We start from the raw sequence: 57018 nt of genomic DNA, 5'->3' as shown, positions 1-57018 counted from the left end.
CGGCGCAGATACCTCTTGGATGCCTACAAGCGAGCTGAATCCAGAGCCCAAAGAGCCTGGGCCGCCGCCGTCGGTGTCAACATCTCGGTATCCAGAGCCAGTAAGATGGTGAACTCGCCGACGATAGTGAACATGCCTCTACCCGAAGAGGTATTCCTCACCGCTTATCGGAACTCATTGACTGATGCATTGTGTCAGTTGGCCTCAGCGGACAGTCGTGATGCACTCCTCCTTATTGACACTGTCGAATTGCTGCAACTGCGGGACGATGCGACACGTCATCGTTCTCCTCAACCCCAGCATTCGGCGGCAGTGGGAAGCTGGTTCACAGACCGGGTAATTCCTCGGTTGCTTTCATCTCAGCCCGGCTTGAAAGTTGTCATTGCCGGGCGAGAGCGCATGCCGCTGCGCCGAGTCCCAGCCGCGCAGGTGCAGCTCGTCGAATGGGAAATCGCTGACACCGCAGCCTTCCTGGGTTCCTGTCAGATCGACGAGTCGCTCGCTGAGCCAGTTCACCGCCTGTGCAGAGGTCTTCCGGGCTGGACCAGCATGGCAGCCCAGTTGATCCAACAAGAGTCCATTGGGCACAACCCGATTACTTTCCACTGGCTTTCCAGCACAGCGACGGGGAGAGTTGTCGAGGAATGGCTGCCGGCGATCTTCCTCGATCGGCTGCCACTGCATCAGCGAAGCGTGGTAGAAGCAGCAGCTGTCCTGCGCACCGTCACAAAAGGATCCCTTTCCTACATACTCCGACGCGGCAACCTATTGGGAGGGCTGCCCCAAGACTGGTTCAGACAACTCCTGAGTTATTCATCGTTCATGCAACGGCGAGATGACGGATCCCAGGACTATCGGCTGCACGGCCTGGTGCGCTCAGCTTTCCTCGCTCATCTGCAGAGGCATGAACCAGAGCGCTTGCGTGAACTCCATCGAATCGCGGGTGATTATTTCAAGTTCGCAGAGAATTTCCTTGAAGAGGCGTATCATCGCTTCGCCAGCAGCGATGACCGCCTTGTCGACGAGTGGCGGGAACGACTGCAGCGTGCACTGGATTTGTTTCAGTTGGATCACGGTGCCCGACTCCTTGATGTTGCCGCAACGCCCGATCATGCGGAGCGAGTGCGGAAATGGAGTCCACTAGTTCATGCACACGTGCTCAGGTTCTCCGCATTCACGCACTATATGCGAAACGAGGGCGTACAGGCACAGCAGCTACTTTTCCCCGCCTTGTCGCTGTATGAAAAGTTGGGCGACATGCGAGGGCAAGCGGACACGCTACGTGCTCTCGGCAACGTGGCCTATTTATGTGACGAGTACGCGCAGGCGGAGAAATTCTTGCGTTCGTCACTGCGCCTCTATCAGAGGCTGGATGAACAACTTGGCCAAGCGTGGACTCTCCGGGCATGGGGAGATGTAGCAAACCTGCGCGGCAATCACGAGCAGGCTGAGAGTCTTCTTGAGGATGCCTTGTGGCGTCACCAGGAGCTGCGTAACAAGCATGGCGAAGCCGAAACCCTGCGTTCCCTTGGTAACGCGGTTCGCATGCGCGGTGACCATGCGCGCGCCGAGAGCCTGCTCCAGTCAGCACTGGCCCTGCACAAGCAACTGAACGATGAGTACGGTGAAGCGTGGACCTTGCGGTCTCTCGGGAACATGGCGCGACTGCGCGGCGCTTATCGGCACGCGGAGGAACTCCTGAAGAAATCATTGGCTCTGCACAGAAAACTGCAGAATCGGCACGGCGAAGCCGACACCTTGCGTTATCTCGGTAATGTGGCTTATCGCTCCCGCGACTACGAAAGAGCGCAGGGTTTTCTTCGGCGAGCCCTGGCCCTCCATGAGGAGCTCCAGGACCGGCTTGGTCGAGCCGAGACTCTGAGCTCGCTGGGCAACGTAGTTCGCCGAATGGGCGACTGTGTCGGGGCTGAGCAGCAGCTACTCTCCGCGCTGTCGCTCTACCAGGACCTGGGTAACTACGGTGGCAGAGCCTGGACCCTGCGCTCTCTTGCCGGTGTGGCCCAAGCGCGAGGCGATCACGCAAGAGCTGAGGAGTACCTCCAGGCAGCCATGGTGCTCTTCATGCAACGAGACGACCGGCTCGGCCAGGCTTGGACTCTGACCTCGTTGGGCGATCTCGCCCGCGCTCGCAGAGAGTGCGGTCAAGCCGATAAACTGCTTCGCCAGGCATTGCATTTGCACCAAGAAGTGCAAGATGGTCACGGCCAAGCACGCACACTGGCGTCACTCGGTCTCCTCGCACATGAACAAGGCGATGACGTACGGGCCTCGAATCTGCTGGATGCGGCCAACGCGCTTGAGGAGGGATAGGCGGTCAGGAACTCGTTGGCTCATCCGGCTGTTCCTCCTGGATCTACAGCTCTGTGCCGCCTTGGCCGGGTAGAAGTAGTGCGCGGTGTGCTGATTCCAGCTGCTCAGTGGCGAGTTGTCGTGTCTAGGGTCGTGTCGGCTCGTCTGGCTGGGCGTGCATGCGTCGGTCGGGCTGGATTCTGCAGGCGAGGATCATTACGTCGAGCCGGGCCAAGCACCGTGTCCAGGTGGGGCTGTCTCGGGACCTTCCCAAACCGCCGGTCCGTCCCGGTTTCTTGGGAGGGGTGAGCGGGCACACGAGGCGCTACAGCTTTGCGAGGAGATGACGCAGGACACCCACGAGCGCACGGCCCTGAGGGCGGCCCGTCAGCTGCACGAGGCTCCGGCAGAGATCGATCCCGTCCTTCGCCTCGTGCGCGACTAGCTAGCTAGGTGCTGCGGATGCCCAGCTACGGCGACTCGCTGGTCACCTGCGCTGTACCGAATTGCCAACCATCTTTCTGATCCCGTGCCTCCGGCCGCTGAAGCTACTTGGCATCAGTCCACGTCACGAAAGTTGCATGGTGCCAACCAAGGATCCTGGTCACAACCGCCGGGTTCCGGCCCGTGACCGACCATGCGGTCCGGCCCGAACGGGCCACTGCCGTGCCCGGATCCGAGGCCCGTGACCAAGGGCCGCCTGCGGAGGCCGGGGGATGGCTCGGGCAGGCAGGGGAGCCTGATCCGGCCACCGTGGCGTGCGCCCTCTTGTGGTGCGGTGCTGCGATGTGCCTACAGGGATGGGTCACGCGCCCAGAACGAAGAACCGAGGCAATGAGCACCGAACAGAGTTGGGTCACCACCCCCGTCACCGCCGACTTCCTGCGCGGACACCTCGAGGTGGAGCGGACCGCGCACGGTCTGCTGCCGCACCGGCTGCCCGCCCGGGCGCGCCGGCAGATCCCCGACGACCGCCTGGCCGTGGCGGAGGCCCAGCCCTCCGGCGTCCGGCTGGCCTTCCGCACCAGCGCGACCACCGTCGAGCTGGACGCGCTGCCCACCAAGCGGGCCTACCGGGGCTTCCCGCCCCCGGCGGACGGCGTGTACGACCTCCTGGTCGACGGTCGGCTCACCGCCCAGGCCACCGTGGCCGGCGGGAACCTCCACACGGTCACCGACATGCTCGCCCAGACCACGGAGTTCACCGCGGGGCCGGCGGGCACCGCCCGTTTCACCGGCCTCCCCGACGGCGAGAAGAGCATCGAGATCTGGCTCCCGCACGCGGAGATCACCGAGGTGATCGCCCTGCGCACCGACGCTCCCGTCGCTCCCGCGCCGGACGGCGGACGCCGGGTGTGGCTGCACCACGGCAGTTCCATCAGCCACGGCTCGAACGCCGTCCACCCGAGCGCCATCTGGCCCGCCCTGGCCGCCTCCGCGGGCGGCGTGGAGCTGATCAACCTCGGGTTCGGCGGTGGTGCACTGGTGGACCCGTTCACCGCGCGTGCGATGCGGGACACCCCTGCCGACCTGATCAGCGTCAAGCTCGGCATCAACGTCGTCAACAGCGACGCCATGCGCCTGCGGGCCTTCGCCCCCGCCGTCCACGGCTTCCTCGACACCCTCCGCGAGGGCCACCCGACGACACCGCTGCTCGTGGTGTCGCCGGTGCTGTGCCCGACCCACGAAGACACCCCCGGCCCCCTCGTGCCCGACCTCGACGGCGGGACGCTCCGCTTCAAGGCCACCGGCGATCCGGCCGAAACCGCCGCCGGACGCCTCACGTTGACCGTCATCCGCGACGTACTCGCCGGCATCGTCGCGCAGCGGGCCTCGGAGGACCCGAACCTCCACTACCTCGACGGGCGGGACCTCTACGGCGAGGAGGACCACGCGGAGTTCCCGCTCCCGGACGCGCTCCATCCCGGACCCGAAGGGCACCGCCGCATCGGCGAGAACTTCGCGAGGCTCGCGTTCGCCGACCATGGCCCCTTCGCCGTCGGGGCCGGCTGACCGCCGGATCGCGCGGAGACCGTGCCCGGCACCTCCTCCGCGCGTCGGCCGCCCGCCCCGCGCCCTCCGCGGCCGGGAGAGGACCCGGTACTTTGTTGCGAGTAGTTTGCAAGAACTTGTCATGTGCGGGAAGAGGTCGGCGTGGGCGCTCCGGTGGTGCTGGGCATCGAGTCGTCGTGTGACGAGACGGGGGCCGGAATCGTGTCCGGCGGGCGGCTGCTCGCGCACGTCGTGGCGTCGAGCATGGACGAGCACGCCCGGTTCGGCGGGGTCGTGCCGGAGATCGCGGCCCGCGCGCACGTCCAGGCGTTCAACCCCGTCGTGCAGGAGGCCCTCGACCGGGCGGGCCTGCACCTCGGCGACGTCGACGCCGTCGCCGTCACGACCGGCCCCGGCCTGTCGGGTGCGCTCCAGGTGGGACTGGCCGGGGCGAAGGCCCTCGCCTACGCGGCCGGGGTGCCCCTGTACGGGGTGCACCACCTCGCCGGGCACGTGGCGGCGGACACGCTGGAGCACGGGCCGCTGCCGAACCCGTGCATGGTGCTGATCGTCTCCGGCGGCCACACCTCGCTGCTGCTCGTACGGGACCTCGTGCGCGACCCGATCCTGCACCTCGGCGACACGGTCGACGACGCCGCGGGCGAGTGCTTCGACAAGGTCGCCCGGGTCCTCGGCCTGCCGTACCCCGGCGGGCCCGCGGTCGACCGGGCCGCCCGCGGCGGCGACCCGTGCGCGGTGGCCTTCCCCCGCCCGCTGACCGGCCCGCGCGACGATCCGTACGCGTTCTCGTTCTCCGGGCTGAAGACCGCCGCCGCGCGGTGGGCGGAACGGCACCGGCAGAGCGGCGAGGAGATCCCGCTGGCCGACGGCGCGGCCTCGCTCCAGGAGGCGGTCGCGGACGTGCTGACCCGCAAGGCGCTCGCCGCCTGCCGCGCGCACGACGTACGGACGCTGGTCGTCGTGGGCGGCGTCGCGGCCAACTCCCGGGTGCGGACCCTCGCGGAGGAGCGCTGCGCGGCCGCCGGTGTCGAACTCCGGGTGCCGCCGCTCACCTTGTGCACGGACAACGGGGCGATGATCGCGGCCGTGGGCGACCTGCTGGTGCGGGCCGGCGCGGACCCGGCCCAACTGGACGTCTCCGTCGACCCGTCGGCGCCGCTGGAGTACGCGGCCCTGCACCCCGCGGCGAACGCGCCGTCCGGCCGGGCCCCGGCTGTCGACGGGGCCCGGCCCGGACGGTGATGGGGTCACCCGTCCCCCGCGCGGGGGACGGGTGACGGTGGTGCGGTCATCCGCCCCGTGCGGGGGACGGGCCGCGCGGGTTCGGGATCACGCCCGTGAGGCCGAGAGCAGAGGTTCCCCGGTGCTCCTGCTCCGCCACCCCGTCACGGGCACCGGCGGGTCCTGCGGCGTACGCGTCGTGGGGGGTGTCTCCGTGAGGAGCGTGACGAGGTGCGTACGCGCCCGGGCCACGCGCGAGCGGACCGTGCCGATCGGACACCCCGCGGCCTCGGCCGCCTCCGCGTAGTTGAGGCCCAGGAGCTGGGTGAGGACGAAGGCCTCCCGGCGCTCGGCCGAAAGGAGCGCGAGGAGTTCGGCCAGGGCGATGCCGTCCTCGAAGCCGGGGACGCCGTGGGGCTGCGCCTGCTCGGCCGCGGTCTGCCAGTCCTGGTGGTGCGACAGGCGGGGGCGGGCCGCCGCGCGGCGCAGGCTGTCGACGACGGTGCGGCGCGCGATGGACAACAGCCAGGTGCGCGCCGAGGAACGGCCTTCGAACCGCGGGAGCGCGGCGAGCGCGCGCAGGAAGACGTCCTGGGTGAGGTCGTCGGCCGCTTGCGGGTCGGCGCTGAGGTACGCCACGTAACGCCATACGTCGCGGTGGAGGGCGCGTACGAAGCGGTCGGCCTTCGCGGGGTCGCCGTCACGGGCCTCCAGGGCCAGCCGCGTCACCTCCGCTTCGGGGTCCGGAGCACGCCGGCAGGTCGTTTCGCCATGGGTGGGGAGCTGCTTGGTCAGGGCAGGGGTCATCGCCACGAGGTCCTTAGGGCAAAGGGGAGTTCGGCTGCGCGCGCGGCGGAGCCGATGAAGGGTTACGGCCTGCCGGAGGGCATGGCCGATGCCCGAGGCGCGACGGCGCGGGACGTGCCGTCAGCGTCCGCTCGGGAAGCCGGCTGTCACAGGACAGCGGTTCCCGTCGGAGGACCCCGTGAGGTGATGGCGTGGACGAGGAGGAGCCGGCGCAGGACGTGCCGGTCGCGGGTGCGGCGCACGCGGGGGCGCGGCCGGGGCGGAATCGGCGTGAACAGGCCGAACAGCAGGCGCAGGGGCGCCCGGAGCCATCCCGCGACGGCGCGCAGGAGGCGGAAGGCGGCCCGCTCGGCGTAGGCGAGCCAGAGCCCGCACAGGACGGCGGCCAGCAGGTGCGCGGCCAGCATCCCGATCGAGGACGTGCCCGCCATGTCATGGCCGGCGGAAGGCAGCACGGCGGCGGCCGCCGAGGATGCCGCGGACGCCGTGTCGTGCATGCCGTCCCCGCCCGTCGCGCCCATGGACATGCCGCTCGCGGACATGCCGCCCATGCGCGTGCCGCCCGTACGCATACCGGCCATGTGCATGGCATGCGTGTGCATGCCGTGCATGGAGTGCATCGCGTCATGGGCGTGCTCGCCGGCCGGCGCGGTACCCGGCGCGGGCCGGGACACGGGGGGCGGGGTGAGGAACGACTGGGCCAGGGTGAACCCGGTGTGGAGCACGGCCTGGACGGCCACCGTCGCCGTGGTGACGGCGAGCAGTCCGCGCTCGCGGTCCGCCGTGGCCCAGGCAGCCGTCGCCGTCACCGCGAGGGCGGCCAGCGCGGCCCACCACGGCACGTCCCGGCCCGACATGAGGACGTGGCCGGTCGTCGCGAGCAGCACGCAGACGACTGCGAACATCGCAGCCCGGGCGGCTCGGGAACAGTGGCCTGGCGTCATGGAGCGTTCATCTTCGCACTGGTGTCTCGGATCGGGCAGGGGGGCGCGCACTTCATGACAAGTCCTCGTCCTGCCGGTGGCACGACCGGTACCGGTCGGCTGTGGTGCACGGCACAGGGAAGAGCGGGAACCGGAGGGCCGCGCCACCCGACGACCTCCCAGTCGGCCCACGCGTGCAACCTACGGGAACTGGAGCGTTCTGTGGCATCACCTCAAGGGACTCTGGACCCGCCCGAGTTGAAGGGCCCGACGGGTCGGGGCCTGACGGCACTCCTGACCTGTGCCATGGCGTTCTCGATGCTGCAGCTGTTCCTGCTCGGGGCCCTGGGGCCGCGGCTGGTCGCGGACCTGGGCATCTCGCCGACGGTGCTGGGACTGACCACCACGATCGGCTTCGGAACGGCCGCCGCGCTGTCCCCCGCGGGCGGCCGGATCGTGGACCGGATCGGACCGCGGCGCTCGCTCGTCCTGCTGCTGGCGGTCTCGGCGCTCGCCCTCGCCCTGATCGGGGCCGCGCCGGGGGCCGGCCTGCTGCTGTGCGCGGTCGCCCTGGGCGGCGTACCGCAGGCACTGGCCAACCCGGCCACCAACAAGGCGGTCCTGGCCACGGTTCCGCCGCCCCGGCGGGGCGCGGTGACCGGCCTGAAGCAGTCCGGGGTGCAACTGGGCGCCTTCGCGGCCGGGTTGCCGCTCGCGGCGCTGGCCGGGGGGCCGGGGTGGCGGGCGGCGGTCTGGACGGCGGCCGGGGCGGCGCTGCTGGCGGCGGGCTGGGCGCTGCGGTCGCTGCCGGCCGACGCGCCCCCGCCGCCCGTGTCCCGGGCCGTGGCCGGGACGGCGTCCGTGACGCGGGGCATGGTCGCCTGGCTGGCGGTGTTCTCGCTGTTCCTCGGTGCCGGCATCGCCTCGGTCAACACGTACCTGGCGCTCTACGGCGTCCAGCGTCTGGACATGGACCCCACCGTGGCGGGGGCGCTCGTCGCCGTGCTGGGGGTGGCGGGGATCGCCGGCCGCGTGGGCTGGTCCAGGGCGGCCCGTCCCGGACGTGCCGAACGGCTGCCCGGGTGGCTCGCGTGCGGCGCCCTCGGGGCGGCCGGGCTGCTCGGAGCGGCGCAGGTCGCAGGTCCTCTGGTGTGGCTCGGGGCCGTGGCGACGGGAGTGTTCGCCGTGTCCGGGAACGCCGTCTCCATGGTGCTGGTCGTGCAGCGGGCCGCACCCGGGCGGGCGGGACAGGACTCGGCACTCGTCGCGGCCGGGTTCTTCGCGGGATTCGCGGTGGGGCCGACGCTGTTCGGGCTCTTCGCCGAGCACGGCCGGTACGGGGCGGGCTGGCTGCTGGTGGCCGGGGAGTTCGCGGCGGCGGCCGCCGTGGCGTTCCTGTGGGCCCGCGGGGACCGTCGGGAGCGGGGCGCGTGAGCGCCGACGACTGGGCCGGTGCGGCCCTGGACACCGTGCTGGGACGGGTCGCGGTGACGTCGGCGGCCGTGGGCGACCGCTTCCCGCTGTACGCGGAGCCGGGCCACGGCACCTGGAAGACCACCGGCGGCGGCTCGTGGGCCGGCGGCTTCTGGGCCGGACTGCTGTGGCTCCGGGCCCTCCGCACCGGCCACGGCGCCGACCGGCGCGCCGCCGCCGACTGCACGGCCCGGCTCGCACCCTGGACGGCGGCCGACACCGCGACCCGCGGCCTGATCCTCTGGTACGGGACGGCGCTCGCCGACGGCGACGGGGCGGCCGCCGGGCTCCGGTCGCGGGCGGCACGGGCCTGCCTCGCCGCCCACGACCCCGAACACGGCATCGTCCCCTGGGGCGGTGCCTTCGGCGGGCCCCGCCTGCTGGCCCGGGTCGACGCCGTACCGGGGATGGTGCCCCTGCTGGCGACCGCCGGGCCGGACGGTGCCGTGGCGGCGGCCGCCCATCTGCACCGGCACCTCGACCTGTGCCTCGGCGTGGCCGGGGAGGCACGGGCCCCCGCCTGGCGGTTCGACGGCGCGACCCGGACCTGGCGGCCGTGCACGGACCCCCGACCCGGATGGAGCCGTGGCCGCGCGTGGCTGCTGCTGGCGATCGCCGACGCCCTCCTGGAGCCGGCGGTCGCGGCCCACCGGCCGACGCGGCTGGCGGAGGCCGCCGCGCACCTGCTGGCACGGGACGGCGTGCTCGCGGGGCCGCTCGTCCCGCCGGCCGAGGAGGACGACCCGGACGGGCCGCTCGACACCTCCGCCGCCGCGATCACCGCAGTGGCCCTCCTGAAGCTCTCCCGGGCGCCCGGGCCGTGGTCCGCCGCCTGCTCCGAGCGGGGCGGCGCGATCCTGCGCCGGTTGGTCGGGGCCCATCTCACGAGCGGCGCCGGCGGCCGTCCGGCCGGGATGCTGCTGGACGGCTGCTACGACGCCGGCAAGGGCCTCGCCGTACGGCACGAACTGGTCTGGGGCGACTTCTTCCTGGCCCTCGGCCTGGCCTCGTGGCAGGGCCTCGTCGACCTCACCCGGGTGTGACCGGCTCCGGTCCGTAGCCGCGCAGGACCCGCCGGGCGACGGACGTGATGTGCAGCTCGTCCGGACCGTCCAGGATCCGGGCCGTCCGGCCGCTGCGGAACAGGGCGGGCAACGCGGTGTCCGGGCCGAGCCCGGCGGCGCCGTGGACTTGGATGGCGGAGTCCGCCACCTGCTGGAGCATCCGGGCGGCCGCCACCTTGGCCAGGCCGACCTCGGTACGGGCGTCGCGTCCGGCGGCGATGAGCGCCACCGCCTCGTGGACCAGGGGACGGGTGGTCCGCAGGGCGAGCAGGGCGTCGAAGACGTGCTGCTGGACGAGCTGGTGGTCCGCGAGCGGGCCGCGGGAGCCGCCGCGCGCGGCGGCCCGCCCGCACATGAGGTCGAAGGCGCGCTGGGCCTGTCCGAGCCACCGCAGGCAACGCAGCGTCCGACCGAGGGCGAGCCGGTCGCCGGCGACGTCCAGTGCCCGGCCCTCGCCGCCCACGAGGTGGTCCCCGGGCACCCGGACGTCGTCGAGCTCGATCTCGTACTGGCCCGTCGCGCCGAGGACCGGCAGCTCGCGGACGATGCGGAAGCCGGCGGAGCCGGTGGGGACGAGCAGCAGCGAGAGTCCCTCGCGATCGCCCGGCGCACCGCTGGTGCGGGCCATCACGGTCACGAGACCGGCGGTGGCAGCACCGGACGTGAACCACTTCCGTCCGGTGATCCGCCAGGCCCCGTCCGGCCCTCGGCGGGCCCGGGTCGCGGTCAGGAAGGGATCGGTGCCGGGCACGTCCGGCTCGGTCATCGCGTAGCAGGCGCGGATCCGGCCGGAGACCAGGGGTTCCAGGTACGCCTCGCGTACGCGGCCGGCGGCGTGCCGCGCCAGCATCGTGACGTCGAGCAGCGGGGCGGAGCCGAGGGCGGCAGGCCCGTGGTCGCTGGCTCCCTCGGCCTCCGCCACGTCGGCGTAGGCGGAGAAGGGCAGGCCGCCGCCGCCCAGTTCGGCGGGCAGCGGGAGGGCCCAGAGACCCTCGTCCCGGGCCCGGACCCGCAGGTCCGCCATGGCCGCCGCCGCTCGGGGCCCGCCGGCGTCGAGCACCGGCTCGCACGGGATCACGTGCGTACGGACGAACCGATCGACTCGATCCCGCAACGCGGCAACGTCCGCGTGGGGTCGCTGAGTTCCGTGAACCGTCCCGCCTGGAACCGACAACGCGCTGCTCCTTCTCCCCGGGAACTCCCGGGAACGTCCGTCCGACTCTCTGTCCGTGGAACTGGTCGGGTGCGGACGCTCCCGGGTTCCCGCGATTCGGAACGACCTCGGTGGCGGCCACCCTCGCACCGGGAGAGGAGAGGCATGGCGTCCCCATCCACCACGCAGACGGCCCGGCCGCTCGACGCACTGCGCCTCGGCACGTCGGGGCCCCCGCAGATCACGGGCGTCGTCGCGGACCACCTGCGGCTGCTCGGAGCGCAGGAGGAGCCGACGGGCCGGCGGGAGGACCCCGCTTCGGTCACGCTGACCGGGGGCGGCTTCGAGCCCGCGCGCGCGAACGTCACCTGGGGCGACGCGGAGGCCGGTCTGGTCGACGAGGCGACGGTACAGGCGGCCACGGGTGTCATGGCCGTGCACGGCCGGCGCGACGGAGGCCCCCGCGGCCTCGCCGCCGACTACGTGGCGACCGCCACCGGCGTCCTCGCCGTCCAGGGGCTGCTGGCGGCCCTGATCGGCCAGGCGCGCGGGACCGCCGCGTCGCCCGTAACGGTCGGCGCGGACCGCGCAGGGCTGCTGGCGGTCTCCCAGTACCTCGCGGCGGCCGGCGCCGACGAGGAGGAAGCCACCGCACTCGCCCCCGGAGGGCCGCCCTTCACCTCCGCGGAGGGCGTCCTGTTCGAGCTGGAGACGCTGGACCCGGGCGCCTGGGCCGGGTTCTGGCGCGCCCTCGAGGCGCCGGCCGACGCGATACGGGCGGGCTGGCGGCCCTTCCAGTTCCGCTACGCGACCGCCTGCGCCCCCCTCCCGCCGGCCCTCCACGCCGTGACCCGGGCGAACCCGCTGGACCGGATCCGGCGCGCGGCGGCCCTCTCGGGGGCCGAGGTGTGCCCCCTGCGCACGCTCGCCCAGCGGCACGCGGAAGCCGACGGCGCGGCGCCGTGGTCGTTCCGGCCGCTCGAGGTGGCTGCCCCGCCGCCGTCCCCCGTGGGACCGCGCGCCGCCTCGCCCGCCCCCCGGCCGCTGGCCGGCCTGACCGTCCTGGAGGCGGGCCGCCGCATCCAGGCGCCGCTCGCCGCCCATCTGCTCGGGCTGCTGGGCGCCGAGGTCGTCCGGATCGAGCCGCCGGGCGGGGACCCGCTCCGCGGCATGCCCCCCACCTGCTCCGGCACCTCCGCGCGCTGGCTCGCCCTGAACCGGGGCAAGAAGGCCGTCGAGATCGACATCAAGGCCGACTCCGACCGGCGCCGACTGCGCGACATGACCGCGGAGGCCGACGTCTTCCTGCACAACTGGGCACCCGGCAAGGCCGCCGAGCTCGGACTCGACGCCGACGACCTCGCCCTCGTCAATCCGACCCTCGTCCACGCCTACACCGGCGGCTGGGCGGACCGGATCGAGGACGCCCCGATGGGAACCGACTTCATGGTGCAGGCCCGCACCGGAGTCGGCGAGGCCGTCCGACCGGAGGGCGAGGCACCGGCCCCCTCCCTGATGACCCTCCTCGACGTCCTCGGCGGGCTGCACGGCGCCGAAGCCGTGCTCGCCGGACTGCTGCTGCGGGAGCGCGCCGGGCACGGCGTACGCGTGGACTCCTCCCTCCTCGGCGCGGCCGACACGCTGACCGCGCCCGCCCTGAGGAAGGTCGCCCGCGGGGAGAACCCCCGCCGCCCGGCCGGCTTCCGCCTGCCGCTGCCCACCGCCGACGGCTGGATAGCGCCCTGCGACGACAGCGCCGCCGGCGCGGCCGCGCACGACGTCACCGGGCTGTCCACCCGTGAGGCCCTGGCCCGCCTGCGGCACCTGGGCCTGTCCGCGACCGCGGTCACCACCGACCTGTCCGAGCTGCACCACGACCCGCGCTTCGCCGGCTCGATCAGCCGCGACGCGCACGGTGCCCCCGCCGTTCCCGACCCCTGGAGCTTCGCGTGACCGTCGACCTGCCCGACCTGCTGCCCGCCGAACTCCGCCGCTCCTGGGTGGTCGACGGGACCTGCCCGGACCTCGACCTCTACAGCCTCTTCAGAGCCCGCCAGATCGCCGACCTGCACCACACCGCCGTCATCGACGCCAAGGGAAAGCTCTGCTACACCGCACTCGACCGCAAGGTGCGATGTCTGGCCACCGGCCTCAGGAACCTCGGCATACGCCCGGGCGACGTGGTCGGCGTCCAACTGCCCAACAACCGGAACGCCGTCATCGCCGACCTGGCCCTGGCCGCCCTCGGCGCCGTCGCCCTCCCGTTCCCCGTCGGCCGCGGCGTCCTCGAGGCCGAATGCCTGCTGCGCCGCGCGGAAGCCGTCGCCGTCATCGCCGCGGTGGCCCACCGCGACGCCCGGCCCGCCGCCGACCTGCACACGCTCACGCGCGCCATGCCGGCACTCCGCCACGTCGTCGCCGTGGGGCCCGGTGCCGCTCCCGACGGGACCGTCGCCTGGTCCGAGCTCATGCGCTCCGACCCGGCCGGCTTCGTCCCCGCCCGCCCCGACCCGGACGGCGCCGCCCGCATCCTCGTCTCCTCCGGCTCCGAGGCCGAGCCGAAGATGGTCGCGTACTCGCACAACGCCCTCGCGGGCGGCCGCGGCAACTTCCTCGCCTCCCTCAACCCCGACGGCACCCCTCCCCGCTGCCTGTTCCTGGTCCCGCTGGCCTCCGCCTTCGGCTCCAGCGGCACGGCGGTCACCCTCGCCCGGCACGGCGGCACGCTGGTCCTGCTGGACCACTTCACCGCCGACGCGGCCATCGAGGCCGTACGCGCGCACGAGCCGACCCACGTCCTGGGCGTGCCGACCATGATCCGCATGATGCTCGAACGGCTCGACGCCACCGACGAGCGGCTCCCGGCCCCCACCGCACTCGTCCTCGGCGGCGCGCCGCTCGACGGGTCCACCGCCACCGCCGCCGCGACGGCGTTCGGCTGCCCGGTGGTCAACCTCTACGGCTCCGCCGACGGGGTCAACTGCCACACCGGCCTGGCCGACGCGGTCCCGCCCACGGGCGGCACGGGCGTCGTCGCCGGCCACCCCGACCCGCGCGTCGCGGAGATCCGCATCACCGACCCCGACACCCAGGAAGCCCTGCCCGACGGCGAAGTCGGCGAGATCATCTCGCGGGGCCCCATGACCCCGCTGTGCTACGTCGCCGCCCCCGACCTGAACGCCCGCTACCGCACGCCCGACGGCTGGGTGCGCACCGGCGACCTCGGCTACCTCGACGCGGACGGCGTCCTGCACGTCGTCGGCCGCCTCAAGGACGTCGTCATCCGCGGTGGCGCCAACATCAGCCCCGCCGAGGTCGAACGCGAACTCCGCTCCCACCCCCAGGTCCGCGACGTGGTCTGCGTCGGCGTCCCGGACCCCTTGATGGGCGAACGCCTGGCGGCCTGCGTCGTCCCCACGGGGGCCGACGCACCCACCCTCGGCACGCTCGGCGACCACCTGACGACCCGCGGACTGGACCGGTACAAGCACCCCGAACGCCTGCTCACCGTCACCGAGATCCCCCTCACGGCCGCCGGCAAGCCCGACCGGACCGCGCTGTCCGAACGCCTGACCGGGTGAGCTCCGCGACCTGACCCCGGGACGCCGGCCGGGCGGCGCCGCCCGCCCGAGCCGGCGGGCCGCCCGCCGCACCGACCACCCGTCCGAGCCTCTGGAACAGGAACACCGCATGAACCGCAGGGACTTGCTACGCGTCTCGACCGCGCTCGGCGCCACCGGCGCGGCGGGCCTCTCCGCATCCGCACCGGCGACGGCCGCAGCCCCGGTCACCACCCCGTCCGAGCGCGCCGCCGCGCCGGACGGCAGCCCCCTGCGCGTCCACGTCGTCATGTTCGACGGCGTGGAGGAACTCGACTTCGCCGCCCCGTACGAGGTCTTCTCCGCCGCCCGCTTCTTCACGGACCGGGCGGTGGAGGTCCGCTACGTCACCGCGTCCCGCCCCGGATCCGTCAGGGCGTCGTACGGCACCCGGGTCCGGGTCGACCACGGCTGGGCCCCGGACGAGGCGGACGTGATCGTCGTACCCGGCGGTGGCTACGCCCGGCGCGAGGACCCGGGGGTGTGGGCCGAGATCCGCCGCGGCACCCTGCCCGGCGCGCTGGCGGCGGCACCCCGCGAAGGCCTCACCGTCAGCGGTCTGTGCACGGGCGTCATGCTGCTGGCCGCCGCGGGCCTGACCCGCGGACGGCCCTGCACCACGCACCACAGGGCGCGGCCCGACCTCGAGGCGCAGGGCGGGGTGCTGAAGAACGCGCGCGTGGTCGACGACGGCGACCTGGTGACCGCCGGCGGCATCACCTCGGGCCTGGAGCTCGCCCTGTGGCTCGTGCGTCGCGAACTCGGCCCGGACACGGCCACCGGCATCGAGGCGATGCTCGAGTACGAGGCCCGCGGCACGGTGTGGTCCCGGTAGGCGCGGGCGGCACACGGCGGTGGACGGACGGATGGACGGGCGGAGGGCGGGAAGGCGTGCACGACGCCTTCCCGCCCTCCTCGTCGAGCTGCCTCAGGAGGCGCCCATGGCCTTCTTCAGTTCGGCCGCCGCGTTGCGGTACACCCCCAGGAGGTCGAGGTCCTCGCCCGGGTAGTTGACGATCTCGACCTGCTTCGCTCCGGAGTCGGGCAGGACCGCCCCGGTCGACATGTGGGCGTTGTCCAGCACCAGGGCCGGCTTCTTCGCGGAGAGCCCGGCCAGCTGCGCGGGGGTGACGGCTTCGGGCCCGTACGTACCGACCGTGGTGGCGCCCGCGAGGCCGGCGGACCAGGTGGTGAAGACCTGGGCGACCGCGGTCGGGGCCTTGCCGCCGGGCCAGGCGGCCCGCACGTCCTTGCTCAGCTTCGCGTACTCGGTGTCGAAGCCCGTCTTCCACTTCGCCGCGGCGTCCGCCGTGCGGAACAGTGCGGCGAGCCTGTCGACCTCGGCCTTGACCTTGCCGGGGTCGTTGTCGAGGTTCACCTCGACCAGCTTCGCCTTGGACCCGGCGGCCTCCTTGATCTTGGCGGCGTACGGCTCGAACGGCGCGTAGAGGACGAAGTCGGCCGTGGCGACGGCCGCGAGGTCCGAGGGCTTGGGGTCGTAGTCGGGCGCGTGGTGGACGGACTGCGGCACGATGACCTTGACGTCCTCGGCGCCCGCGGCCTCGGCGAAGGCGCCCTCCCAGGTGGTCGTGACGACGACCACGGGCTTGTCCCCGTGCTTGCCGTGGTCCCCGTGCTTGGCGTGGTCGCCGGACGCCTTCGACGGCGACCCGGTGTCGTCCCCGCCGCAGCCGGTCACGAGGGTCAGGGCGGCCGCGGTCAGTGCGACGAGGGAAGAGATGCGGACGCGGGTGCGCGCCATGAGCTGGTTCTCCGTTCGGATATGACGTGCACGGCGAGGACGAGCGCCCCCGCCGTCAGGACGAGGACCGGGCCGGGCGGCCAGTCCAGCCAGAGGGCCGCGAGGAACCCGGTCAGGTTCACGGCGACCCCGATGCCGATCGCCCACAGGGTGATCGACTTCAGTGAACTGCCCAGCCGCCGGGCGGCGAGCGCCGGGAGCAGCGTCAGGGCGTCGACGAGGAGCGCCCCGGTCAGCTTGATGGCCCCGGCGACGGCCACGGCGACGAGCACCAGCAGCGCTGCGGTCAGGGCGCGCACGGGCACCCCGGAACACTGGGCGAGCTCACGGTCGTACAGCAGCAGGCCGATGTCGCGCCGCCGCCACCAGAAGAGCCCCGGCACGGCCGCGGCGAGGACGCCGAGTACGACGAGGTCCGGGGTGCCGACCGACAGGATCGACCCCCACAGCAGCGCGAACGCGCCGGAGGCGTTGACGCCCGACACGGCCAGCAGGAGCAGCGCGGCCGCGACGGCGAGGCTCATCAGCAGACCCATCGCACCGGACAGGCCGTCCGGCGTACGGGCGAGAGGGGCGACGCCCGCCCCGGCCAGGGCGCAGGCGACCAGGGCGCACAGCATGGGGTCGAGCCCGGTCAGGAGGCCGACGGCGATGCCGAACAGCGCGACGTGCATCATCGCGAACCGCACCGGCATGATGTCGAGCCCGACGATGACCACGCCCACGACCGGCAGCCCGACCGCCGCGAGCAGGAGAGCCCACCCCGCACGCTGGACCGGGACGAGCTGGAGCAGCGCGCCGACGTCGGCGGTGGCCAGCGTGTTCACCGGACCTCCCGCACGTGGCCGGCAGCCATCTCCAGCACCCGGTCGCACCGTTCGGCGAGGGCCCGGTCGTGGGTCACCACGACCAGCGTCACCGGCAGCGAGGTGAGGACGTCGGCGGCCTCCGCCTGCCCGTCGAAGTCGAGGGCGGCGGTCGGCTCGTCGGCCAGCAGCACCTCGGCCCCGGCGGCGACACAGCCCATCGCCCGGGCCAGGTACATGCGCTGCAACTGGCCGCCGGAGAGCGTGTGCAGGGGGCGGCCCGCCAGTCGGCCCACGCCCAGGCGGTCCGCCGCCTCCGCCGCGTCCACCGGGGCCGCGCTGCCGGCCAGCAACTCCTCGCCGAGCAGCGGGAACCGTCCCGCGGCCGGTTTCTGCGGGATCCAGGCGCAGGCGCGTCGGCGCCACGCCCACTCCGCGGGGGAGCGGGCGTCGCGGCCGCCGACCAGGATCGAGCCCGTGACCTGGCGGTGCAACCCGAGGACGGCCCTCAGCAGGGTCGTCTTCCCGGACCCGTTGGTCCCGGTCAGGGCCACCCGTTCACCCGCGGCGACCTCCAGGTCCACCGCGGAGACGGCTTCCACCCGGCCGTGCCGGCAGGCGACCCCACGCATCCGCACGTCCAGCCCGCCCATCCCTCACGCACCTCTCACTCGACCACCGTGTCGGCGGAGGCGGGCGCACGGCCTCCTACGCCTCCACACGGCAGTAGTCGGACGGCACGGGTACGGGGTTCCCGCGATCCCCGACCTTTTCCGGGGCGGCCGTGTCGACGGCGCGGCCCGGTGAGGCGGGGTGGGTCACGGCGGGGCCGTACTCACGGCGGGGCGGAGCCGCGGGAGGACGGAGCCCCTGCGGCTCCGCCCCGGCCGGCAGGACCGTGGTCAGTCGCACTCGCCGCGGCGGTGTCCGCGCCGCAGGGTGGACCGGGCACGGGTCAGCCCGGGTACGGGCGCCCACCGGCCGCGGTGCGTCCGGTGCGGCGGCGGACCGTACGGCGATTGCCAGGCCGGCCGCCGGCGGTGAGAACGGTGGAGGAAGATCTTCGGGGAGGTGGGCACGACCACCCGGTTCTTGAGCATGGAGACACACCAGTTCCAGTGAGAGGACCGCAGCGAAAAGGAGCACGGCGCACGGATGCGACGCGCGACGGATCAGCGCTCGGGGAGTCTCACTTGGTGTACAACGGCTCGTCCTTCACCGGAGGAATGCGGGGGCGCGAGCACCGTAACCACGCACGGGGTCACGGCTCCACCGGTTTTCGCGAACGAGGTGACGGAGTGCCTAGACCCGGGGGAGGGAGGGGTCGGGCGTCCAGGGGGAGGGCGCGGTGACGGACCAGCGCTCGTGGTCGCGCCAGGCGCCGTCGATGAAGAGGTAGGCGGGCGAGAGGCCTTCGTAGCGGAAGCCCAGGCGCCGGACCAGGGCCAGGGACGCCTTGTTGGCCGGCTGGATGTTCGCCTCCAGCCGGTGCAGCCGCAGGTCGTCGAAGGCGTGCTGCAGGGTGAGGGTGAGCCCTTCGGCCATGTAACCCCGGCCCGCGGACGGGGCGAAGGCCGCGTAGCCGAGGGACGCGCCCTGGTAGCGGCCCCGGATGATCGAGTTGATGTTGACCATGCCGGCAGCCGCGCCGGACTCCCGTACGCGGATCAGGAAGCCCTGGTTGAGGCCCTCGTCGAAGCGGCGCATCCACCCCACGAACTCCTCCGCGGTCGCGGGCAGTTGCATCCACGGCGCGTGCAGCTCGGCGCTGGCCCGCACGAGCGAGCAGAACTCGTCCTGGTCGGCGAGGGTGAGCGGGCGCAGTTCGACCCGTGGCGACACAGTGGACATGGGCCCATGCTAAGCCCCGCCGACGCTGGCCCTGGTCCTCCGATGCCGGGCGGTGCCAACGGGGCAAGGTGTTGTTGTTGGCTCGCTATGCGCCGGAGGACAGTCGGCTTGCGGCCTGGTCCCATGGCCGGGGCTCGACCAGGTCGCCCCCGTCGAAGGCATCCTCTTCGAACCAGCCCGTCCCCGAGAGCCACGTCTCCAGCCACGCCGCGAGGCCGGCGGAGTCGAGGAACCAACACTGATCCCACGATCCGCCGCTGTACGGGTTCGGCTCGAAGAGCAGTACCTGACCGTCGTCGCTGAGACAATCAACGCCTGCGTACATGGCACAGCCCCAGGTCAGGATGGGTACGACGCCTTCGGGCCACTTCGGGTGCTCCACTCCGACGGACGCCGCACGTCGCGTGGAGTACTCGCCGACGACGCTGGAGCCCGGACCGAGCAGCGGCAGCAGTCGGTAGTCAGGGCCGAAACCGCCGTCGGCGACCTCGCGATACAGGCGCGCAAGGAGGGGATGCAGCGCGAAGCCCAGTTGCCCCTCGGCCTCCGCGATCCCGGCATCGTCGATGGGCGCGGGCAGGTCCTCGCTGTCGGATGCGGCCCTGACGGCAACGCGTTGCAGGAGGTCGTCCAAGTCGGTCATGACCGTGATGCTGACAGAGCCCACTGACAAGTCGACGGCCGGCCAGCGGGCCGTGCACGGGACCCGGCGCGCCCGTGGAGGCCCGACCGGCACTCAGCCGACGTGGACGCGCGGGCGGCGGTCGCGGTCGGGCTCGGCCTCGCGCAGGACCTCCCGGGTGACCGGGGCGATCTCGCCCTGGCCGAAGAGGAAGAAGCGGAGGAAGTTGGCGAACGGGTTGCCCTCGGTCCACTCGAAGTAGATGTGCGGGTGGGTGCCGGTGAGGTCGCGCGCGTGGAGGAGGAGGGCCGCCAGGGCGTTGGGGACCGAGGAGCTCTCCACGGTCAGGACGCGGTACCGGTCGTGGAGGACCTCGCCGCGGACGGTGAGTCCCGCTTCGAACTCGGACGGGTCGGTGATCGTCACCTCGACGAAGACGAAGTCCTCCGTGGTGGGGAGGTCGTTGTCGGCGCGGATCTGCTCGATCTTCTCGCGGTACTCGGTGATGTCCCGCTGGTCCGGCTCGTTGGCGATGAAGCGGGGCGTGCGGCGCGAGATGTCCTGGATGAACCGCTCGGCCATCTGGTCGAGCTCGACGTGCGTCACGCGCAGCTCGAAGGCGCGGCCGAGGCGGGAGAGGAGCGAGACGAGCATGATGCCGGCGATGAAGCAGGCGCCGATCTTCACGCCGTCCGGGCGCTCGATGATGTTGACGACGGTGGTGTACAGGAAGACCGCGGAGATGACGCCGAACCCGATCGACCAGCCGCGCTGCCCCGCCTTGCGGGCCGAGATGGTCACCGCGATGGCGGCCGAGCAGATGAGCACGAGGACACCGGTGGCGTACGCGCCGCCCTGGGCGTCGACGTCGGCGTCGAAGATCCACGTCACCAGGAAGGCGACGAGGGTGAAGACGATGACCATGGGGCGCACGGCACGGGCCCAGTGCGGGGCCATGCCGTACTTGGGGAGGTAGCGCGGCATCAGGTTCAGCAGACCGGCCATGGCGGAGGCGCCGGCGAACCACAGGATGCAGATGGTCGAGACGTCGTAGACGGTGCCGAAGGTGTTGCCGAGGTACTCGTGGGCCAGGTAGGCCAGCGCACGGCCGTTCGCCTTGCCGCCCGGCTCGAACTCCTGGTGCGGGATGAGGACCGTGGTGATGAAGCTCGTGAAGATCAGGAACACGCTCATGATCAGCGCGGCGGTGGTGAGGAGCTTCTTGGTGTCGCGGATCCGGCCGGTGGGGCTCGCCTCCGTGTCCTGCTGGTCGCCCTTCACGTGCGGCATGACGGCCACACCCGTCTCGAAGCCGGACAGGCCGAGCGCCAGCTTGGGGAAGACGATCAGCGCGACGCCGATCATGACGAAGATGTTGCCGTGCTCGGCGGTCAGGGCCTCCGTCCAGTCGGTGACGACGTGGCCCTCGGTGATCACGTGCCACAGGCCGCTGATCACGACCACGACGTTGAGCGCGAGGTAGACGGCCACGAGCGCGACGGCGACGCCGATCGCCTCCAGGAAGCCCTTCAGGAACACGGCGCCGAGCAGCGCGACCAGCAGCAGCGTGATCAGCACCTGCTTGTCCTGGAGGGCCGACTCCAGGTGCGGGTTCTCCACCAGGTGCGTGGAGGCGTCGGCGGCCGACAGGGTGATGGTGATCAGGAAGTCGGTCGCGGCGAAGCCCAGCAGGGTGAGGACGAAGAGCTTGCCCTTCCAGAAGGAGAGCAGCCGGGAGAGCATCGCGATCGAGCCCTCGCCCCGCGGGCTCTCCTCCGACACCCGGCGGTACACGGGCAGCGCGCCCGCCAGGGTCACGATCACGAGCACGATCGTCGCGACGGGGGACAGCAGTCCGGCGGCCAGGGCGGCGATGCCGGGCTGGTAACCGAGGGTCGAGAAGTAGTCGACACCGGTCAGGCACATCACCCGGTACCAGCGCTGGCCCTGGTGGCCGGTCTCGGGCGCTTCCTGGGGCCTGGACGGCCGGCCCTTGCCCATGTCGGACAGCCCCTCCAGCATCCACGCGCGAAGCCTGCCCCCTCGTGTGTCGGTCGTGGTGGCCATGGGGTGCTCCTGGGTTCTGCTCGCTGGCGAGGGGAAATCCGGCCGATTGTCGTACGGCCGGGCCAGCGTAAGCAGCGCGGATCGCCCCGGCGCGGGCGAGCGCGTCAGGAAAGCGTCAAGATCCGTCTTCCGGGCGTCGTCTTGCTCACACCCGGCGGAAGGAGGGCAGGTGCCGCTCCTCCGCCGGGGTCCCCCTCGGATGTCGTCCGGCGGGTCAGCCCTCGGCCGTCAGGGCCCTGAGCGCGATGTTCAGCTTCAGGACGTTGACCCGGGGCTCGCCCATGAAGCCGAGCGTGCGGCCCTCGGTGTTGTCCGCGACGAGCTTCGCCACGCGGGCCACCGGCAGTCCGTTGCGCTCCGCGACGCGGGGGACCTGGAGTTCGGCGTAGGCGGGGGAGATGTCGGGGTCGAGGCCGGAGCCGGAGGAGGTGACGGCGTCGGCCGGTACGTCCGAGGGCTTGATCTCGTGGGTGGCGGTGGAGTTGTCGGCGACGACGGCGGCCTTGGCCTCCTCGACATCGTTGACGAGGTCCTGGTCGTCGGCGGCCTTGTTGGTGGCGCCGGAGAGGACGAGGGAGTACCGGGTGTTGACGCTGTTGGTGCCCAGTCCGGCGGAGGGGCGGGGCTGGAACCACTTCAGGTCCGGCCGGGGGGCCTCGTCCGCGTCGTGCGGGTCCTGCTTCGGCAGGTCGTAGCGCTGCCCGATGAGGGAGGAGCCCACGACCGTGCCGCTCGCGTCCTCGACCTCGGACCCGTCGGCCTTGCCGTGGAAGACGGCCTGGGCGATCCCGGTGACGGCGAGCGGGTAGAGCACGCCGCAGATCACCGTGAGGACCAGCAGGGCGCGCAGGCCCGCGCCGAGCAGTCGTGCCGCGCTGGAGACGGAGTTGTTCATAGCCGATCAGCCGATTCCGGGGATGAGGGAGATGAGCAGGTCGATGAGCTTGATGCCGAGGAACGGGGCGATCAGGCCGCCGAGTCCGTAGAGGCCGAGGTTGCGGCGCAGCATCCGGTCGGCACTGGTGGGCCGGTACCGCACGCCCTTCAGGGCCAGCGGGACCAGCGCGATGATGACGAGCGCGTTGAAGATGACGGCGGAGAGGATCGCGGACTCGGGGGACGCCAGGCCCATGATGTTGAGCTTGTCCAGGCCCGGGTGGACCACGGCGAACATGGCCGGGATGATCGCGAAGTACTTCGCGACGTCGTTGGCGATGGAGAAGGTGGTCAGGGCGCCGCGGGTGATCAGGAGCTGCTTGCCGATCTCGACGATCTCGATGAGCTTGGTCGGGTCGGAGTCGAGGTCGACCATGTTCCCGGCCTCCTTGGCGGCCGACGTGCCCGTGTTCATCGCGACGCCGACGTCCGCCTGCGCGAGGGCCGGGGCGTCGTTCGTACCGTCGCCGGTCATGGCGACGAGCTTGCCGCCGGCCTGCTCCCGCTTGATGAGGGCCATCTTGTCCTCGGGGGTGGCCTCGGCGAGGAAGTCGTCGACGCCCGCCTCTTCGGCGATGGCCTTGGCGGTCAGCGGGTTGTCGCCGGTGATCATGACGGTCCTGATGCCCATGCGGCGCAGCTCGTCGAACCGCTCCCGCATGCCCTCCTTGACCACGTCCTTGAGGTGGATGACGCCCAGGACCCGCGCCCCGTCCGCGTCCTCGACGGCGACGAGCAGCGGGGTGCCGCCGGCCTGCGCGATCGTGTCGGCCAGTGCCTGCGCGTCGTCCGCGACGTCGCCGCCGCGCTCGTTCACCCACGCGATGACCGACCCGGTCGCGCCCTTGCGGACCCCGCGGCCGTCGACGTCCACGCCCGACATGCGGGTCTGGGCGGTGAACGCGATCCACTCGGCGTGGGCGAGTTCGCCCCGGTGCCGTTCGCGCAGCCCGTACTTCTCCTCGGCGAGGACCACGATCGAGCGGCCCTCAGGGGTCTCGTCGGCCAGCGACGACAGCTGGGCGGCGTCCGCGACCTCGTCGGCGGTGGTCCCCCTGACCGGCAGGAACTCGGCGGCCTGGCGGTTGCCGAGGGTGATGGTGCCGGTCTTGTCGAGCAGCAGGGTGGAGACGTCGCCGGCGGCCTCGACGGCCCGGCCGGACATGGCGAGGACGTTGCGCTGGACGAGGCGGTCCATGCCGGCGATGCCGATGGCGGAGAGCAGGGCGCCGATGGTGGTGGGGATGAGGCACACCAGCAGCGCGGTCAGCACGACCATCGACTGCTCGGCGCCGGCGTAGACCGCGAAGGGCTGGAGGGTGACGACCGCGAGCAGGAAGACGATCGTGAGGGACGCCAGCAGGATGTTGAGGGCGATCTCGTTCGGGGTCTTCTGCCGGGCCGCGCCCTCGACCAGGCTGATCATGCGGTCGATGAAGGTCTCGCCGGGCCTGGTGGTGATCTCGACGACGATCCGGTCGGACAGGACCCTCGTGCCGCCGGTCACGGCGCTGCGGTCGCCGCCCGACTCGCGGATGACGGGGGCCGACTCGCCGGTGATGGCGGACTCGTCGACGGAGGCCACTCCCTCGACGACGTCGCCGTCGCCGGGGATGACGTCGCCGGCCTCGCAGACGACCAGGTCACCGATGCGCAGGTCGGTGCCGGGGACCCGCTCCTCGGTCGTGCCGCCGGCGGTGAGCCGGCGGGCGACGGTGTCCGTCTTCGCCTTCCGGAGCGTGTCGGCCTGGGCCTTGCCGCGGCCCTCGGCGACGGCCTCCGCCAGGTTCGCGAAGATCGTGGTCAGCCACAGCCAGGCCGTGATCGCCCAGCCGAACCAGTCGCCCGGCTTCGTGACGGCCAGGACGGTGGTCAGGACCGAGCCGATCTCGACGACGAACATGACCGGGGACCTGACCATCACCCGGGGGTCGAGCTTGCGGATCGCGTCGGGGAAGGACCTGACCAGCAGCTCGGGGTCGAAGAGACCGCCGGCCACGCGCCCTTCGCCGGGCCCGTGGCCGGCGGGCACGTCCTGGTGCGGGGCGCGGGTGGGGGTCGTGATGGACATGGCGTCCCGCTTCTCTACGTCCGTGGTCATGACGCCAGCCCTTCGGCGAGCGGCCCCAGCGCGAGCGCCGGGAAGTAGGTCAGACCGGTGATGATCATGATGGATCCGACCAGCAGGCCGGTGAACAGCGGCTTCTCCGTGCGCAGGGTGCCGGCCGTCTCCGGTACGGGCCGTTGCTCGGCGAGGGAGCCGGCCAGCGCGAGGACGAAGACCATGGGCAGGAAGCGGCCCAGGAGCATCGCGAGGCCGATCGTGGTGTTGAACCACTGGGTGTCGGCGTTCAGGCCGGCGAAGGCCGAGCCGTTGTTGTTGGCGCCCGAGGTATAGGCGTACAGGACCTCGGAGAAGCCGTGCGCGCCGGAGTTGAGCATGGAGTGCGGCGGGGTGGGCAGGGCCATGGCGGCGGCGGTGAAGCACAGCACCAGGGCCGGGGTGACGAGGATGTAGCAGGCCGCGAACTTGATCTCACGGGTGCCGATCTTCTTGCCGAGGTACTCGGGTGTGCGGCCGACCATCAGGCCGGCGATGAACACCGCGATGACGGCCATGACGAGCATGCCGTAGAGGCCGGAGCCGACGCCCCCGGGCGCGATCTCGCCGAGCTGCATGCCGAGGAGCTGGATGCCGCCGCCGAGGCCGGTGTAGGAGGAGTGGAAGGAGTTCACCGCGCCGGTCGAGGTGAGGGTCGTGGCCACCGAGAAGATGGACGACGCGCCGACGCCGAAGCGGGTCTCCTTGCCCTCCATCGCGCCGCCGGCGGCCTGGAGGGCGGGGCCGTGGTGGGCGAACTCGGTCCACATCATCAGCGCGGTGAACCCGAGCCAGATGATCGCCATCGTCGCGAGTACCGCGTAACCCTGCCGCAGGTTCCCGACCATCCGGCCGAACGTGCGGGTCAGCGAGAACGGGATGACCAGGATGAGGAAGACCTCGAAGAGGTTGGAGAAGGGGGTCGGGTTCTCGAAGGGGTGGGCGGAGTTGGCGTTGAAGTAGCCGCCGCCGTTCGTCCCGAGTTCCTTGATGACCTCCTGGGACGCGACCGCGCCGCCGTTCCACTGCCGGCTGCCGCCCATGAACTGGCCGACCTCGTGGATGCCGGCGAAGTTCTGGACGGCGCCGCAGGCGACCAGGACCAGGGCCCCGACCACCGAGATCGGCAGCAGGATGCGGACGGTGCCGCGGACCAGGTCGGCCCAGAAGTTGCCGAGTTCGCCGGTGCGGGAGCGGGCGAAGCCGCGTACGAGCGCCACGGCGACGGCCATGCCGACCGCGGCCGAGACGAAGTTCTGCACGGCCAGGCCGCCGGTCTGCACGACGTGGCCCATGGCCTGTTCGCCGTAGTACGACTGCCAGTTGGTGTTGGCGACGAACGACGCCGCGGTGTTGAAGGCCTGGTCCGGGTCGATGGACCGGAACCCGAGGGAGCCGGGCAGGACGCCCTGCAGGCGCTGCAGCGCGTAGAGGAAGAGGACGCCCACGGCGGAGAAGGCCAGCACGCCGCGCAGGTACGCGGTCCAGCGCATCTCGGCGTTCGGATCGGCACCGATGGCCTTGTAGATCCACTTCTCCGGGGCGTAGTGCTTCTCGGCGGAGTAGACCCGGGCCATGTGGTCGCCGAGCGGGCGGTAGGCCAGGCCCAGGGCGGCGACGAGGGCGAGGAGCTGGAGCACGCCGGCCAGCCGGGGACTCATGACGCCGGCTGCGTCAGCAGCAATGAAGGCCACGTCAGAACCTCTCCGGCTTGACGAGGGCGAGGACGAGGTAGCCCAGCAGGGCGACGGCCACGACGAGGCCGACGACGTTCTCGGCGGTCACAGCTTGGTCACCCCCTTGGCGACGAGACCCACCAGCACGAAGACGACGAGCGTGGTGAGGACGAAGGCCAGATCGGCCATCGCGAGCTCCTGAAGACGAAGTGACGAGATTGATTTCCGGCCGCAGTGGCCGAGTGAGATCTCACCCCATGCCCGCCGGGGTGTTGACGGGCCTTGACGCCCTCCATACGGGCCGACCGGAACCTTTGACGCCGCCCTGACGCCGGGCGCGCGCCGCACCTGCCGCGTCCGTCCGCCCGATCCGTCCGGGGCCCTTCCACGGTGCGTCCGCTGCCGTGCGTCGGCGCACCCGCGACCGGTCCCTTGACGGTTTCCTGACGCCCCGTCCGGCCGGCCCGTACGGGAGGCGTGGAGGGCGCGGCGATGTCGGCGCGGCCGAGCGGCTCACGCCCCCGGGGCGCCCCACACGGGGAACCAGCGGGCCAGGTCGGGCTCGACGGCGAGGTCGTCCTTGAGGACGGCCTTGACCTGGAGTTCCAGGGAGTTGTCGCGCCGGTTGCCGGGCAGCGGGGCGAAGGGGTAGAACGTGCCGCGCTTGTAGAGGTAGACCAAGGCGAGGGGGCGCGCGCCGGCGTCCTGGAAGCCGACCAGGGAGCACAGCAGGTGGGGGCCGAAGCCACTGTCCTGCAGGGCGGTGTTCACCGCGTGCAGGTCGCCGACCAGGGCGGGCAGGTCGTCCGGGGGACGGCGCGAGAGCAGCCAGCCGTAGCCGTACGCGTCGTGGCTGAACTCGACTGTCGAGCCCCGCCGTTCGGTGTCCGCCTCCAGCAGCTCCCGGACGTCCCGCCGGACCTGGGCGAAGGCCTCGCCCTCGATGGCCGAGAAGCACACCGAGCCGCTGCCGGTCGGGACGAAGCCCGCGGCCGCCTGCAGGGTGATCGCCGCCGAGGGCAGGGCGAACAGCCGGTCCAGGTCGGGCGCCGCCGGTCGGGACCGGCCCAGCAGCGCGTCCCAGAACCCCATGCCGCCGGCCCTCAGCCCTCGGCCGCGGCGCCGTCGCCCAGCCGCGCGGCGATCTCGGCCAGGGCGTCCAGCCGGCGCTCCAGGGTGGGGTGGGTGGAGAACAGGTCGGCCAGCGTCGCGCCGGAGCCGAGCGCGGGGGTGAAGAAGAACGCGTTGAACGCCTGGGCGGTGCGCAGGTCCTGGGTGGGGATGCGGGCGATGTCGCCGGTGACCTTGGTCAGGGCCGAGGCCAGTGCGGACGGTTTGCCGGTGAGCAGGGCCGCCGCCCGGTCGGCGGCCAGCTCCCGGTAGCGGGACAGGGCGCGGATGAGGAGGAAGCTGAGGGCGTACACGAGGGCGGAGACGCCCATGACGACGGCGATGGCGGCGGCGGCGTTCTGGTCGCGGCGGGCCCCGCCGAAGACGCCCGAGTAGAAGGTGAAGCGCACCAGCAGGCCGGCGAGGACGCCCAGGAACGACGCGATGGTGATCACCGCGACGTCGCGGTGGGCGACGTGGGACAGCTCGTGGGCGAGTACGCCCTCCAGTTCCTCCGTCGTCAGCCGTCTGCGCAGGCCGGTGGTGATGCACAGGACGGCGTTGTCGGCGTTGCGGCCGGTGGCGAAGGCGTTGGGCAGGTCCATGCGGGAGAGCGCGACGCGGGGCTTGGGCATGTCCGCGGTCGCGCAGAGCCGGTCGACGAGGGCGTGCAGCTCCGGCTCCTCCTCGGGGGTGACGAGCTCGCCGTGCATGGCGAAGAGGGCGATCCGGTCCGAGTACCAGAACTGGGCCACCAGCAGGCCGGCGGCGACGACGACCACCAGGGCCGTCGACTTCAGGAGCACGATCAGCGCCGCGACGAAGCCGACGTACACCAGGCCCAGCAGGAACATGGTGATGCCCATCCGCACCGTGAGCTGCCGGTCGGGCTCGAAACGGCTGACGCGGGTCATGGCGGCCGCCTTCCTCGCGGCCGGCCGGGTCGGGCGGGGAGCCGGGGGCTTCCGGCGGGGACCGCGCTGACTCCATTGTCCGCCGACCCGGCGGCGTTCCGGCGGGCCCGGGAAGGTAGGGACCTTCGGCCCCGTCCGGGGGCCTGGGCGGCCCTGCGCCGGGACGGTGTCGGCGGGGCAGCGTAGGAACTGTCACCAGTACGTCCTCGGTGGGGAGGAACCGTGGAAGCCACCATCCGGACCCCGGACACCAGCTCGGTCATCGTCGGCGTCGACGGCTCGAAGCCGGCGCGCGCGGCCGCCCTGTGGGCGGCGGACGAGGCCGCCCGCCGGGGCCGTCCCCTGCACGTCCTGTACGCGGCCGACACCGACAACAAGGCCCTGTACCTGTCGGCCCACACCGTCGAGGGGATACGCGCGGCCGGCCGCACGCTCCTGGACGACACCGCCCGGGCGGTCACCGCAGCACACCCCGACCTCCAGGTCACCACCGAGTTCAGCCGCCGCGACGCCGTCGCCGGCCTGCACGCCGCGGGCGGCCTGTACGGCACGATCGTGGTCGGCAGCCGCGGTCTGGGCGGCTTCAACTCCCTCATGCTCGGCTCGGTCGGCCTCAAGACGGCCGCGGGCGCGCGGACGCCGGTCGTGGTGGTCCGCGGCAACGGGGACGGGGCGGAGACCGGCGTGGTCCTGGCCGCCGTCCGCGACGAGCACGACCTGGTCTGCGCCCGCTACGCGGCCCGGGAGGCCGAACTGCGCAAGGCGTCGCTGCGGCTGCTCCACGTGTGGAGCCTGCTGGAGTCCGTCGGGAACGTCGTCGGCCAGCTCGACGCCGTGGACGAGCTCGCCCAGGAACACGTACGGCACCTGACGGCGGTCGCGGACCAGATCCACGAGGAGTTCCCCGCGCTGAGCATCCACGCGGACGCGGAGAAGAGCGTCTCCGTCGGCGGCGTGCTCGTCGAGGCCACCCGCCACGCCGACCTGCTCGTCATGGGCGGACGCCGCGAGCGGGGCTTCATCGGGACCACCCTCGGCCGGGCGACGCACACCCTCGTGCACCACGCCCACTGCCCGGTCCTGCTCATCCCCCGCATGCCCGAAACGAAGGAGGAGGAGGCGTCGTGACCCACGGCCGCCGGAACGGTCCGACCCAGCCGGAACGGTCCGACCGGGCCTGACGGCCTGACCGGCCCGACCTGCCGGTCGTGACCGGCTGGGCCCGACCGGACCCGACCGTTCGCGGTGACGCGAAAGCGCCTCTGTCCGGAGCTACCGTGAAGGGGAAACCCCTCCTCCCGGCACCGGACGGAAGGCCAGAGCATGGGCGAAGCCGGCCAGGCGGCCGCAGGGCGCGCCGTACCGCGGCTGCGGCTGGACGAGCTGCTCGACGAGCTCCAGGCCCGCATCGACGAGGTCCGCGGCACCCGTGACCGGCTCAACGGCCTCCTCGAGGCCGTCATGTCCGTGGGCCGCGGCCTGGACCTCCCGCAGGTGCTGCGCGGCATCGTGGAGGCCGCAGTCGTCCTCGTCGACGCCGAGTACGGGGCCCTCGGCGTGATCGGCGAAGGGCGCAGGCTCGCCGAGTTCCTGCCCGTCGGCATCAGCGACGGGCTCCGGGCCCGGATCGGCGACCTGCCCTCCGGCCACGGCATCCTCGGCGAGCTGATCCGCCACCCCGAGCCCCTGCGGCTTTCGGAGCTGTCCGAGCACCCCGCGTCGTACGGCTTCCCCGCGCACCACCCCCCGATGCACTCCTTCCTCGGCGTCCCCATCCGGGTCCGCGAAGAGGTCTTCGGCAACCTCTACCTGACCGAGAAGCGCGGCGGCGTCGAATTCGACGCGGAGGACGAGGCCGTCCTGTCCACCCTCGCCGTCGCCGCCGGCATCGCCATCGAGAACGCCCGCCTGTACGAGGAGGTGCGGCTGCGCGAGCGCTGGCTGACGGCCAGCTCCGACATCACCAGCGCCCTGCTGTCCGGCCAGCCGGAGCACGAGGTGCTGGAGGGCATGCTGGAGCGGGCCAAGGACATCACGGGCGCCGACCTGGCCGTCTACCACCTCATCGGCCCGGGCGGCGAGCTGCGCGGCTCGCTGGCGCTCGGGGACGGCGCGGACGCCCACCAGGGGGTCGTGCTGCCCAGCACCGCGGGCACCCTGGCCGAGGCGGCGCTGGCCCACGACGGCATCGTCACCGTCACCGAGGCGGAGACCGACGGGCGGATCACCGTCCAACCCGAGCGGTGGCGCGGCTTCGGCCCCGCCGTGGCCGTCACGGTCGGTACGAAGGAGAAGCTCAGCGGCGTGCTCCTGCTCGCCCGGCGGCTCGGCCGACCCCTCTTCGCCGGCTCCGAGGTCGCCGCCCTCCCGGGGTACGCCGGCCAGGCCGCCCTCGCCCTCGAACTTGCCGACCGGCGCCGCGGCGCCGAGCAGATGAGCCTGCTGGAGGATCACGACCGCATCGCCCGCGACCTGCACGACCTGGCCATCCAGCGGCTCTTCGCCACCGGCATGACCCTGCAGAGCGCCCAGCGCTTCGTCGAGCACCCCGAGGCCTCCGAGCGGCTGGCCCGGGCCGTGGACGACCTGGACGCCACCATCAAGATCATCCGTTCGACGATCTTCGGCCTCCGCGACCACGAGACGCCCGGAGCCGCCCCCAAGCTGCGGGTGCGCCTGGTCAGGGCCGTGGACGAGGCGGCCGGCGCCCTGGGGTTCGCCCCGGCCCTGCGCATGGAGGGCCTCGTCGACACCGACGTACCGGTGGCCGTGGCCGACCAGGTCCTCGCGGTGGTGGGCGAGGCGCTCACCAACGTGGCCCGGCACGCCAAGGCCACCCGGACCGAGGTGGCGGTCGTCGTGGCCGACGGCCGGCTGACCGTCACCGTCACCGACGACGGCGTCGGCCTGCCGGCGGCCGGTCCGCGCAGCGGCCTGCGCAACCTGGCCGAACGCGCGCGCGAGCTCGGCGGGTCGATGACGACGGCCGCCCCCGGCCCGGCCGACCACGGCACCCGTCTGACCTGGCGCGTCCCGATCCCCGCGGCACCCTCCTGACCTGCGGGAGCCGGTGGGATCGACGCCCCGGGGCGTCTCAGAATGGCCAGGACCAGTCGGCCACCTCGGGGAGGTCCGTGCCGTGCTCGCGGATCCAGTCCCCGTGGCGCCGGCGCTGCACCACCATCCGGCGGCGGAGCTCGGCCGCGTCCTCGCCGAGCCCGGGCACCCGGTCCAGCACGTCCATCACCAGCCGGTACCGGTCGAGGTCGTTGCGGACGACCATGTCGAACGGCGTGGTGGTCGAGCCCGACTCCTTGTAGCCGCGGACGTGGAGCCGGGCGTGGTTCGGGCGCCGGTAGGCCAGGCGGTGGATGAGCCACGGGTAGCCGTGGTAGGCGAAGACCACCGGACGGTCACGGGTGAAGAGCTCCTCGTACCGGTCGTCCGCCATCCCGTGCGGATGCTCCTCCCCGGGCAGCAGCCGGGCGAGGTCGACCACGTTCACGACGCGGACGGACAGCGTCGGCAGGTGCTCGCGCAGCAGGGCCGCGGCCGCCACGACCTCCAGCGTGGGTACGTCCCCCGCACAGGCGAGCACCACGTCCGGCTCGCGCCCCGGCCGCTCCGTGCCGGCCCACGACCAGACCCCCGCACCACGGGCGCAGTGCGCGCGGGCCTCCTCGATCGACAGCCAGTCGAAGCAGGGCTGCTTGCCGGCCACGACCACGTTGACCCGGTCCCGGCTGCGCAGCACGTGGCCGGCGACCGCGAGCAGGGTGTTGGCGTCCGGCGGGAGGTAGACCCGGACGACCTCCGGGCTCTTGTTGAGCACGTGGTCGACGAACCCGGGATCCTGGTGGGAGAAGCCGTTGTGGTCCTGGCGCCAGACGTGCGACGTCAACAGGTAGTTGAGGGAGGCGATCGGCGCGCGCCAGGGCAGCGTGCGGGCGGTGCGCAGCCACTTCACGTGCTGGCCGACCATCGAGTCGACGATGTGGGCGAAGGCCTCGTACGTGGAGAACAGGCCGTGCCGACCGGTGAGGAGGTACCCCTCCAGCCAGCCCTGGCAGGTGTGCTCGGAAAGGATCTCCATCACCCGGCCGTCCCGCGCCAGGTGCTCGTCGGTGGGCGCGGTGGCCGCCTGCCAGGCCTTGCCGGTCGCGTCGTACAGGTCGTCCAGCCGGTTCGAGGCGGTCTCGTCGGGACCGACGATCCGGAAGTCCCGCCGCTCGGCGGTGTCGGCCATGACCCGGGCGAGGTACCGCCCGAGCACCCGGGTGGGTTCGTGCGCCCCCGTGCCGGGCTTCGCGGCCGGCACGGCGTACGCGTCGACGGGCGGCAGCGGCAGCGGGCGCAGCAGGCGGCCGCCGTTGGCGTGCGGGTTCGCGCCGAGTCGGTGCCCGCCCGCCGGGACGCAGGCCAGTACCCGGGGCAGCGGACGGCCCTCGGCGTCGAACAGCTCCTCCGGGCGGTACGAGCGCAGCCAGGCCTCCAGCGCCGCCAGCCGGTCGGGGTTCTCGCGCACGTCCGGCAGCGGGACCTGGTGGGCCCGCCAGGTGCCCTCCACCGGCCGACCGGCCACCTCCCGCGGCCCGGTCCAGCCCTTCGGGGTCCGCAGCACGATCACCGGCCAGGCGGGCAGGCACCGGCGCGTCGCGCCCGTCCGCGCCGTGCGCTGGATGCGTCCGACGAGGTCGAGGGCGGTGTCCATCGCCTCCGCCAGGTCCCGGTGCACGACGTACGGGTCGTCGCCCGACACGAACAGCGGGGCGTAGCCGTAGCCGCGCAGCAGGGCGTCCAGCCGGGGGCCGGGGATCCTCGAGAGCACCGTCGGATTGGCGATCTTGTACCCGTTCAGGTGCAGGACGGGCAGCACGGCTCCGTCGTGGACCGGGTCCAGGAAGGTGTTCGAGTGCCAGGACGCCGCCAGCGGCCCGGTCTCCGCCTCACCGTCGCCGATGACGCAGGCGACGAGCAGCCCCGGGTTGTCGAGGGCGGCCCCGAAGGCGTGGGACAGCGAGTAGCCCAGTTCCCCGCCCTCGTGGATCGATCCGGGGGTCTCCGGCGCCACGTGGCTGGGCACGCCGCCCGGGAAGGAGAACTGCCGGAAGAGCCTGCGCATCCCGTCCGCGTCGCGGGTGACGTCGGGGTAGGTCTGCGTGTAGGTGCCGTCCAGCCACGCGTTGGCCAGGACGGCGGGGGCGCCGTGCCCCGGTCCCCATACGCACAGGGCGTCCAGGGACCGCTCCTTGATCACCCGGTCCAGGTGGGTGTGCACCAGGTTGAGCCCCGGCGAGGTGCCCCAGTGGCCGAGCGGCCGGGGCTTGACGTGGGCGGGCCGGAGCGGTTCGCGGAGCAGAGGGTTGTCCAGCAGGTAGATCTGGCCGGCGGCCAGGTAGTTGGCCGCCCGCCAGTGGGCGTCCAGTTCGGGGACCGGATACGTCGCCATCCGACGCTCCTTCACGGTGACGGGCACCCGTGACGGGTGCCGGTGCCGAGGACTGTCCTCCGGTTCCCCGCGGGCGGGCAGGGGCGGACCGGCCCGGGGAGAGGGACCGTCGGCCCCGGGACAGTCGCCCCGCCGCCCGCCAGGGCCGTGCCGGCGCAGGCGTCGACGCCGGGCCCCTCCCGGTTGCGGCGCCGCGGGTCCGCGACACCCTGGAAGTGCCCGCAACCGACGAGGAGGGGGCCACGGTCGTTCTCGACGGTGCCACCCGGCGACCCGGGCGGGAGGAGCCCGACCGGCCCCCGGTGGGGACCGACCGGCCCATGCGCCCCGGCCGCCCCGCGCACCAGCCTTGACGGTGACCACCCTGTACAGCACACACGGGAAGGGGCACGCCATGAAGGCGCTCGTCTTCCACGAGCCGGGGCGAACCTCTTGGCAGGACGTCCCGGACCCGGCCATCAAGGACGCCGCCGACGCGGTCGTACGGGTCGAGGCCGTCACCATCTGCGGCACCGACCTGCACATCGTCAAGGGAGACGTCCCCGAGGTGACGCCCGGCCGTGTGCTGGGCCACGAGGCCGTCGGCACGGTCGTGGAGATCGGCGGCGACGTGCGCACCGTACGCCCCGGCGACCGGGTCCTGATCTCGTGCATCTCCGCCTGCGGCCGCTGCCGGTTCTGCCGCGAGGGCCGCTACGGCCAGTGCCGCGGGGGCGGCGGCTGGGTCCTGGGCCACACCATCGACGGCACCCAGGCCGAGTACGTCCGCGTGCCGTTCGCCGACCTGTCGGTGCACCCGCTGCCCCACGCCGTGGACAGCCGGGAGGCGGTCCTGCTGGCCGACATCTTCCCCACCTCGTACGAGGTCGGGGTCCTCAACGGCGGCGTGCGCCCCGGCGACACCGTCGTCGTGGTCGGTGCCGGGCCCATCGGCCTGGCCGCCATCACCACCGCCAAGCTCTACAGCCCCTTCCGCATCGTCGTCGTCGACCTCGCCGAGTCCCGCCTGGCGGCCGCCCGCGACCTCGGCGCCGACGCCACCGCCGGCGCCCGGGAGGGTCCCGAGCAGCTGGTGGAGGACCTCACGGAGGGCCTCGGCGCGGACGTCGTGATCGAGGCCGTGGGCGTGCCCGAGGCGTTCGAGATGTGCACCCGCATGGTCCGCCCCGGCGGCCGGGTCGCCAACATCGGCGTCCACGGCAAGCCGGCCGTCCTGCACCTCGAGGACCTGTGGATCAAGGACGTCACCATCACCACCGGCCTCGTCGACACCTCCTCCACCCCCATGCTGCTGCGCATGCTGGCCGCCGGCCGGCTGCCCGCCGCCGCCCTGGTCACCCACGCCTTCGAGCTGGACCGGATGGAAGAGGCGTACGACGTCTTCTCCCGCGCCGCCGACACCGGCGCGCTGAAGGTCGTCCTCGGCGGACCGTGGCACGACGCGGTCGCCGTACCGCCCCAGGAAGAGCGTGTGCGATGAACACCCTGCACGGCACCGAGCCACGCCGGCCCCGCGACGCGGACGCGGGGCAGCGCGGCCGCACCGACCTGGGCCGCCGCGTCGCCGCCCGCCGGACCGAACTCGGCCTGAGCCGCGAGGCGCTGGGCGAGCGGTGCGGCGCCGACGCCCACTACATCGCCTACCTCGAGGACCACGCCGCCGCGCCCGCGGCCGGTACGCTCATCCGACTCGCCAACGCCCTCGGCACCACGGTCGACGACCTGACCGGCGCGAACAGGGACCGGACCCCGGGCACCGCGACCGCGGTGCGCGAGGCCGAGCTGCTGCCCCTCGACGAGGCCGAGAGCCGCAGCCTGCTCGGCACCCACGGGGTGGGCCGGGTGGCCGTCTTCACCGCCGAGGGTCCCGCGATCCTTCCGGTCAACTACGTCGTCGCGGGGGCCGACATCGCCTTCCGTACGTCCGGCGACGCCGTGCCGGCCAGGGCCGCGGGAACCGAAGTGGCCTTCGAGGTCGACCGGATCGACGAAGTGGCCGCGACGGGGTGGAGCGTGCTGGCCGTGGGCGAACTCAGGGGCGTCACCGACGCCGACGAGCTCCGGCGCCTGAACGCCGCGGCCCGTTCCGTCCCGTGGGCGGGCGGTGAGCGGGCCCACTGGATGCGGCTCACCCCCGTACGCCTCACCGGCCGCCGGATCGCGCACCCGTGATCCGGCCCGGCCCCGTGTCCCCTGGGGACGTCGTGCCGGTCGGGCCGGGCGGACCCACCGCCGGGCCCACCCGATCGGTCAGGAGCTCGCCGCCGCCCGAGCGCCGGCGGGCGCAGCACGGAGGCGCGTCATGTTCCACCGGAGGACCCCCACCGGGGCCGGACCGCTGCACCGGGCGGCCGACCGCGCCCGCACCCGCTGGCACGCCGTCTTCGTACTGGCCTGCGCCCTCGCGGTGATCGCCGGCGTCCTGGCCGCCCTGGCCGTGCGGGACGCCGACACCCGCACCGCGCAGGAGCAGGCCCGCCACCGGCACCGCGTCACCGCCACCGTGGTCGCGGAGCCGACCGTCGTCACGGCCGGCCGGTCGGGCGGCTTCGGCCTGACGGCGCGGGCGGTCTGGAGGTACCCGGCGGCCGGTGCGGAGCACGCCGGCACCATCACCGTGCCGTTCCGCACGCACGCCCACGACCGGGTGCCCCTGTGGGTCGACGACGGCGGACGTGCGGCCGCCGGCCCCGCGTCGGCCACCGACATCGGCCTCAACGCGGCCGGCCTCGGCGCCTGCGTCTGCGCCGCGACCGTCCTGGGCGCCGGGGCGGTGGTCCACCTGCGCCTGCGGCGGGTCGAGGCGGGCAGCCTGCGCGACTGGGACCGCGAGTGGGAGGTGGTCGAGCCGCTGTGGACCGGCCGGCTCCGCCCCGGACCGGGCGCCGGCGACGACTGAAGGGCACGCCCCCGGGGCGTCCGGCGCCCGGACGCCGCGAAAAACCGGTGGAGCGGCGCCGCCGTGCGCGCTTACCGTGCTGTCGGACCGAGTCGTCGAGGCAAGGACGCGCCGTTGTACACCAAGTGAGACCCCCCGAGAGCTGATCTGTCGCGCGTCGCACCTGTGCGCCGTGCTGCTTCCTGCTGCGGACTTCTCACTGAAATCGGTGTACACCTGTGCTCAACGACTGGGTGGTCGCTCCCACCTGCCTGCCCCTCGTACGTCGCCGTTGCCCCGCGTGCGCGGCCGACCGCTTCCGGGCGAGCGGCAAATTCCGCGTCAACGCGAACCACAAGCTCCTCGACGTCTGGCTCCTCGTGCTCTGCACCTCCTGCGGGGACACCGCGAAGCTCACGGTCCTGGAGCGGACGCACGTGCGCTCCGTGCGGCCCGAGATGCTGGACCGGCTGCACGACAACGACCCGGGCCTGACCGCCGAGTTGCTCCAGGACCCGGTCGTGCAGCGCCGCAACCGCATCGCCCTCGACTGGGACGGTGCCTGGCGCCTCGACACCGGAGGATCGGACCACCTCGACCGCGAGGTGATCGACGTCTCGGTCCGCTTCGCGGCGCGGATCCCGGTCCGGCCGGTGCGACTCGTCGCCGAGGGCTGCGGCCTGTCGCGGGCGGAGGTCGAGAGGCTGGTGGCGGACGGGAAGATCGTGTCCGCCGTCCGGCTGAGCGGCAAGCTCTCCGGCGACTTCACCTTCACGCTCAAGCGCTGAGCCCTTTCGGGACCGCGGGGGCCCGGCCGGTGCGATCGGCCGGTCGGGCCCCCGCGGAGGGGCCCTCACGGTCGGGCGCGCGGTCGGGCCCGTGGTCAGGCGCTCCGGTCACGCCCCGCGGTCAGACGGGGCGGCCCGGCCGGCGGCTGGGCGGTACCAGGGCGTGGCTGGCGATCACCGCCGCCTGGACCCGCCGTTCGACGCCGAGCTTCGTGAAGAGGCGCGAGACGATGTTCTTGACGGTCTTCTCGGCGAGGAAGAGCCGCTTGCCGATCTCACGGTTCGTCAGCCCCTCGCTCACCAGCACCAGGATCTCCTTCTCCCGGTCCGTGAAGCCCGGCAGGCCCGGCACGCGCTCCTCCTCGGGGACCTCGCCCCGCATCCGCGCCATGACCCGGGCGGTGGCCCCCGGATCGAGCATGGACCGCCCCGAGGCGACCGTGCGTACGGCGGTCACCAGGTCGGTGCCGTTGATCTGCTTGAGGACGTAGCCGGAGGCGCCGGCCATGATGGCGTCCAACAGGGCGTCCTCGTCGTCGAACGAGGTGAGCATGAGGCAGGCCAGGTCCGGCATGCGCGAGCGCAGCTCGCGGCAGACGGAGACCCCGTCGCCGTCCGGCAGCCGTACGTCGAGCACCGCCACGCGCGGGCGCAGCGCCGGCACCCGTACGAGGGCCTGCTCCGCGGTGGCGGCCTCGCCCACGACGCGGATGTCGGGTTCGGCGTCCAGCAGGTCGTGCACGCCCCGGCGGACGACCTCGTGGTCGTCGAGGAGGAAGACGCTGACGGGCTCCTCCGCCGGGAGGGGCTCACCGCTGTCGGACATCTCGGACTCCTTGGTCGTGGCCGCGGCGCGAGCGCGGGCGTGGGGGCGCCCTGGCATCCTGCCGCGCCGGCGGGACCTCAGGACAGGGCCGATCGGCCCTCCTTGACCCGCCGTCACGCGGACGTTCGGCACCGACGGGGGACTTTCGGCGTCTTCTCGGGACCTTCGGCCCTTCGTGCGGGGCCAGCGGACCTTTCGGCGCGCCCGGCGGAGCTGATGAGGTGGCCGTGCCCCGGCCGGGGCTCCGGCGCGGTGACCGGCCGGTGACGGTGATGTACGACGGAGTGAGGACGCATGGGCAGAACGATGATCGCGCTCAGGACCGTCTCGCGGGGCGACTGGGGGCCGGGGGTGGCGGTGGTGGGGGAGTTGGACGTCCACACCGTGGCCGCCGTGGAGCCGCGACTGGCCCGGCTCGCCGACCACGGCGGGGACCTGGTGCTGGACCTTTCGGGCGTCGCCTTCTGCGACAGCTCCGGCATCGCCCTGTTCCTCCGGCTCGACCGCCGGTGCGCGCGGGCCGGCGCGCGCCTGCTGCTCGACGGCGTGCCGCCGCTGCTGGCCAAGTCGATGCGGGTGCTGGGGGCCGACCGGGACCTGTGCTGCCGGTGGGCGTGACGGACGGGGAAACGAGGACCGTTCGGCCCTGGTGCGCGCAGGGTGTTCCGGGTGACGCTGCTGATCGGAGAGCGACACGAAGCGAAAGACTCCGGACCGGGATGCGCATCATGGAATACGGCAACGAACGTCGAACGGGTCACTGCGCGACCACTGCCGCGCCGATCCCGGCCGCGGCCGGTCCGCGCCGCATGCGGCCGCTGGACCGTACCGAGGCCCTGCGCCTCCTCGGCTCCGTCTCCCTGGGCCGGGTGGTCTTCACCCGGCACGCACTGCCCGCCGTGCGCCCCGTCAACCACGTGCTGGACGGCGAGGACGTCCTCGTGCGGGTCCACGACGGCGGGGCGCTCGCCGCCCTGGCCGCGCCCGCGGACTCCGCCGGCGTGGTGGTCGCGTACGAGGCCGACGAGATCGACCCGGTGACCCACCTCGGCTGGAGCGTGGTGGTCACGGGGTACGCCCGCTCGGTGGGGGACCGGGCCGAGGCGGCACGGCTCGGGGCGCGGCTGCTCCCCTGGGTGGGACTCGACATGCCGCACGTCGTGCGGATCCAACCCGACCTGGTCACCGGATACGTCCTGGAGCGCGATCCGGCCGACGCCGGCTGAGGCGGGGGCGTCACGCCCCCGGCCGCCACGCCCCGGCCGCCGTGCCGGCGGCCGTACGGGCCGGCCGGGCCGTCAGGGGGCGGGTGCGGGTTGGGACGTGGTGACGGCCGGCTCCCGGCCGGCCCGGATCGGCGCCCGCCACACGAGCCGGCTGCCGCCGCCGGCCGGGGACTGGACGCGGAAGGTGCCGCCGACCCGGCCGGCGCGCTCCTCGAGGTTGGCCAGGCCCGAGCGCCGGCCCTGCTCCGGAATCCCCACCCCGTTGTCCGACACGGTGAGGACCACCTCGCCGTCCGCGGCCTCCAGCGCCACCGCCACCCGGGTCGCCCGGGCGTGCCGGGCCGCGTTGCTCAGCAGCTCGTTCAGCGCCGCCACGACGTGGTCGGCGACCGCGGCCGGCACGTCGGTGTCGAGCAGGCCCTCCATGCTGAGCCGCGGCGGGTGCCCCAGGACCGTCGCGGCCTCCCCGACCGCGTGGGCCGCGCGCGCCCGCAGGCCCGTACCGGCGTCGCGGTCCTTGGTCCGGAGCCCGAAGATGGTCGATCGGATGATCTTGATGGTCTCGTCGAGGTCGTCCACGGCCCGCGCCACCCGCTGCGCCGCGTCCTCGTGCTGCACCAGGCGGGTGGCGCTCTGCAGGGTCATCCCGGTGGCGAACAGCCGCTGGATCGCCAGGTCGTGCAGGTCGCGGGCGATCCGGTCGCGTTCCTCCAGCAGTGCGATCTGCTCGGCGTCCCGGCGCCGGTCCGCCAGCTCCAGGGCGAGCGCGGCCTGCCCCGCGAAGGCCAGCAGCGGCTCCAGCTCGCCCTCGGAGAACACCGGCTCCCCGGTGTCGCGGGCCAGGAACAGCACGCCCCGGCCGCCCCCGTCCTCGGTGCCCAGCGGCACCGCCACCGCGGGCCCCAGGCCGCCCGTCGGACGGCTGTCGGCCGGGAACCGTTCGTCCGACTTCGACTTCGAGGTGGCGACCGGCGCGCCGGCCGTGTGCGCGGCCCCCGGCATGGTGCCCTCGACCGGGAGTAACAGGCCTTCCCGGGGAGTGGCCCCCGATCCGGTGGCCACCTCGACGAGCAGCCCGTCCGCCCCGGGCAGGGCCGTGGCGATCTCGGCCGCCGCCGAGCCGGTGATGTCCCGGGCCCGCTCCGCGATCAGCCGCAGCACCTCGGCCCGCGAACTGCCCGACAGCAGGCTCCGGGTGATCTCGGCGTTCGCCCGCAGCCAGCGCTGCTGGCGCTGGGAGCCCTCGTACAGGCGGGCGTTGTCGATGGCGACGCCGGCGGCGACGGAGAGCGTCGCGATGACGGACTCGTCCTCGGTGTCGAAGTCGAGCCCGCCCCGCTTGTCGGTCAGGTAGAGGTTCCCGAACACCTCCTCGCGGACCCGGATCGGTACGCCGAGGAAGGTGCGCATCGGGGGGTGGTGCGAGGGGAACCCGTGCGAGGACACGTGCCTGCCGAGGTCGCCCAGCCGCAGCGGCTCCGGGTGCCTGATGACCTCGCCGAGCAGGCCGTGACCGGCCGGCAGCGGCCCGATCCGGGCGATCTCGCCGTCCGTGAGGCCCACGGTGAGGAACTGCGACAACGTCCGGCCGTCCGGGCCGATGACGCCCAGGGCTCCGTACTCCGCGTCCACCAGCAGGGCCGCCGCCTCCACGATGCGGCGCAGCACCTGCGACAGCTCCAGCTCCCGCCCCACCGACACGACGGCTTCCAGCAGGCTGTGCACGCGGTCCCGGGTGCCGCGCGCGGCGTCGATCCGCGCCTGGAGCTCGTCGAGTAGCTCGTCCAGCCGCATCCGCGGCATCTTCGACAGCGGTTCCCCCACCATGGCCGTACCGACTCCCCTCGCCTTCGCCGACCCGAAGACTATAGGTAGCGGAACCCTTGCGGAGGGTGGTCCTCCGTACGAAGGTGCGGATCTTCGGGCGCCGGCGAGGTCAGACGACGTACTCGCCGGGGTCCGTGCCGCCCAGGTCGAGGCGGAAGGGCGGGTACTCGTCGGTCATCAGGGCCGCGTACGCGGCGACCCGCAGCACCCACCGGTTGAGGCCCATGACCAGGTCGAACAGGTCGCGGTGGTAGCGGCCGGTGAACAGCAGGGCCACGGCGACGAACAGCACCAGGAGGCCGATGAGGCCCGTGTCCCACCAGCCCGCGTGCCAGCCGCCGGCCAGGAAGGCGACCACGAGGTACTGCGGAATGACGAGCAGCCACCACTTGACCAGGACCAGCCCACGCGAGAGCCGCTCGGGGTAGGCGATGTGGAGGCCGGTCGGGTAGCCGGGCTCCTCGCCCAGGCTGAACGGCGGGTACCGGTCGGTGGCCAGAGCGCCGTACGAGTAGTACGAGACGCGCCAACTCCAGCGCAGCACTCCGACGTTGAAGTCGAACAGCGCCCGTGGGTAGCGCTCGGTGAACAGGATCGCGAAGAACGCGATCACACTCACCGCGAAGAACCCGATCCACAGGAAGGCCAGCACCACCACGTGCGGGAGGACCAGGATCCACTTCACGAGCCACAACCACCGGGACAGCGGCTCGTCCAGGCTCCCCGTCATCCGTACCGGGCGGTAAGCGGTCGGAGTGCTCATTGCGCGGTCCTTCCGGGCGCCGTCCCCCTCAGGTTCCAGCCTGCTCCCGTGCCGCGCGGGCTGCGACCGCTCCGGGTCGCGCGGCTGGTCAGACGAGGGCCGCCACGTGGTCGGGGGCCTCGTCGACCAGGAGGTGGCCGGCGTGCGGGACGACCTCCAGGTCCGCACCCAGCGCGGCGCGGACGGCCGGGGCCAGCCGTCGCGGCGGCAGGAAGACGTCATGCGCGCCCGACACCACGCGGTGCGGCACGGCCCGGACCCGGTCGTCGAACGCGGCACGGCCGGGGGCGCCGCTGGAACGGGAGTGGCGGGCGACCAGGGTCAGCCACTGCACCAGCTCGGCCCGGGGCTCGGTACCGGGCGCCGTCATGCTCCGCAGCAGCCGGGCGCTGCGGGCCGGGACGGGGCGCAGGTACCAGGCGGCCGAGGCGGCGAGCAGACCGGGCGTCAGCCGCAGGGCGCAGAAGCCGCCGGGGGAGAGCAGCAGGCGTCGCTCCGCGTGCGGGGAGCGGCAGGAGAGCGTGATGGCGGCGCCGAAGGAGTGTCCCATCACGACGGCGGGCCCGGTGGCCTCCAGGACGTCGTCCAACCAGGCCCCGTACCAGGCCAGTCGCCCGCCGGACAGCCCGCGGGCCCCGGAGCTCAGGCCCGGTTGGCCCGGTACGTCGGCCACCACGACGCGGTGGCCGGCCCGCACCAGTGCCGTGGCCAGGGGCAGGGAGGCGGCCGCGTTGAAGTTGGTGCCGGGGACGAAGACCACGGTGCTGGTGCTGGTGCTGGTGCTGGTGCTGGTGCTGGTGCTGGCGCTGGTTCCGGTGCCGGGCCCCGGTCCGGCCGTGACGACGTGCGTGCGTGCACCGCCGGCGGCGAGCGTCGTCCGCTCGTGCGGCACCGCCCAGGAGTCGAGCCGCTCGAGGCACCAGCGGCCGATCTCCTGCTGCCCGGCGGTACTGCGGTAGATCGACTCCATCGGACCCCTCGCCCCTCGACTCGCGCACTGCCCCTCGGGTTCTGCTGACGGCACTACGACGACGGGGGCGCGCCGCGGGTTCCGGGTACCACCACGAGCGCCGTGCAGGGCTGCCGCAGGGAGCCGGACGGGCTGCACGACGGCGGTGCCGCGGGGTGACAACCGATAACGAAGCGTCACATATATAGCGAGATGGGCCTTTTGGTCCGGTAGTTTCGCCGGTGGCGCAGGTCACCGTCGTGCCTGCGCTTCCGAATCCGACCTCGTGAGGTGTGGTCTTCATGGGCATGTCCATCCGCAACCAGCTCGCCGGCACCGTCACGTCCGTCACCACCGGGGAGGCCATGGCGTCGGTGAAGGTGCGCCTGGCCGGAGGGCAGGACATCACCGCCGCGATCACCGTCGACGCGGTCAACGACCTGGGCCTGGCCGCCGGCTCCGCCGTGAAGGCGCTGGTCAAGGCCACCGAGGTGGCCGTCGCCACCGGGCCCGTCGAGGGCATCTCGATCCGCAACCAGCTGGCGGGCGCCGTCGTCGGCGTCTCGACCGGCGGCGCGATGGCCTCCGTCAAGATCTCCGTCGAGGGCGGCGAACTGACCTCCGCGATCACCAAGGACGCCGTCGACGCCCTCGGTCTCTTCCCCGGCTCCTCGGTCGTCGCGCTGATCAAGTCGACCGAGATCTCCCTGGCCGCCGCCTGACCGTTCCTGCGGGCCGGGGGCTCACACCCGCCGGCCGGGCCCCGTGAGAGGTTCGGAGCGGCCCCGCAACGCGCCCGGCGGCGACCGGAAACGCCGTGCGCCGACAGTCGTGGCCATGCTTCCCGCGACCGTCACGCCCCCGCCCCCGGCCCAGCCCGCCCCTGCGCCCCCGCCCGCCCCTGCGCCCCCGCCCGCCCCTGCGCCCCCGCCTGCCGCCGCGCCCCGGTCCGCCGCGGTGGCGCGGCTCGCCCCCACGCCGCCGCCCGTGTCCACGGCCCGGCCCGTCCCCAGGGCCCGGCCCGCGTCCGCCGAGCCCCGCGCGCAGGGGCCCCGTGCCGTGCCCGACCCCCGGGCCACGCCCGAGACCCCGTCCGTGCCCTGGGAGCGGGCGCGGATCTCGGCGCACGGCGCGGCCCGTCCCCTGGCGGTCCGTACGGTGCCGCTGGGGGCCGCCGCCGGACTGGCCCTGGCCGCGGACCTGCGCGCCCTGCATCCGATGCCGTCCTTCGACACCGCCGCGATGGACGGCTACGCCGTCGCCGCGGGCCCCGGCCCGTGGCGGGTGCGCGGGGTGGTCCGGGCCGGCGCCTCCTGGGACGGCGTACTCGGACCCGGCGAGTGCCTGGAGATCTCCACGGGGGCTCCGGTGCCGGCCGGCGCGCACGCCGTACTGCCGCTGGAGTCGACGGTGCCCGGCGACGACGACGGCGACCTCGTGTCCGGCCCGGCACCCGAGCCCGGCCGCCACGTCCGCCGGACGGGCGAAGACGCCCCGGCCGGCAGCAGCCTCGCCCCCGAGGGGACGCGGATCGGTCCGGCCCTGCTCGGCCTCGCCGCCTCCTGCGGCCACGACGTGCTGGCCGTACGGCCCCGCCCCCGGGTCGCCGTCCTGGTCACCGGGGACGAGCTCGAGCACGCCGGCCGACCGGGCCCCGGCCGGGTGCGCGACGCCCTCGGCCCGCTGCTCCCGCCCCTGGTCGCCGCCCTCGGCGGTGCGGCCGACGCGCCGCGACACGTCCCCGACCGGCCGGCCGGGCTGCTGGCCCCGGCCGTTCGGGCGGCGGCGCGTACGGCCGACGTCGTCGTGGTGACGGGCTCCACGTCCGTCGGCGCCACGGACCAGCTGCGCCTGCTCCTGGCCGAGGCCGGGGCCCGGCCGGTGGTCGACACCGTCGCCTGCCGTCCCGGCCACCCGATGCTGCTCGCCCGCCTCGCCGCCGACCGCTGGGTGGTGGGGCTGCCGGGGAACCCGTACGCCGCCCTGGTCGCCGCCCACACCCTGCTCGGCCCCCTGCTGGCCGGCCTCTGCGGTCGCGCCCTCGCCCCCCTGCCCCGCGTCCCCGTCCGCGGCCGGGTCCGCCCGGCCCCCGGCCGGACCCGCCTGGTGCCCGTCACCTGGGGCGGTGCCGGGGCCGAGGTCGCCGACGGGCACGGTGCCGCCTTCCTGCACGGCGCCGCGGTGGCGGACGCCCTGGCCGCGATCCCGCCCGACTGGACGGACGGCGGTGCGGTTCCCCTGGTGCTGATGCCGGCGACGCCCGGGGCGTGCGGAGGGCCCGGAGCGTCCGGGGTGTCCGGGGCGTGGGGCTGAGGCGTCAGGCCGCGGTCAGCAGCTGCTTGTACGAGCCGCCGTAGCCGCGCCGTTCGTCGACCAGGTGGACCTCCAGCACCCAGTGGGCCCGCCAGCCGCCCTCGGCCGCGCGGCGGAGCGGCAGCGCGTTGTCCGGTCCGAGGTACGCCTTCGGCGTGCGCTGCGGGCGGGCATCCGGACCGGGGTGGCCCGGCGCCGTCCGCGGACGGCTGGCCGCCGCGTGTGCGTGAGGGTCGGCCGTCGGCCGTCGGCCGCCGGCGGACCGGCGCGGTCCGGGACCTCCCGGCGGATCCGGACCCCGGTCGCGGGGCGCGCCGGGGCGGGGTGGTCGGGGGCGGGGTGGTCAGGTGAGGGGGACGGCGCGGGCCAGGAAGTGGTCGGGGGCGTCCTCGTACTCGTCCAGGTGCCAGCCCGAAGCCCCCAGGGCGGGGCGGAGGTTTGCCTCGGCCAGGAGGTCCCCGGGGTCCAGGGCGCGGCCGTGGCGGGCGGCGCGTTCGGCGCGTCCGGAGGGGTGGAACAGGACCAGGACGCCGCCCGGAGCCGTGATGCGGGCCCACTCGCGCAGGGCCGCCCGCGGGTCGGGGAGGTGGTCGACGAGGCCTGCCGAGAAGATGCCGTGCACCGCGGCCGAGGGGAGCGGGAGGCGGGTGCAGTCGGCCGCGACGAGGTGGCCGTGGCGGGTGCGGCCGTGCCGGGCGGCGGCGGTCAGCATCGCCGGGGTGACGTCGATCCCGAGCACCCGGCCACCGGGGCCGACCTGGGCGCGGAGCGCGGGCATCGCGCGGCCCGTGCCGCAGCCGAGGTCCACCGCGCGACCGCCGGGCGCCAGCCGCAGGCGGGCGACCGCGGCCTCGTACGCCGGCGTCTGGTGGGCGAACCGCTCCTCCCACGCGTCGGCCCGGGAGGTGAAGAAGGCTCGGGTGGCGGTGTGTTCGGAACGCGCGGCGACGAGGGCCGCGAAGCGGGCCAGGAGCCCCTCGGCCCACGGGTCGGGGGCGGGTTCGTCCGCGGGGGCGCCGCCCGCGCCCGCGACCGGGGTGGCGGGGCCGTCCGCGTACGGCTGGTCCGCGTGCGCCCGGCCCAGGAAGCGCACGCCCCAAGCGCTCCCGCCGATCCGGAAGGCCTGCTCCGGGTACCCCGCGCAGGAGGCGAGCACGACGGCGCCGGCCGGCAGGGCCAACGGGCCCTCGACCGGCCCGTGGCCGAGCGGCGGGCAGGCCGCTCCGGCGAACAGCGGGTCGACGGCGGCGGCCTCGGTCAGTTCCACCGCCCGTCGTGGCCCGGGCTCCGCACGGGTGTCGCCGGAACCGTCCGGGCCGGCCCCCGCGGCTTCCGCCAGCAGGCGCGTGCCCGTGCCCAGGGCCAGCAGCGGGACGCCGGCGGCCAGCGCCGCGCGGACGAGCGAGGAGGTGGCCGGGTCGGCGGGAGGGACGGTGGCGGGCGGGCTGTGGGCGGCACCGCGGGGGTGCGGTGCGCGCCGGGGGCCGGCCAGGACGATCACGCCCTCGACACCACCCAGGCCGGCTGCCGCGATTCCGCCGACCGGCCCGCCGCCGGCCGCGTCCCCGTCGTCGGGAAGCAGCACGGTGCGCGTGGTCAGGTCCGCCGCCGCGAGCACCCTGCCCAGGCCGGCCGGAGCCGGTCCGGACGCCTGCCGCACGACGACGACCGCCATTCCGTACTCCTTGGATCCGAGCCGAGCAGCCACACGGGTGGCACGAACACGGGGCCCCGCGCGCCGAACACCGCTGGTCGGCGCGCAGGGCCTCCTGCCGGTGGGCCCGTGACGGGGAGAGCCGCTCGTCCGCCCCGGGTCCGGCACGCGTGTCAGTGAACCAATCGGAGCCCCGGCGGGACGACTGGATTCGGACACGGAATCGGGCCGCGGTGGCCCGATGGATACAGTCAATCATCCAAGAGGTGAATGCGCCATAGTGCCGCGCATATGCAAGGTGAACCGCCAAGTCCATCTGGCGTGTGCCGGTCAGATCATGCGTCCGCGTGACGAGTCCGGGGCCTCCACCCGGCCGGCGCGGGGCGGCAGGTCCACCCCGGAGGCCCGCGCCGCCTCCGCCGTCCGCCGCGCTCAGAGGGTCGCGCGCACGATCACCAGCGACCCGTCGTACGTCGGGCGGTGGCGCAGGTGGCCGAACTCCTCGTCCCAGGCGCCGGTCTCCAGGTCGTGGCGCAGGCTCTTGTCGAAGCGCTCGCGTACGGCGTCGTCCACGAAGCTCCAGGCCGAGCAGGCCTGGCGGACCGCCGGATCGAGGAGCATCTCGGGCCGGCCGTAGTACGCCTCGTTGAACCCGTCGGTGCAGTCGAGCGGGACGGGCACGGTCTGCACGCTGCCCGTCCCGCCGAGCCCGGCGGCAAGTTCCTCGACGGTCGGGTAGCGGTGGGCCTCGGTGTCGAGGACCTCGGGCGCGTACCGGTAGAGCCAGAAGTCCCGTACGAGGGCGGGGTCGCAGGTCAGGATGACCACTGGTCCACGGGTCACGCGGCGGATCTCGCGCAGGCCGGCGCGCACGTCGGACCACTGGTGGACGCCGAGCAACGTCATCGCCGCGTCGAACTCCCCGTCGGCGAAGGGCAGGTCCTCCGCCACCGCGTCGATGGCCCGGGCGAGCTGCGCCGGCCGCCGGGACCGCACCGGCGCCGACGGCTCGACCGCCGTCACCGCCCGCGCCGCGCGCTCGTACGATCCGGCGCCGGCGCCGACGTTGAGCACCGTCCGGGCCTCGCCCAGGGCCCCGGCGACGAACCGGGCGATCCGCTCGTCCGGGCGGCGGTAGGAGGAGTACCCGGAGCCGATGGCCCCGTGGTCGACGTCGCCGGCGCTCCCGACCCGGGTGCGCGGGGTGGGTGTGGTCATGGGGGACTGCCTCGCCTCGTGAGCAGGGACGGGGGAAGGGGCCCCGGACCGCCCGTCGGTCGTGCCGGTCGGGTCGGGCCCGGGGGAGAAGGGGGAAGGGGGAAGGGGAGGACTAGGGCCAGAGCTGGAAGCGCTGCCAGTCGGCTCCGGTCCGCTCGTAGCGCAGCCGGGTGTGCACGCGGCTCCTCGCCGCCTGCCAGAACTCCACCTCCGTCGGGGCGAGGGTGTAGAGCGTCCAGGCGGAGTCGACGAGGGAGGGCTCCCGCTCGACCAGGGTCAGGGACTTCTCCAGGGCTTGGTCGCGTTCGGCGGCGTCCGCCAGGTACTGGCTCTGGCGGGCCAGCAGGGACTCGGCGCGGGCGGTGGCCGAACGGCCGAGGAAGTCGGCGGCGCTCGCCCCGGCGGTGCCGGGCGCCACCGGCCCGCGCAGGCGCACCTGCCGGCCGTGCTCGGGCCAGTAGAAGGTGAGCGCGCCCCGCGGGTGGACGGCCAACTGGTGCCCCTTGGGGCTGAAGGCGTGCCCGGCGAACTGCCAGCCCGATGCGTCGACGCCCTTGAGGACGAGCGTGCGGGCGTCCGGGTCACCGTCCTCGTCGACCGTGGACAGGGTCATCGCGTGCGGGTCGCGCAGGCCGTCCGCCACGGCGTCGGACAGCCAGGACAGGAACAGGCGTACCGGATCGGCCGGTGCCCGCTCGGGCTCGAACTCCGGGAGCGGTCCGGCGAACACGTCGATGCCCCGCAGCCACTCGCGGACGGCGTGCCCGCGTTCTCCGTCGCCCATCTGCCGCCTCCTTCGAAGGACTCCATCCCGACCAATCCTGCATCTGCGGCCGATATTCGACAATCACCTCGCAAATGCTTGTCTGATACGCCAACTCGTCGTGCATGTACTGGGGGAAGATGTGGAGCTGGCCACACGGTGGGGTCCGCGCCTGCCCCGAGTCGGTCGGCCGGCACCGCCGACTCGTCCCTCGCGACGGGCCGCGGGGCACCCGAGGGGGCCGTCCGGCCCTGGCGGGCGCGCGTAGGGCGTGGTGTCATGAAAGGGACGGAAAGAGTCCGGTAATTCGAGGACGCGGAGAAGCGGCCCATGGTCGCGCACCGCACAATCAGGATCCGCGAGAAGCGGGTGGACTCTTTCCGTCCGCGGCCACGGACGCAACGTCGTCGAGCCTCGGGCGCACCGCCGTCGCCCCCGTGCCGGGCAGGGTGGGGAGGCGTACGCTCGGACCGGGGGCGGGGACCCGTGGACGCAGCGGCGGAGGCCCACCATGTCGCACACCACCGAATGGCGCGTACGCCTCGACCTCGTCGAGGACGACCGCATGACGAAGGCCCGCGTGGAGCTGGACACCGGCACGGCCACGCTCACCGGGCACGGCACGGCCCGCCGCAGCCCCCAGGACGCGGACGTACCCGTGATCGGCGACGAGCTCGCCGCCGCCCGCGCCATGGAGAACCTCGCCGACCAGCTCAAGCGCGCCGCCTACGGCGACATGGCGGAGTCCGGATCCGCCACCGGGCCGGAATCCCTGCGCCCCTACGCCGGTTGGCCGGACCTCACCTCCTCCTGACGCCGCCACCTCCTCCGCCCCTCGCCCCGCCGGAGCGCCGGTGCAGCCCGAACTGCGGTCACGGCACCCTCGGTTGCGCGACGACGACCGTGTACGGCGGCCCGACCGGACGGACTTGGGCCGCCCACCCGCCACACCCGGCGAATCGGGCCCGGTAGCGGCGTACCCGCAACCCGTCCCCGGATTCCAGCCGGCCGCCCCCGCCCCCGCCCCCGCCCCCGCCACCGGCAGCGGCAGCGGACGCCGCAACGCCCCGGGGCGGGCGCCGCGGAACCGACCCCACCCCCCGTACGTCCCAACCGCACCACCGCCGCGTACGGAAGGCACCCCATGAAGCCCACGCACCCCCTGCGCCCCCTCCGTCGCCTCGCCCCCCTTCTACTCGGCTTCGCCCTGGCCGCGGCCGGGTGCGCGGGGACGGCCGACGCCAGCTCCGCCGCGGGTACGTCCGTCCGCCCGGCCACCGGCACCGTCTCCGACGACCGGGGCGACGACGGGCGGCCGGCGCCCGGCCCGGTCAACCGCGACGACCCCGCCGACGGCCCCGCGTCGGCCACCGTCGGAACCTGGTACCGCTTCGACCTGTACACGCACTGCGGGGTCAGTACGCTGAAGTTCTCGGGCCGGTACTGGCGGCTGATCCAGATGCGCACCGACATCGAGTCCGACGTGGCCGGGCCGCGGGTGGACTGGGGCCAGGACTACACCCCGGGGTACGTACAGCTGGAGTCCGACCGGGTCGCGGTGTTCGAGACGGCGGGGCAGCCGCCGCTCGTCTTCGAACCCACGACCAGCCCGGTCATGCTCTGCAAGTGACTCGCACAGGGGGAGCGCGGGGATGGGCACAGGAGCGGGAGCAGGGCCGGCGGCGGACCCGGGCCAGGAGCGGGACCCGGCGCCCCCGCCGGCGTCCGCGGCACCCGGCGACCCGGACCCCGACCCCGGCCTCTACGGCCCGGGTTCCGTCACCTGGCAGTGCCACGGCGATCCGATCATGTGGCTGGCCGGCGTCCGCGCGCTCTACCTCCAGGCCCTCCACCCCCGCGCCGTCCGCGCCGTCATCGCCAACTCCGACTTCCGCACCGACACCTGGGGGCGCCTGCTGCGCACCGCCGACTTCGTCGGCACCCTCACCTACGGCACCACCGAGGCCGCCGAACGCGCAGGCGCCCGCGTCCGCCGCATCCACACGCACCTGCGCGCCACCGACCCGGCCACCGGAACCGAGTTCCGGATCGACGACCCCGAGCTGCTCCTGTGGGTCCACTGCGCACAGATCGAATCGTTCCTGCACGTCCTGCGCCGCTCCGGCGTCCGCCTCACCGCCGCCCAGGCCGACCGCTACGTCGACGAGAACCGCGTGAACGCCCGCCTCGTCGGCCTCGACCCGGCCACCGTCCCCGCCACCGCCGCCGAGCTCGCCGCCTACTTCACCGCCGTCCGCCCCGGCCTCGCCGCCGGAGCCGACGCCCGCGAGGTCGACGTCTTCCTGCGCCGCCCGCCCGTCCACCCCCTCCTCGTCCCGCTCCGCGCCCTGCTGTGGCGGCCGCTCGCGGCCGTCGCGTACGGATCGCTGCCCGACTGGGCCCACGCCCTGTACGGCAGACCCGCCCCCGCCCCCCGCGCCGTGACCCGGCGCCTGCGCCTCACCGGCCTCCTGCTGCGCCTGATTCCCGCACGTCTTCGCTGGCAGCTGCCCCCGGGTCACATCTTGAAAGCAATGGCCCGCCTGGGGCCCGCCGCGCGTCCCTCGCCGTACACACTGCGTACAGTGGCGGCCATACTGAACGGGCCGGGGAGGGCACAGCACGACAACGGGGGCGGCAACACGAGATGGCGGAGTTGGCTGAAAGCACACTGATCCAGGGCCGATATAGGCCGCTCGACCTGATCGGGCGAGGCGGAATGGGTGAAGTCTGGCGCGCCCATGACGAGTCCCTCGGCCGCCACGTAGCGGTCAAATGCCTCAAGCCGCTCGGGCCCGGACAAGACCCCCACTTCACCCAGGTGCTCCGCGAACGCTTCCGCCGCGAGGCCCGCGTCGCCGCCTCCCTCCAGCACCGGGGTGTCACCGTCGTCCACGACTTCGGGGACGACAGCGCCTCCGGCGGCCAGCTCTACCTCGTCATGGAGCTCCTCGACGGGCGCAACCTCAGCCAGCTGATGGAGGCCTCGCAGGGCCGCCCGCTGCCCGTGGCGGAGGTGATCGACATCGCCGAGCAGATCGCCGCCGCCCTGGCGTACACGCACGAGCAGGGCATCGTGCACCGCGACCTCAAGCCGGCCAACATCATGCGGCTCAGCGACGGCACCGTGAAGATCTGCGACTTCGGCATCGCGCGCCTGGCCCACGACATCGGTTTCACCGCCAAGCTGACCGGCGGCGGCATGGCCATGGGCACGCCCCACTACATGTCGCCCGAGCAGATCGCCGACGCCGAGGTCGACCACCGCAGCGACCTCTACTCCCTCGGCTGCGTGCTGTACGAGATCGCCACCGGCGCCCCGCCCTTCGACCTCGGCGACTCGTGGTCGGTGCTGGTCGGCCACCGGGACACCCCACCGGTGCCGCCGCGCGCGCACCGCGAGGAGCTGCCCGCCTACTTCGAGGAGGTCGTCCTCGACCTGCTCGCCAAGGCCCCCGAGGACCGCCCGGCCGACGCCCGCCGGCTCCACCAGCGGCTGCTGGCGGGCCGCACCGGCGGCACCGCGGCGGTCCGGGTGGCCGCCCCCCGACACGGGGCCGAGCCCACGGGCCTGCCGCACCCGGCGGACGCCCCGGGCCTGGCGTACCCGGCGGAGGCCCTGGGCCTGGCCTACCCCGCGGAGCTCGACGGCGCGGCGTACCCGCCGGAGGCGGCGGGCCTGGCGTACCCGGCGGAGGCCGACGGCTCGGCGTACCCGCCGGAGGCCGCGGGTCTGGCGTACCCGGCGGGGCTCGACGGCCTGCCGTACGCCGGTGGGACCGTCGCCGCCCGGCACACCGGCGAGGTCACCGGCCTGCCGTACGCCGGCGGGGCCGGAACCCCGTCCGCACACGGAGTCGCCCCCGAGGCGTTCGCCGCCGAGACCGGGTGGCACGCGGCGCCCGCCACCCCGGCGGAGGCCTGGGGCCCGCCGCTGCCGCCGTGGGCCCGCGCCATGGTCACCGGGCCCAGGGCGGTACGCCTCCCGGCCCCGCCCGCCGCCGGCGCCCCGCCCCCGCACGCCCTCACCGGCCCCTGGACCCTCGCCGGCCCCGCGCCCGCGCCCACCCCCGCGCCCACCCCCGCGCCTGCCCCGGCGCCCATCCCCGCGCCCGCCCCGGTCCCCGGCTCCCCGATGCCGGGCACCGACCTTGGCGACCCCCGGGTGCCCGGCCAGCGCGGCGCGCCCACGCCCGAGTACCTCGGGCTCCTGGAGGTCCGCCACGGCACCGGGCTGAGCCTGGGCCGGCTGGGCCGCTGGGCCGAGGCGGCCGAGGTGCACCGCTCCGTGGCCGCCGCACGCGCCGAAGCCCTGGGGCCGGACCACCCCGAGACCCTGGCCAGCCGCTACGAGGTCGCGGTCACGCTCAGCCGCACGGGCCGGGCCGGCGACGCGCTCATTGAGTACGGCAAGGTGGCCGAGGGCCGCCGCCGCACGCTCGGCCCCGATCATCCGGACACCCTCGCCGCCCGCCAGGAGGCGGCGTACGTCCTCGGCCAGCTCGGCCGCCACCAGGAGGCGCACGAGCTGTACGCCGAGGTCCTGGCGGCGCGCGAGTTCGCCATGGGCGGGGACCACCCCGACACCCTCCGCTGCCGCCACAACCTCGCCGTCAACCTCTCCCGGCTCGGCCGGCCCGAGGAGGCGTACCGGGCCGTCGAGGAAGTGGCCGCGGCCCGCGCCCTCGTACTCGGCCCGCTGCACCCGGACACCCTGCTCACCCGCTACGAGGCGGCCTTCGCCCTCGGCCAGCTCGGCCGCTGGGACGAGGCGCTGGCCGGCTACCGCGAGGTGGCCGCGGCCCGCGAGCGGACCCTCGGCCGGGACCACCCGGACACCCTCGCGGCCCGCTACGAGATCGGCATCAGCCTCGGCCGCCTCGGCCGCGGCGCGGAGGCGCTGACGCTGTACCACGAGCTGGTCGCCGACCGCACCCGGGCGTACGGCGCCGCGGACCCCGAGACCCTGCGCGCCCGGCACAGCCTGGGCGTGAACCTGGGCCGGCAGGGGCACTGGGAGGCGGCCCTCGGCGAGGCGCACCACGTCAGCGGGCTGCGCGCGAGCGTCCTCGGACCGCGGCACCCCGACACGCTGGTGAGCCGTCGCGAGGTCGCCGTCGCACTCGGCTGGCTCGGACGGTGGGCCGAGGCGCTCTCCGTGTACGAGGAGGTCGCCCGGCTCCGCGAGGAGACGCTGGGCGCCGACCACCCGGACACCCTCGCCGCGCTGGGCGACCAGGGACACTGCCTGGAACGCCTGGGCCGGGCGGCCGAGGCCGCCGAACTGCACCGGCGCCTGGCGGCCCTCCGGCACCACAGCCTGCCCTTCGGCAGCCCGATGCCCCCGGTCGCAGGCTGACGCCACCCCTGCCGCCCCGACGGCCACCGGGGCCGGTCCCGACCGGACGCCCGCCACGAGGTCCCGGCGCCGTACCCACTCACCCGCACCCACCCACCGCACCCACCCACCCCTGTCCACCCTCACCCCTGCCACACACGGCCCGGCCGCACCACCCCCACGCACCCTGGCAGTGACCGATCCCGCCGTGCTAGGCAAGGGCCATGACCGCACGCGCCGATCTCCCCAAGCCCGCGCAGGACGTGTACGACGCCGTGATCGTCGGCGGTGGCCACAACGGCCTGGTCGCGGCCGCGTACCTGGCCCGGGCGGGCCGCTCCGTGCTCGTACTCGAACGCCTCGGCCACACCGGCGGGGCCGCCGTCTCCACCCGCCCCTTCGCCGGTGTCGACGCCCGCCTCTCGCGCTACTCGTACCTCGTCTCCCTCCTGCCCCGGAAGATCGTCACCGAGCTGGGCCTCGAGTTCGCCGTCCGCAAGCGCACCGTCGCCTCGTACACGCCCACCGTCCGCGCCGGCGCGCCCACGGGCCTGCTCGTCGGCGGCGGCGAGGAGCGGACCCGGGAGTCCTTCGCCCGGCTCACCGGATCCGACCGCGAGTACGAGCGGTGGCGCGCCTTCTACGAGACCACCGGCCGCGTCGCCGAACGCGTCTTCCCCACCCTCACCGAACCCCTCCCGACCCGCGCCGACCTGCGCCGCCGCATCGACGACGAGGCCGCCTGGCGGATGCTGTTCGAAGAGCCGCTCGGCCGCGCCGTCGAAGCGCACTTCACCGACGACCTGGTGCGCGGCGTGGTCCTGACCGACGGCCTCATCGGCACCTTCGCGGACGCACACGACCCCTCCCTCGCCCAGAACCGCTGCTTCCTCTACCACGTCATCGGCGGTGGCACCGGCGATTGGGACGTCCCCGTCGGCGGCATGGGCGCCCTCACCTCCGCGCTCGCGGCGGCCGCCCGGGCCGCCGGGGCCGAGATCGTCACCGGCCACGAGGCGGTCCGGATCGAGACCGACGGGGCCGCCGAGGCGGCCGTCGACTACCGCACCCCGTACGCCGAGGGCCGCGTCGCAGCCCGCCAGGTGCTCGTGAACGCCTCCCCGCAGGCCCTCGCCCGGCTGCTCGGCGAGGACCCGGTGCCCCCCGCCGAGGGCGCCCAGCTCAAGGTCAACATGCTGCTGCGCCGGCTGCCCCGGCTGCGCGACCGAGCCGTCGACCCGCGCGAGGCCTTCGCGGGCACGTTCCACATCGCCGAGGGGTACGAGCAGCTGGCCGCCGCCCACGCCCAGGCCGCGGCCGGCGTTCCGCCCGTCGCCCCGCCGTCGGAGATCTACTGCCACAGCCTCACCGACCCGACGATCCTCGGGGCGGACCTGGTCGCCGCCGGCTACCAGACCCTGACCCTGTTCGGGCTGCACACCCCCGCCCGACTGTTCGAGAAGGACAACGACGCAACCCGCGAACGCCTGCTGGCTGCCACCCTCGCCCAGCTGGACGCCCACCTCGACGAGCCGCTCGCCGACTGCCTCGCCGTCGACGAGGACGGCCGGCCCTGCCTCGAGGCCAAGACGCCGCTCGACCTGGAACACGAACTGCGACTGCCGGGCGGCCACATCTTCCACCGCGACCTCGCGTTCCCGTACGCGGACGCCGCCGAGGGAGCGGGCCGCTGGGGCGTGGGCACGGGCCGCGCCAACGTGTTCCTGTGCGGCGCGGGAGCCGTCCGCGGCGGCGGCGTCAGCGGCATCCCGGGCCACAACGCGGCGATGGCGGCACTCGAGGCGTAGCCGTCCCCCGACCCCTGTCCCGCCCGGGCGACCACGCAGACCCGGGTCGGGCGGGCGGGACGCGACGCGACCCGCCACCGGCTTTTACCAACTCCGACTTACGGGGTCAAGCCACGTATTCGTGGGACATGACCCGTCGCTCTCCATCCGGTTTATTTGAAGCAGGTCCTCACCGGGGAATTCCCCAGAAAAGCGGACCGCAACACCGAATGGAGAAGACCGATGAAGAAGACGTCTCGCAAGATCATGCTGGCTGCGGCTTCCGCTGCACTGGTCGGCGGCGGTATTGCTCTGCCGGCCACGGCGATGGCCGCCCCGGCTCCCCAAATCGCCACGGCCGACAATACGCCGAACACCCCGAACACGCCCAATACCCCGAACACCCCGGGTGGTGGCGGCAACACCCCGAACACGCCGAACACGCCCAATACCCCGAACACCCCGGGTGGTGGCGGCAACACCCCGAACACGCCGAACACGCCTAACACCCCGAACACCCCGGGTGGTGGCGGCAACACCCCGAACACGCCGAACACGCCTAACACCCCGAACACCCCGGGCGGTGGCGGCAACACCCCGAACACCCCCAACACCCCGAACACGCCCAACACCCCGAACAAGGGCAAGGGCAAGGGCAAGATCAAGACCCCGAACACCCCGAACACGCCTAACACTCCGAACACGCCGGGTGGTGGCGGCAACACCCCGAACACTCCGAACACGCCTAACACTCCGAACACGCCGGGTGGTGGCGGCAACACCCCGAACACTCCGAACACGCCTAACACTCCGAACACGCCGGGTGGTGGC

At 73.8% G+C, this 57018-nt stretch carries 47 protein-coding genes (1 of these 47 cut by a window edge); 24 read left to right on the top strand and 23 right to left on the bottom strand.

The annotated features are described in order from the left end of the window. From ACIQCH_RS29235 to tsaD, 3 genes are all read left to right on the top strand, one after another. Positions 1-2331, top strand: partial view of a tetratricopeptide repeat protein gene (locus tag ACIQCH_RS29235; RefSeq protein ID WP_402585744.1) — the 3' portion only. Its footprint begins 366 nt before the window's first position; the window shows 2331 of its 2697 coding nt (coding positions 367-2697); its start codon lies off the left edge, out of view; the stop codon is at positions 2329-2331. Positions 2332-3144: 813 nt separating this feature from the next. After that, positions 3145-4323: a GDSL-type esterase/lipase family protein gene (locus tag ACIQCH_RS29230; protein ID WP_402585742.1), complete on the top strand. Its 1179-nt coding sequence runs from the start codon at positions 3145-3147 to the stop codon at positions 4321-4323. Positions 4324-4476: 153 nt separating this feature from the next. Continuing rightward, positions 4477-5565: a tRNA (adenosine(37)-N6)-threonylcarbamoyltransferase complex transferase subunit TsaD gene (gene tsaD, locus ACIQCH_RS29225; RefSeq protein ID WP_402585767.1), complete on the top strand. Its 1089-nt coding sequence runs from the start codon at positions 4477-4479 to the stop codon at positions 5563-5565. An 87-nt stretch (positions 5566-5652) separates the two neighbouring features. On the opposite strand, the gene ACIQCH_RS29220 is transcribed toward tsaD, so the two are convergent. Together ACIQCH_RS29220 and ACIQCH_RS29215 are read right to left on the bottom strand one after the other, a co-directional pair. After that, complete coding sequence (locus tag ACIQCH_RS29220; protein ID WP_402585740.1) at positions 5653-6351, bottom strand: sigma-70 family RNA polymerase sigma factor; 699 nt, start codon at positions 6349-6351, stop codon at positions 5653-5655. A gap of 146 nt (positions 6352-6497) precedes the next feature. Beyond that, positions 6498-7256, bottom strand: coding sequence for a hypothetical protein (locus tag ACIQCH_RS29215; protein WP_402585738.1), 759 nt, complete (start codon positions 7254-7256; stop codon positions 6498-6500). Between the two features lie 240 nt (positions 7257-7496). Between ACIQCH_RS29215 and ACIQCH_RS29210 the strand changes: the two genes are divergently transcribed. Both ACIQCH_RS29210 and ACIQCH_RS29205 read left to right on the top strand, forming a co-directional pair. Then, entirely contained in the window at positions 7497-8708 is a 1212-nt protein-coding gene (locus ACIQCH_RS29210; protein WP_402585736.1) for an MFS transporter, read from the top strand. Further along, complete coding sequence (locus ACIQCH_RS29205) at positions 8705-9790, top strand: sugar ABC transporter permease (protein WP_402585734.1); 1086 nt, start codon at positions 8705-8707, stop codon at positions 9788-9790. The genes ACIQCH_RS29210 and ACIQCH_RS29205 overlap by 4 nt, the downstream gene beginning before the upstream one ends. On the opposite strand, the gene ACIQCH_RS29200 is transcribed toward ACIQCH_RS29205, so the two are convergent. Next, positions 9777-10925: an acyl-CoA dehydrogenase family protein gene (locus ACIQCH_RS29200; RefSeq protein WP_402585732.1), complete on the bottom strand. Its 1149-nt coding sequence runs from the start codon at positions 10923-10925 to the stop codon at positions 9777-9779. The genes ACIQCH_RS29205 and ACIQCH_RS29200 overlap by 14 nt on opposite strands. A 204-nt stretch (positions 10926-11129) precedes the next feature. Between ACIQCH_RS29200 and ACIQCH_RS29195 the strand changes: the two genes are divergently transcribed. The 3 genes from ACIQCH_RS29195 (at position 11130) to ACIQCH_RS29185 (ending at position 15398) form a co-directional block, all read left to right on the top strand. Next, positions 11130-12917, top strand: a complete 1788-nt coding sequence (locus tag ACIQCH_RS29195; RefSeq protein WP_402585730.1) for a CoA transferase — start codon at positions 11130-11132, stop codon at positions 12915-12917. Then, complete coding sequence (locus ACIQCH_RS29190; protein WP_402585728.1) at positions 12914-14545, top strand: class I adenylate-forming enzyme family protein; 1632 nt, start codon at positions 12914-12916, stop codon at positions 14543-14545. Before ACIQCH_RS29195 ends, ACIQCH_RS29190 begins: the two co-directional genes overlap by 4 nt. Before the next feature lie 109 nt (positions 14546-14654). Further along, complete coding sequence (locus ACIQCH_RS29185) at positions 14655-15398, top strand: DJ-1/PfpI family protein (protein WP_402585726.1); 744 nt, start codon at positions 14655-14657, stop codon at positions 15396-15398. A 93-nt stretch (positions 15399-15491) separates the two neighbouring features. On the opposite strand, the gene ACIQCH_RS29180 is transcribed toward ACIQCH_RS29185, so the two are convergent. The 12 genes from ACIQCH_RS29180 to htpX all read right to left on the bottom strand — a co-directional run bounded on the left by ACIQCH_RS29180 (position 15492) and on the right by htpX (position 28408). Further along, on the bottom strand, positions 15492-16325 hold the full coding sequence (locus ACIQCH_RS29180) for a metal ABC transporter solute-binding protein, Zn/Mn family (RefSeq protein WP_402585724.1): 834 nt from the start codon (positions 16323-16325) through the stop codon (positions 15492-15494). Next, positions 16283-17152 carry a metal ABC transporter permease gene (locus ACIQCH_RS29175; RefSeq protein WP_402585722.1) on the bottom strand — a complete coding sequence of 290 codons (870 nt, stop codon included), beginning with the start codon at positions 17150-17152 and terminating at the stop codon, positions 16283-16285. The genes ACIQCH_RS29180 and ACIQCH_RS29175 overlap by 43 nt, the downstream gene beginning before the upstream one ends. Beyond that, positions 17149-17784, bottom strand: coding sequence for a metal ABC transporter ATP-binding protein (locus ACIQCH_RS29170; RefSeq protein ID WP_402585720.1), 636 nt, complete (start codon positions 17782-17784; stop codon positions 17149-17151). The genes ACIQCH_RS29175 and ACIQCH_RS29170 overlap by 4 nt, the downstream gene beginning before the upstream one ends. Positions 17785-18433: 649 nt before the next feature. After that, a complete protein-coding gene (locus tag ACIQCH_RS29165; protein WP_402585718.1) occupies positions 18434-18982 on the bottom strand; it encodes a GNAT family N-acetyltransferase in 549 nt (182 codons plus the stop codon). Positions 18983-19067: 85 nt separating this feature from the next. Then, positions 19068-19625, bottom strand: coding sequence for an SMI1/KNR4 family protein (locus tag ACIQCH_RS29160; RefSeq protein WP_402585716.1), 558 nt, complete (start codon positions 19623-19625; stop codon positions 19068-19070). A 93-nt stretch (positions 19626-19718) separates the two neighbouring features. Continuing rightward, complete coding sequence (locus ACIQCH_RS29155; RefSeq protein ID WP_402585714.1) at positions 19719-21671, bottom strand: amino acid transporter; 1953 nt, start codon at positions 21669-21671, stop codon at positions 19719-19721. A 214-nt stretch (positions 21672-21885) separates the two neighbouring features. Then, positions 21886-22566 (bottom strand): potassium-transporting ATPase subunit C, encoded by a 681-nt coding sequence (locus tag ACIQCH_RS29150; RefSeq protein WP_402585712.1) that lies wholly within the window; start codon positions 22564-22566, stop codon positions 21886-21888. A gap of 6 nt (positions 22567-22572) precedes the next feature. After that, positions 22573-24708, bottom strand: coding sequence for a potassium-transporting ATPase subunit KdpB (kdpB, locus tag ACIQCH_RS29145; RefSeq protein ID WP_402585710.1), 2136 nt, complete (start codon positions 24706-24708; stop codon positions 22573-22575). Further along, positions 24705-26369, bottom strand: coding sequence for a potassium-transporting ATPase subunit KdpA (gene kdpA / locus ACIQCH_RS29140; RefSeq protein WP_402585708.1), 1665 nt, complete (start codon positions 26367-26369; stop codon positions 24705-24707). The genes kdpB and kdpA overlap by 4 nt, the downstream gene beginning before the upstream one ends. Before the next feature lie 34 nt (positions 26370-26403). After that, positions 26404-26493 (bottom strand): K(+)-transporting ATPase subunit F, encoded by a 90-nt coding sequence (gene kdpF, locus ACIQCH_RS29135; RefSeq protein WP_363061053.1) that lies wholly within the window; start codon positions 26491-26493, stop codon positions 26404-26406. A 404-nt stretch (positions 26494-26897) separates the two neighbouring features. Next, complete coding sequence (locus ACIQCH_RS29130) at positions 26898-27476, bottom strand: hypothetical protein (RefSeq protein ID WP_402585706.1); 579 nt, start codon at positions 27474-27476, stop codon at positions 26898-26900. 11 nt (positions 27477-27487) lie between these two features. Continuing rightward, entirely contained in the window at positions 27488-28408 is a 921-nt protein-coding gene (htpX, locus tag ACIQCH_RS29125) for a zinc metalloprotease HtpX (protein WP_402585704.1), read from the bottom strand. A gap of 222 nt (positions 28409-28630) precedes the next feature. On the opposite strand from htpX, the gene ACIQCH_RS29120 reads away from it, so the two are divergent. Further along, on the top strand, positions 28631-29536 hold the full coding sequence (locus ACIQCH_RS29120; protein WP_402585702.1) for a universal stress protein: 906 nt from the start codon (positions 28631-28633) through the stop codon (positions 29534-29536). A gap of 195 nt (positions 29537-29731) precedes the next feature. Then, positions 29732-31465 (top strand): GAF domain-containing protein, encoded by a 1734-nt coding sequence (locus tag ACIQCH_RS29115; protein ID WP_402585700.1) that lies wholly within the window; start codon positions 29732-29734, stop codon positions 31463-31465. Positions 31466-31502: 37 nt separating this feature from the next. On the opposite strand, the gene ACIQCH_RS29110 is transcribed toward ACIQCH_RS29115, so the two are convergent. After that, a complete protein-coding gene (locus ACIQCH_RS29110; RefSeq protein WP_402585698.1) occupies positions 31503-33857 on the bottom strand; it encodes a phosphoketolase in 2355 nt (784 codons plus the stop codon). A gap of 394 nt (positions 33858-34251) precedes the next feature. Here ACIQCH_RS29110 and ACIQCH_RS29105 point away from each other — a divergent pair, with 394 nt between their 5' ends. From ACIQCH_RS29105 to ACIQCH_RS29090, 4 genes are all read left to right on the top strand, one after another. Beyond that, positions 34252-35337, top strand: coding sequence for a zinc-dependent alcohol dehydrogenase family protein (locus ACIQCH_RS29105; protein WP_402585696.1), 1086 nt, complete (start codon positions 34252-34254; stop codon positions 35335-35337). After that, positions 35334-36029, top strand: a complete 696-nt coding sequence (locus tag ACIQCH_RS29100; protein ID WP_402585694.1) for a helix-turn-helix domain-containing protein — start codon at positions 35334-35336, stop codon at positions 36027-36029. The genes ACIQCH_RS29105 and ACIQCH_RS29100 overlap by 4 nt, the downstream gene beginning before the upstream one ends. Positions 36030-36159: 130 nt before the next feature. Then, positions 36160-36756, top strand: a complete 597-nt coding sequence (locus tag ACIQCH_RS29095) for a hypothetical protein (protein ID WP_402585692.1) — start codon at positions 36160-36162, stop codon at positions 36754-36756. 218 nt (positions 36757-36974) lie between these two features. Next, on the top strand, positions 36975-37523 hold the full coding sequence (locus ACIQCH_RS29090; RefSeq protein ID WP_402585690.1) for a DUF1062 domain-containing protein: 549 nt from the start codon (positions 36975-36977) through the stop codon (positions 37521-37523). A gap of 121 nt (positions 37524-37644) precedes the next feature. On the opposite strand, the gene ACIQCH_RS29085 is transcribed toward ACIQCH_RS29090, so the two are convergent. Continuing rightward, a complete protein-coding gene (locus ACIQCH_RS29085; protein WP_402585688.1) occupies positions 37645-38349 on the bottom strand; it encodes a response regulator in 705 nt (234 codons plus the stop codon). Positions 38350-38643: 294 nt separating this feature from the next. Between ACIQCH_RS29085 and ACIQCH_RS29080 the strand changes: the two genes are divergently transcribed. Beyond that, positions 38644-38967, top strand: a complete 324-nt coding sequence (locus ACIQCH_RS29080) for an STAS domain-containing protein (protein WP_402585686.1) — start codon at positions 38644-38646, stop codon at positions 38965-38967. A gap of 110 nt (positions 38968-39077) precedes the next feature. Beyond that, the gene (locus ACIQCH_RS29075; protein WP_402585765.1) at positions 39078-39575 is read left to right on the top strand and encodes a pyridoxamine 5'-phosphate oxidase family protein; all 498 of its coding nucleotides are present in this window, start codon (positions 39078-39080) and stop codon (positions 39573-39575) included. A 72-nt stretch (positions 39576-39647) separates the two neighbouring features. Here the strand turns inward: ACIQCH_RS29075 and ACIQCH_RS29070 are convergent, their stop codons facing one another. The 3 genes from ACIQCH_RS29070 to ACIQCH_RS29060 all read right to left on the bottom strand — a co-directional run bounded on the left by ACIQCH_RS29070 (position 39648) and on the right by ACIQCH_RS29060 (position 43135). After that, entirely contained in the window at positions 39648-41402 is a 1755-nt protein-coding gene (locus ACIQCH_RS29070) for a GAF domain-containing protein (protein WP_402585684.1), read from the bottom strand. 109 nt (positions 41403-41511) lie between these two features. Next, on the bottom strand, positions 41512-42165 hold the full coding sequence (locus tag ACIQCH_RS29065; RefSeq protein ID WP_402585682.1) for a DUF4389 domain-containing protein: 654 nt from the start codon (positions 42163-42165) through the stop codon (positions 41512-41514). An 88-nt stretch (positions 42166-42253) separates the two neighbouring features. Continuing rightward, the gene (locus ACIQCH_RS29060; RefSeq protein WP_402585680.1) at positions 42254-43135 is read right to left on the bottom strand and encodes an alpha/beta fold hydrolase; all 882 of its coding nucleotides are present in this window, start codon (positions 43133-43135) and stop codon (positions 42254-42256) included. Between the two features lie 281 nt (positions 43136-43416). Here ACIQCH_RS29060 and ACIQCH_RS29055 point away from each other — a divergent pair, with 281 nt between their 5' ends. Further along, positions 43417-43836 (top strand): molybdopterin-binding protein, encoded by a 420-nt coding sequence (locus tag ACIQCH_RS29055; RefSeq protein ID WP_402585678.1) that lies wholly within the window; start codon positions 43417-43419, stop codon positions 43834-43836. A 337-nt stretch (positions 43837-44173) separates the two neighbouring features. Continuing rightward, complete coding sequence (locus ACIQCH_RS29050) at positions 44174-45427, top strand: molybdopterin molybdotransferase MoeA (protein WP_402585676.1); 1254 nt, start codon at positions 44174-44176, stop codon at positions 45425-45427. A 343-nt stretch (positions 45428-45770) separates the two neighbouring features. On the opposite strand, the gene ACIQCH_RS29045 is transcribed toward ACIQCH_RS29050, so the two are convergent. The 3 genes from ACIQCH_RS29045 to ACIQCH_RS29035 form a co-directional block, all read right to left on the bottom strand. After that, on the bottom strand, positions 45771-47102 hold the full coding sequence (locus tag ACIQCH_RS29045) for a methyltransferase domain-containing protein (protein ID WP_402585674.1): 1332 nt from the start codon (positions 47100-47102) through the stop codon (positions 45771-45773). A gap of 411 nt (positions 47103-47513) precedes the next feature. Then, complete coding sequence (locus tag ACIQCH_RS29040) at positions 47514-48299, bottom strand: class I SAM-dependent methyltransferase (RefSeq protein ID WP_402585672.1); 786 nt, start codon at positions 48297-48299, stop codon at positions 47514-47516. 112 nt (positions 48300-48411) lie between these two features. After that, positions 48412-49083, bottom strand: a complete 672-nt coding sequence (locus tag ACIQCH_RS29035) for a pyridoxal 5'-phosphate synthase (RefSeq protein ID WP_402585671.1) — start codon at positions 49081-49083, stop codon at positions 48412-48414. A 490-nt stretch (positions 49084-49573) separates the two neighbouring features. Here ACIQCH_RS29035 and ACIQCH_RS29030 point away from each other — a divergent pair, with 490 nt between their 5' ends. From ACIQCH_RS29030 to ACIQCH_RS29005, 6 genes are all read left to right on the top strand, one after another. After that, positions 49574-49876 carry a dsRBD fold-containing protein gene (locus tag ACIQCH_RS29030; RefSeq protein ID WP_402585669.1) on the top strand — a complete coding sequence of 101 codons (303 nt, stop codon included), beginning with the start codon at positions 49574-49576 and terminating at the stop codon, positions 49874-49876. Between the two features lie 330 nt (positions 49877-50206). Continuing rightward, complete coding sequence (locus ACIQCH_RS29025; protein ID WP_402585668.1) at positions 50207-50692, top strand: hypothetical protein; 486 nt, start codon at positions 50207-50209, stop codon at positions 50690-50692. A 22-nt stretch (positions 50693-50714) separates the two neighbouring features. After that, positions 50715-51737 carry an oxygenase MpaB family protein gene (locus tag ACIQCH_RS29020; protein WP_402585666.1) on the top strand — a complete coding sequence of 341 codons (1023 nt, stop codon included), beginning with the start codon at positions 50715-50717 and terminating at the stop codon, positions 51735-51737. Next, positions 51719-54421: a tetratricopeptide repeat protein gene (locus ACIQCH_RS29015; RefSeq protein ID WP_402585664.1), complete on the top strand. Its 2703-nt coding sequence runs from the start codon at positions 51719-51721 to the stop codon at positions 54419-54421. Before ACIQCH_RS29020 ends, ACIQCH_RS29015 begins: the two co-directional genes overlap by 19 nt. A 203-nt stretch (positions 54422-54624) precedes the next feature. Further along, the gene (locus tag ACIQCH_RS29010) at positions 54625-56208 is read left to right on the top strand and encodes a phytoene desaturase family protein (protein WP_402585662.1); all 1584 of its coding nucleotides are present in this window, start codon (positions 54625-54627) and stop codon (positions 56206-56208) included. 222 nt (positions 56209-56430) lie between these two features. Next, positions 56431-57018, top strand: a 588-nt coding sequence (locus ACIQCH_RS29005; RefSeq protein WP_402585660.1) for a hypothetical protein, incomplete at its 3' end; no start/stop codon positions are given.

It is taken from the genome of Streptomyces sp. NPDC093225, from assembly GCF_044753805.1.
GTDB lineage: Bacteria > Actinomycetota > Actinomycetes > Streptomycetales > Streptomycetaceae > Streptomyces.
Note: the sequence above shows the minus strand (reverse complement) of the source record. Positions and strands in the feature narration are given on the sequence as shown.

What these genes read in the sequence shown, in the direction of transcription:
- ACIQCH_RS29230 (WP_402585742.1), top strand. Translation starts at nt 3,145, where the DNA reads ATGAGCACCGAACAGAGTTGGGTCACCACCCCCGTCACCGCCGACTTC.
- ACIQCH_RS29220 (WP_402585740.1), bottom strand. Translation starts at nt 6,351, where the DNA reads ATGACCCCTGCCCTGACCAAGCAGCTCCCCACCCATGGCGAAACGACC.
- ACIQCH_RS29215 (WP_402585738.1), bottom strand. Translation starts at nt 7,256, where the DNA reads ATGTTCGCAGTCGTCTGCGTGCTGCTCGCGACGACCGGCCACGTCCTC.
- ACIQCH_RS29195 (WP_402585730.1), top strand. Translation starts at nt 11,130, where the DNA reads ATGGCGTCCCCATCCACCACGCAGACGGCCCGGCCGCTCGACGCACTG.
- ACIQCH_RS29185 (WP_402585726.1), top strand. Translation starts at nt 14,655, where the DNA reads ATGAACCGCAGGGACTTGCTACGCGTCTCGACCGCGCTCGGCGCCACC.
- ACIQCH_RS29180 (WP_402585724.1), bottom strand. Translation starts at nt 16,325, where the DNA reads ATGGCGCGCACCCGCGTCCGCATCTCTTCCCTCGTCGCACTGACCGCG.
- ACIQCH_RS29170 (WP_402585720.1), bottom strand. Translation starts at nt 17,784, where the DNA reads ATGGGCGGGCTGGACGTGCGGATGCGTGGGGTCGCCTGCCGGCACGGC.
- ACIQCH_RS29165 (WP_402585718.1), bottom strand. Translation starts at nt 18,982, where the DNA reads ATGTCCACTGTGTCGCCACGGGTCGAACTGCGCCCGCTCACCCTCGCC.
- ACIQCH_RS29160 (WP_402585716.1), bottom strand. Translation starts at nt 19,625, where the DNA reads ATGACCGACTTGGACGACCTCCTGCAACGCGTTGCCGTCAGGGCCGCA.
- ACIQCH_RS29155 (WP_402585714.1), bottom strand. Translation starts at nt 21,671, where the DNA reads ATGGCCACCACGACCGACACACGAGGGGGCAGGCTTCGCGCGTGGATG.
- ACIQCH_RS29150 (WP_402585712.1), bottom strand. Translation starts at nt 22,566, where the DNA reads ATGAACAACTCCGTCTCCAGCGCGGCACGACTGCTCGGCGCGGGCCTG.
- kdpB (WP_402585710.1), bottom strand. Translation starts at nt 24,708, where the DNA reads ATGACCACGGACGTAGAGAAGCGGGACGCCATGTCCATCACGACCCCC.
- kdpA (WP_402585708.1), bottom strand. Translation starts at nt 26,369, where the DNA reads ATGAGTCCCCGGCTGGCCGGCGTGCTCCAGCTCCTCGCCCTCGTCGCC.
- ACIQCH_RS29130 (WP_402585706.1), bottom strand. Translation starts at nt 27,476, where the DNA reads ATGGGGTTCTGGGACGCGCTGCTGGGCCGGTCCCGACCGGCGGCGCCC.
- htpX (WP_402585704.1), bottom strand. Translation starts at nt 28,408, where the DNA reads ATGACCCGCGTCAGCCGTTTCGAGCCCGACCGGCAGCTCACGGTGCGG.
- ACIQCH_RS29115 (WP_402585700.1), top strand. Translation starts at nt 29,732, where the DNA reads ATGGGCGAAGCCGGCCAGGCGGCCGCAGGGCGCGCCGTACCGCGGCTG.
- ACIQCH_RS29110 (WP_402585698.1), bottom strand. Translation starts at nt 33,857, where the DNA reads ATGGCGACGTATCCGGTCCCCGAACTGGACGCCCACTGGCGGGCGGCC.
- ACIQCH_RS29105 (WP_402585696.1), top strand. Translation starts at nt 34,252, where the DNA reads ATGAAGGCGCTCGTCTTCCACGAGCCGGGGCGAACCTCTTGGCAGGAC.
- ACIQCH_RS29100 (WP_402585694.1), top strand. Translation starts at nt 35,334, where the DNA reads ATGAACACCCTGCACGGCACCGAGCCACGCCGGCCCCGCGACGCGGAC.
- ACIQCH_RS29095 (WP_402585692.1), top strand. Translation starts at nt 36,160, where the DNA reads ATGTTCCACCGGAGGACCCCCACCGGGGCCGGACCGCTGCACCGGGCG.
- ACIQCH_RS29085 (WP_402585688.1), bottom strand. Translation starts at nt 38,349, where the DNA reads ATGTCCGACAGCGGTGAGCCCCTCCCGGCGGAGGAGCCCGTCAGCGTC.
- ACIQCH_RS29080 (WP_402585686.1), top strand. Translation starts at nt 38,644, where the DNA reads ATGGGCAGAACGATGATCGCGCTCAGGACCGTCTCGCGGGGCGACTGG.
- ACIQCH_RS29075 (WP_402585765.1), top strand. Translation starts at nt 39,078, where the DNA reads ATGGAATACGGCAACGAACGTCGAACGGGTCACTGCGCGACCACTGCC.
- ACIQCH_RS29070 (WP_402585684.1), bottom strand. Translation starts at nt 41,402, where the DNA reads ATGGTGGGGGAACCGCTGTCGAAGATGCCGCGGATGCGGCTGGACGAG.
- ACIQCH_RS29065 (WP_402585682.1), bottom strand. Translation starts at nt 42,165, where the DNA reads ATGAGCACTCCGACCGCTTACCGCCCGGTACGGATGACGGGGAGCCTG.
- ACIQCH_RS29060 (WP_402585680.1), bottom strand. Translation starts at nt 43,135, where the DNA reads ATGGAGTCGATCTACCGCAGTACCGCCGGGCAGCAGGAGATCGGCCGC.
- ACIQCH_RS29055 (WP_402585678.1), top strand. Translation starts at nt 43,417, where the DNA reads ATGGGCATGTCCATCCGCAACCAGCTCGCCGGCACCGTCACGTCCGTC.
- ACIQCH_RS29045 (WP_402585674.1), bottom strand. Translation starts at nt 47,102, where the DNA reads ATGGCGGTCGTCGTCGTGCGGCAGGCGTCCGGACCGGCTCCGGCCGGC.
- ACIQCH_RS29040 (WP_402585672.1), bottom strand. Translation starts at nt 48,299, where the DNA reads ATGACCACACCCACCCCGCGCACCCGGGTCGGGAGCGCCGGCGACGTC.
- ACIQCH_RS29035 (WP_402585671.1), bottom strand. Translation starts at nt 49,083, where the DNA reads ATGGGCGACGGAGAACGCGGGCACGCCGTCCGCGAGTGGCTGCGGGGC.
- ACIQCH_RS29030 (WP_402585669.1), top strand. Translation starts at nt 49,574, where the DNA reads ATGTCGCACACCACCGAATGGCGCGTACGCCTCGACCTCGTCGAGGAC.
- ACIQCH_RS29025 (WP_402585668.1), top strand. Translation starts at nt 50,207, where the DNA reads ATGAAGCCCACGCACCCCCTGCGCCCCCTCCGTCGCCTCGCCCCCCTT.
- ACIQCH_RS29020 (WP_402585666.1), top strand. Translation starts at nt 50,715, where the DNA reads ATGGGCACAGGAGCGGGAGCAGGGCCGGCGGCGGACCCGGGCCAGGAG.
- ACIQCH_RS29010 (WP_402585662.1), top strand. Translation starts at nt 54,625, where the DNA reads ATGACCGCACGCGCCGATCTCCCCAAGCCCGCGCAGGACGTGTACGAC.